Below are 55831 nucleotides of genomic sequence, written 5' to 3' on the forward strand. Positions count from 1 at the left end.
ACATTCGCCTCGGCTCCCCCAACATGGAGCGAGAGCGTCGGCGACTGCATCAGCAGCTCGTTACCCGGCGCGGTCAGACGGATCAGCAATTCGCCGAAGAAGACCAGCTTGCCCATCCCAACTCCCGTTCGCCGTCCGTGACCGTCGATTATCGTTCGATGCTAGCGCGCGAGCCAACCGCCGTCGACGGCAAGGATATGGCCCTGCACATAGTTCGACGCCGGCGACGCAAGGAAGACGGCCGCGCCGCCGATGTCCGCCGGATCGCCCCAGCGTCCCGCAGGGATACGCTCCATGATCTGGCGGTTGCGCGTCTCGTCCGACTGCAACGCGGCGGTGTTGTTCGTCGCGATATAGCCGGGTGCAATCGCATTGACCTGCACACCCCTGGCTGCCCATTCGTTCGCGAGCAGCTTGGTGAGCCCGCCAACGCCCGATTTCGAGGCGGTATAGCTCGGCACGCGGATGCCGCCCTGAAAGGTCAGCATCGAGGCGATGTTGATGATCTTGCCGCTGCCACGCGCGATCATATGCCTGCCCGCAGCCTGGCAGAGGAAGAAAAGCGTCTTGAGATTGGTGTCCATCACCGCGTCCCAGTCGGCCTCGGTGAAGTCGACCGCGTCGGCACGGCGGATGATCCCGGCATTGTTGACGAGAATGTCGATGCGTCCGAATTCGGCAAGCACCGCATCGACGAGCGGCTGGACCGCGCCGAGGCTCGACAGGTCGGCGCCAAAATTCTCCGCTTTGCGACCGAGCGCACGGACCTTTTCGACGGTTTCCTCGGCGGGCGAGCGTCCCGCGGCGGCGATGTCCGCCCCGGCTTCGGCGAGCGCCAGAGCTATACCCTGCCCGATGCCGGTGTTGGCGCCAGTGACAAGCGCGACCTTGTCCGAAAGATCGAACAGCCCCGCCATCAGGAAAGCTGGCAGATGTCGAGGACGTTCATGTCGGTATAATCCTGATTTTCGCCGGCCATCGCCCAGATGAAGGCATAGGATTTGGTACCGGCACCCATGTGGATCGACCAGGGCGGCGAAATCACCGCTTCCTCATTCTGCATGACGATATGACGGGTGGCTTCGCCCTCACCCATGAAGTGCATGACGCGGTCGGTGTCGACATTGTCGAGCTCGAAATAGAAATAAATCTCGCTGCGGCGCTCGTGGATGTGCGGCGGCATCGTGTTCCACACGCTGCCCTCTTTGAGCACGGTCAGCCCCATGACGAGCTGCGCACTGTCGCAAATACCCGGGATGACGAGCTGGAAGATCGTGCGCTCGTTCGATTCGGCAAGACTCCCGCGATCCAGCGCATTGGCGTCGGCGATGCCGAGCTTGCGCGTCGTGAACGCCTTGTGCGCCGGGCACGACGCCAGATAATAACGCGCACCCTCGCCCGCAAATTCGACGTCCTTCGCGCCCATCGTCACATAGAGGCAATCCTTGTTGCCGAGCGCGAAGCTCTCACCATCGACGGTGACGGTGCCTTCGACCGACGACACGTTGACGATCGCCAGCTCGCGGCGCTCAAGGAAGGGATGTCCGGCGGCCGAAGGGGGCTCGGTTTGCGTCGGCAGCTTGACCAGCGCGCTGCCGACGGCGACGCCGCCGATCACGAAGCGGTCGGCGTGCGTATAATTGAGAACGCACTCGCCTTCGCGGAACAGCCCCTGAATCAGATAGCGATCGCGCAGCTCCGCATTCGACACCTCCTCCATCATCGCGGGATGGGTGGCGTAATAGGTGCGATCGAACATGGGAGCATCCTCAACAATGATATGATTTCGAGCCGGATTAAATGACGAGGTAACCGGTGTCAATATTGATCGCCACCCGATCGTATCGCTGGCGACTAAAAGTGTCGCACTTTGTCGCAAGCGCCTGAAAGCGCTTGCATGGTGCAATGCAATGGTTTGAATAGCCCCGTTCCCCCAGCCGCCGGCCTAACCCGAGACGGATTTATCGAATGACGAAGAAGAAGCCGCTGCTCCTCCTCGGGGCCCTGTGCACCATGACGCTTTCACTCGGCGCCTGTTCGGGCGAGGACACGAAGGGCGGCAACCGCGCGCCGCAGGTCGGCTATGTCGTCGTGAAGATCGAGGCTGTGCCGCTGACCACCTCGCTCGGCGGCCGCACGGTAGCGTTCGAGACGAGCGAGGTTCGCCCGCAGATCAACGGGATCGTGCAGCGCCGCCTGTTCGCCGAAGGGGGACTGGTGCGCGCGGGCCAGCCGCTGTTCCAGATCGACTCCAGCATCTATCGAGCGGCGGTCGATCAGGCCTCCGCCAATCTGGCGAGCGCCCGCGCCAGCGCGCAGGCGGCCGAAGAAAAGGCAAAGCGTTTCGAACCGCTCGCGAAGATTCAGGCGGTCGCGCAGCAGGATTATACCGACGCGCTGGCGCAGGCGCGGATCGCGCGCGCCGCAGTGACTCAAAATGCCGCCGCGCTCGAAACCGCGCGCATCAACCTGCGCTTCACGACACTGTCGGCGCCGATCACCGGACGGATCGGCCGCGCGCTGGTGACGCCCGGCGGTCTCGTCAGCGCGAGTCAGGCGACCCCGCTTGCAGTGATCCAGCAGACCGACCCGATCTATGTCGACATGCAGCAGTCGAGCGCGGACCTCACCCGGCTGCGTCAGGCGCTCGCGACCGGCGGGGTGACGCAAGGCAGCACGTCGGTGCGCCTGAAGCTGGAGGATGGCAGCGATTACGCGGTCCCCGGAACCGTGCAATTTTCCGAAGTCACGGTGAACGAGGCGACCGGAACGGTAACGCTCCGCGCGCGCTTTCCCAATCCGCAGGGCCTGTTACTGCCCGGCATGTTCGTGACCGCGCTGTTCGAGCAGGCGGTCAACCCGACCGCGATCCTCGTTCCGCAGGCGGCGGTGCAGCGCGATTTCGACGGATCGGCATTCGTCTATCTGGTCGGCAAGGACGACAAGGCGGCGCGGCGCAAGGTCGTCGCCGAGCGGACCGTGGGGGCGAACTGGGTCATCACCGACGGGCTGAAGCCCGGCGAGAAGGTCATCACGCAGGGGGTCGGCAACCTGAAGCAGGGCGCCCCGATCAAGCCGGTTCCGGCAAACAGTCCGCAGCGCCTGGGGGCACCGGCCGGCGCGGCCGCGGGCAAAGGCGCTGAAAAAGGAAAATAAGCCCCGATGTCCCGCCTCTTCATCGACCGGCCGATCTTCGCCTGGGTGCTGGCGATCATCGTCATGCTTGGCGGCCTCGGCGCCCTGCGCGCGCTGCCGATCGAGCAATATCCCGATATCGCGCCTGCGCAGGTCAATATCCGCGCCTCCTATCCGGGCGCTTCGGCCGAAGCGATCGAGAATAGCGTCACGCAGGTGCTCGAACAGCAGCTGACCGGGATCGACGGGTTGCTCTATTTCAGCTCGCAGTCGAGTTCGCGCGGGCAAGCCAACATCACCGCGATCTTCGCCAAGGGGACCGACCCCGACATCGCGCAGGTGCAGGTCCAGAACAAGATCGCCTCGGCCATCTCGCGCCTGCCGCAACAGGTGCAGAGCCAAGGCATCCGCGTCACCAAGGCTAATTCGGACACGCTGCTGCTCGTCGGCGTCTATGACACCACCGACACGCGATCGTTCCAGGACGTCGCCGACTTCCTGTCATCGAACATCCAGGACCCGCTGTCCCGCGTCGAGGGGGTCGGCGACGTCAACATTTTCGGCGCGCCGCACGCGATGCGGATCTGGCTGAACCCGCAGCGGCTCGCGGCGGTGTCGCTGATGCCGGGCGATGTCGTCACCGCGATCACCGCCCAGAATGCCGAGGTCGCGGCGGGCGAGGTCGGCGGCACACCGTCGCCGCAGGGCCAGATGCTCAACGCGACCGTCACCGCCCAGTCACGCCTCCAGACCGCCGAGCAGTTCGAGAATATCGTCCTCAAAACGCTCCCCGACGGCTCCACCGTCCGCATAAAGGACATCGCGCGCGTCGAGCTCGGCGCCGAAAGCTATGCGACCGTCGTCCGGATCAACGGTCACCCCGGCGCGGGCATGGCGGTCTCGCTGTCGCCCGGCTCCGACGCGCTCGAGACTGCCGATCGCGTCAAGACGCGCATGCACGAACTGGCGGCCGATTTCCCCGACGGGCTGACCTACAGCTATGCCAACGACTCGACGGCCTTCATCAAGCTGTCGGTAAGCGAAGTGCAGAAATCGCTGTTCGAGGCGATTCTGCTCGTCGTCCTCGTGATGTTCGTATTCCTGCAGAGCTGGCGCGCGGTTCTGATCCCCGCGATCGCGGTGCCGGTGGTGCTGCTCGGTACCTTTGGCGTCTTTTATATATTGGGGTTCAGCATCAATACGCTGACGCTGTTCGGGCTGACGCTTGCCATCGGCCTGCTCGTCGACGACGCGATCGTCGTCGTCGAGAATGTCGAGCGATTGATGGAAGAAAATCCCGGCATGTCGGCGCGTGAAGCGACGATCCAGTCGATGCAGGAGCTGCAGGTCGCGCTGATTGCGATCGCACTCGTCCTGTCGGCGGTCTTCCTGCCGATGGCCTTTTTCGGCGGCTCGACCGGCGTCATCTATCGCCAGTTTTCGGTGACCATCGTCTCGGCGATGGCGCTGTCGGTGCTCGTCGCGCTGATTCTCAGCCCCGCGCTGACTTCCACCCTGCTCAAGCCGAAGACCCATGGCGCCGAGCCAGACCGCCCGCACCGTTTCCCGCGCGCGCATGCAGCGATGAAGCGCGCGCAGGATGGCTTCAACGGCTGGTTCGATCGCACCGTCGACCGCTATGTCGGCAGCGTGACCAAGGTCGTCGATCGCAAATGGCTCTTCCTTGGCATCTATGCGCTGATTCTGGCGCTGCTGGCGGTAATGTTCCTCCGGCTGCCGAGCGGCTTCCTGCCCAACGAGGATCAGGGCCGCGTCCAGATCCAGTTCCGCCTGCCAGCGGGCGCCACGCAGGAACGGACGCTGCAGGTTCGCGACCAGATCGAGAAATATCTGCTCACCCAGGAAAAGGCGAATGTCGGCGCGCTCTTCCTTGTCGCGGGTGGCGGCGGGGGCGGCGGCGCAGTCGGTCAGAACACCGGGCAAGGCTTCATCAACCTCATCGACTGGGACAGCCGGCCGGGCAAGGAAAACACCGCCGACGCGATTGCCGACCGGACGCGCAAGGCGCTGTCGGGCATCCGCGATGCCCAGGTCTTCGCGCTTGTTCCGGGTGCGGTGCGCGGTCTGGGCGATGCCTCCGGCTTCACGATGGAGTTCCAGAACCGCAGCGGGATGAGCCGCGAGGAATTCGTCGAAGCCCGCGAAAAACTGCTCGCGGCGGCAAACGCCAATCCCAAGCTGACCGCGGTTCGCTTGTCCGATCTTCCCGATGTGGCAACCTTGAAGATCGACGTCGATACACAGCGGCTGACCGCCTATGGCCTCAACAACAGCGACGTGAACAATACGCTCGCGACCGCCTGGGGCGGCCGTTACGTCAATGATTTCATCGACAAGGGCCGCGTCAAGCGCGTCTATGTTCAGGGCGACGCGCAGTATCGCGCGAAACCCGACGACCTTGGTCAATGGTTTGTTCGGGGCTCCGACGGCCAGATGTCGCCCTTCTCGGCCTTCGCCGACATCGGCTGGTCGACGACGCCCAGCAGCACCTCGCGCTTCCAGGGCGTCCCCGCCTTCGAAATATCGGGCCAGCCTGCCGCCGGCACCAGTTCGGGCGAGGCGATGGACGAGATGGAGCGGATGGCGACCGAAATCCCCGGAACGAGTGTCGCTTGGGCCGGCTCTTCCTATCAGGAGCGGCTGTCGTCGGGGCAGGCGCCGCTGCTCTATGTCCTGTCGCTGCTCGTGGTTTTCCTGTGCCTTGCGGCGCTGTATGAAAGCTGGTCGATCCCGCTCGCCGTGCTGCTCGTCATTCCGCTGGGCCTCGTCGGCTCGGTGTTCGCGGTGACACTCCGCGGGCTGGAGAATGACGTCTATCTGCAGATCGGCCTGCTCACCACGATGGGGCTGGCGGCGAAGAATGCGATCCTGATGATCGAATTCGCCGAACAGGAAGAAAAGAAGGGCAAGCGTGTAATCGAAGCGGCGATCGAGGCAGCGCGTATCCGTCTTCGCCCGATCCTGATGACGAGCTTTGCCTTCATCTTTGGCGTGCTGCCGCTCGCAATCGCGACCGGCGCCGGCGCGAACAGCCGCGTTGCGATCGGCACCGCAGTGATCGGCGGGATGCTGACCGCCGCGCTGCTCGCGATCTTCTTCATCCCGCTCTTCTTCGTTCTCGTCCGCCGCGGCGTGCGCGACGGGCTCGCGGCCTTGCGCCAGCGGTTCGGGAAGAAGGACGGCGGAACCGGGGTGACCGCATGAAACGCGCTTCGTTCCTGACCCTCGCTCCGCTGCTTCTCGCGGGCTGCTCGCTCGCGCCCAAGACCGTGCTGCCGACACCGCCGGTTCCGCAAAGCTGGCCCGTCGGGGACGCCTATCTTCTCCAGAGTGAGGAGGCGCTGCCGGTCCTGTCGTATAAGACCGTCTTCACCGACGCCCGGCTGCAAAGCCTTGTCGATCAGGCGCTCGTCAACAACCGCGACCTGCGCGTCGCCTATGCCAATCTTGCCGCCGCGCGCGCGCAGGTGCGCGTCAGCCGTGCCGGACAATTCCCCGCGCTGGGGGCCAGCGCGGGCGCGGGCTATTCGGATAGCGGAGGGACCGGGGGCGGAAGCGGCGATTTTTCGCTACGCGGCGGAGTCACCGCGTTCGAACTCGACCTGTTCGGCCGTCTCGCCAACGCCACCGAGTCCGACCGCAACAGCGCGCTCGCGACCGAGGCCGCGTCGCGCACCGTCCGTCTCGGCCTGATCGCCGACCTCGCCAATGCGTGGGCCGCCTATGGCGCCGACCGCGACCTCCTGAAAATCGCCGAGGATACCGCCGACAATGCGCGCGAGAGTGTCCGGCTGACCAAGGCCCGGCTCGACGGCGGCGTCGCGCCGCGCACCGATCTGCGCCAGGCCGAACAGATATTGGCGACCGCCGAGGATTCGATCGCGCAGCAGAAGACCGCACTGGCGCAGGACGAAAACCTGATCCGGTTGCTCGTTGGCGCCGACATCGACCGCGCGCTGCTGCCGGCGAGCCTTTCGGAGGTGGTGCCGGGCGTCGTGGCGCTACCTGCGGGCGTGAACTCGCAGATCCTGCTGCGCCGTCCCGATGTGATCGAAGCCGAATACCGCCTGCGCGCCGCCAATGCCGATATCGGCGTCGCGCGCGCGCGGCTATTCCCGACGATCTCGCTGACCGGCCTACTCGGCTTCGCGAGCGACGCGCTGGGAAGTCTGTTCGACGGCGGCTCGTTCAATTATTCGGTCGGCGGCGACGCGACCGCGACGATCTTCGACTTCGGCGGACGCCAGGCCGGGGTCGATGTCACCAAGGCGCAGCGCGACGCGGCGCTCGCGAGCTACGAGGGTGCGATCCAGACCGCGTTCCGCGAAGTCGCCGACGCGCTCGCAGTGCAGGGGACGATCGCCGAGCGTGTTCGCGCGGCAGACGCGAATAGCAGCGCTGCGGCCGACACCGCGATGCTTGCCGATGCCCGCTACAAGGGCGGGGTCGACAGCTTCCTCGCCAGCCTCGACGCGCAACGCAGCCTGTATTCGGCGCGGCGAAGCGAAATCGGGACGGAGCTGCTGCTCGTCCAGACGCGAATCGCGCTGTTCCGGACGCTGGGCGGCGACAGTAGCGCGGGCACTGAAGCGGCGCCCCGCTAATCCCTTAAAGATACGCGATTATTCTGTGCGTCTTGACAAGCGCAGGCGCTCACGCGCTAATAGAACAAATCAGGAACACATGATGCGCGAGTCGTCCCAACCTCTCGCCGGGCTGCGTAAGCACATCGCCCGGCTGGCCGCCGATGGTGGCCCGGAAAGCCGCCCGGCCAAGGGATGGCTGGCGAGCGGCCATGCGGGGTTCGACGCCGCCATCGGCGGCGGGCTTGCGATTGGGCGATACCATGAATTTTACGCGGCCGATGCGCTCGACGCGACGAGCGCCGCCGCTTTCGCCGCGCTGCTCGCGCTCCGCACCCCCGGCAAGGCGCCGCTGATCTGGCTCCGCACGTCCGACGCTGCGCGGCGCACCGGCCACATCTATGCCCCCGGCATCGCCGAGCTTGGCGGCGATCCCGACCGGCTGCTGATGTTCGAGACCCCCGATCCCAAAATGCTGCTCGCCTGCGCGAACGACGCGATCCGCTGCGCCGGATCGGCGGCGGTGATCGTCGAAAGCTGGGGGAAGTTCCCGCTGATGGACCTCACGGCAGGCCGCCGCCTCGCGCTCGGTGCGCGCGATGCCGGAACGACCTTGCTGATGCTTCGCCTCGGCGCCGCGCCCACACCGAGCGTCGCCGAGACACGCTGGAGCGTCGCGGCCGCGGCATCACGCGAACTCGAAGCCAACGCCCCGGGGGCACCCGCCTTCGACCTCGAGCTGATCCGCTGGCGCGCGGGCCCTGCGGGCGGGCGCTGGCGACTGGACTGGAACCATGACGAACAAGCCTTTGGGGAGCCGGCGCTATCTGGCGCTCTTCTTCCCCTATCTGCCCGCCGAGCGACTCTGCCGCACGGCGTCGCGGCCGCCTGACGCCCCACTGGTCTTCGCCGAAAAGCTGCGCGGGGCACTGCGCATCGCGAGCGTCGATCCGGCCGCGCAAACGGCCGGACTCGCCGCCGGGATGCCGCTCGCCGATGCGCGCGCGCGCGTCCCCGAACTAATCGCGGTCACGCACGACCCGGTTGCCGATCACGCCTGGCTCGACCGGCTGGCGCTCGGCTGCAACCGCTACACGCCGCTCGTCGCGCTTGACGCGCCCGACGGGCTGATCCTCGACATCGCCGGGACCGGGCATCTGTTCGCGGGCGAAGCCGAACTGATCGACGATGCCGAGATGCGCCTGTCGCGGCTTGGCATGACGACGCGCTTCGCGCTCGGCCCGACCGCCGATGCCGCGCGCGCGCTCGCGCGTTATCAGACGCGGCCGGCACCCGACGAAGCCAGCGCAATCCGCCGGTTACCGGTGCTCGCGCTCGAACTCGAACCCGAGGCGACGACCGCGCTCGTCCGCGCGGGCCTCAAGACGATCGGCGACCTCGCGAGCCGCCCGATGGCGAATATCGCCGCGCGCTTCGGCGCCGGGGCCGCGACGGCGCTCCGCCGCCTGTTGGGCGACGCGCCGAGCCCGCTCGACCCGCGCATCGCGCCGCCCCCGGTTGCCGTCGAGCGCCGCTTCGCCGAACCGCTCGGCAGCACGGCGCATGCAAGCAAGATCCTCGCCGAGCTCGCCGGGGAAGCGATCGAGGAGATGCTCGAACGCGGCAAGGGCGGCCGCCATTTCCGTGCCACCTTCTTCCGCAGCGATGGCCTCGCGCGCAGTATCGACGTCGAAACCGGTCATGCAACGCGCGACACCGGCCTCGTCATGCGCCTGTTCGCCGAGCGGATGGACAGCCTCGCCGACCCACTCGACCCCGGCTTCGGTTTCGACATGATCCGGCTTGCTGTCCCGCGGCTCGATCCCCTCGGCGCGACGCAATTGAAGCTCGAAGGCGGCGAAGTGCGCCCATCAGGTCAGGGGGCCGCGATGAACGAGCTTGTCGACCGGATGACGACGCGGCTCGGGCGGCAGCGCGTCCGGAAGTGGATCGCCGAAGACACGCACATTCCCGAACAGGCGCAGCTTGCGCTCCCCGCGATCGACGCGCCGAAACCCTTGCCCTGGCGGGGGCCGGAGCCGGGGGAACCGCCGACGCGACCTTTTTATCTCTTCGATCCGCCGCAGCCGATCGAGGTGATCGCCGAGGTTCCCGACGGCCCGCCGCAGCGCTTTCGCTGGCGCCGCGCCTTTCACGCGGTGCGCCGCTACGAAGGCCCCGAACGCATCGCCGCCGAATGGTGGCGCCGCCGCGACAATGGCGGCCTGACGCGCGACTATTACCGCGTCGAGGATGCCCACGGCCGCCGCTACTGGCTTTTCCGCCACGGACTTTATGACGAAAAGCCCGACCCGCGCTGGTATATCCACGGGGTATTCGCATGAGCGATCCGCCCGAAACCGGCTTCGCCGAACTGGTCGCGGCGACGAATTACAGCTTCCTCCGCGGCGCCTCCCACCCCGCCGAGATGGTAGCGGAGGCAATCGCGCTCGGCATGGCCGGTATCGGAATAGCCGACCGCAACAGCGTCGCCGGGGTGGTGCGGGCGTGGGCTTTTCTGAAGGAGTTAAGGGTTAAGGAAGACGAGCGCGCGAAGACGTTTCGGTTGGCGGTCGGCGCCCGCCTCGTCTTCGCCGACGGCACCCCCGACATTGTCGCTTACCCCGTCAACCGCGAAGGCTGGGGGCGGCTGACGCGCCTTCTCTCGACTGGCAATCTGCGCGCACAGAAAGGTGATTGCATCCTCGAACTGGGCGATCTTCTTGGCCATTGCGACGATCTGCTCCTCATCGCAATGGAGGGCGACGAGGCATTGCTCCATGCCCTCAAGCGCAGACGTCCCAAGTCGGTCTGGCTGGCAACCACGATGCCGCAAGCGGGCGCCGACGCACGTAGGCTCGCTGAACTCCAGCGCCTGTCAGCGGCGACTGGCGTTCCACTGCTCGCGACCAACGACGCGCTATATGCGACCAAGGCGCAGCGGCCGCTGCACGACATCATTACCTGCATACGCGAAGGCACGACGATCTCGAAGGCCGGCAAGCTGCTCCGCGTTAATGGCGAGCGCTATCTGAAGGCTCCCGCCGAGATGAAGCGCCTATTCGACGGCTATCCCAAGGCGGTCGAGCAAAGCGCAAAGCTGCTCGCCCGCGTCCGGTTCGATCTCGAAGACCTGCGCTACGAATATCCGCACGAACCGGTCCCCCCGGGCTGGAAACCCTTTCCCTATCTGCACCATCTGGTGAAGACCGCGGCGGAGAAGCGCTACGGCACCCCCCTGCCTACAAAGGTTCGCGCCTTGGTCGGCAACGAACTGCGACTGATCCGGAGAAGGAACTATGTCTATTATTTCCTGACCGTCCATGACCTCGTGCGCTTCGCCCGCGACCAGAAGCCACCCATTCTTTGCCAAGGTCGCGGATCCGCAGCGAATTCGATCGTCTGTTTTCTGCTCGGAGTCACCTCGGTGGACCCCATTGAGCATAAGCTGCTTTTTTCGCGTTTCGTTTCGGCTGAACGCGACGAGCCTCCCGATATCGATGTCGACTTCGAGCATGAGCGGCGGGAAGAAGTCATCCAGCATATTTACAGGCGCTATGGTCCGGATCGCGCCGCAATTGCCGCGACCGTCATCCATTATCGCCCTCGCAGCACAATCCGCGAGGTCGGCAAGGCGCTGGGCCTCAGCGAGGATGTCACTGCGCGGCTTGCCGATACGAGTTGGGGCAACTGGGGCAATGAGGTTCCGGTCGCGCGCCTCGTTCAAGCCGGACTCGATCCGCATAATGGCGAGATCGAGAGGCTGCACCGCTTCGTGACCGAATTACTCGAGGCTCCGCGACACCTGTCGCAGCATGTCGGCGGCTTTGTCCTCACCGAAGGGCGCCTCGACGAACTGGTGCCGATCCACAATGCCGCGATGGAAGACCGCACCTTCATCGAATGGGACAAGGACGACATCGACGCGCTCGGGCTGATGAAGGTCGACGTGCTCGCGCTGGGCATGCTGACATGCATCCGCAAATGCTACGACCTGATGCGCGAGCATGGGCTGGGCGATCACACGCTCGAACTCGATATCGATTGCAAGGATAAGGCTGTCTATAAAATGCTCCAGCGTGGCGACAGTATCGGAGTCTTCCAAGTCGAGAGCCGCGCGCAGATCAACATGCTCCCGCGGCTGAAACCCAAAATATTCTATGATCTGGTGGTTCAGGTCGCGATCGTCCGGCCGGGTCCGATCGAAGGCGATATGGTGCATCCCTATCTGCGTCGGCGAAATGGGGAAGAGAAAGTGGAATATCCTTCCCCGGCACCACCCCATGACCAGAATGAATTACGCGAAGTCCTAGGGGACACCTATGGCGTTCCCCTCTTCCAAGAACAGGCAATGAAGCTCGCCATTGTCGCCGCCGGATTTACTCCCGAAGAAGCGAATGGCTTGCGGCGCGCGATGGCGACCTTCCGCAACGTAGGAACAATCGACAATTTTGAGGAGAAGATGGTCGAAGGCATGGTGGCTCGAGGATATGAACGTAGTTTCGCCCAGCGCTGTTATAGTCAGATAGAAGGCTTCGGCAGTTACGGTTTCCCCGAAAGCCATGCGCAGTCCTTTGCGCGCCTCGTCTATGTATCGTCATGGATCAAGCATTACCATCCTGCCGTCTTCGCCTGCGGCATCCTCAACTCGCAGCCGATGGGCTTCTACGCTCCTGCACAGCTCGTCCGCGATGCGCGGGAGCATGGCGTCGAGGTGCGCGAGGTCGACGTCAATGCTAGCCGCTGGGACAATAGCCTAGAACGACGGGGAGACGGCGCGCTCGCTCTCCGCCTCGGCTTCCGACAGGTTGACGGATTTCGCGAGGAGTGGGCGACGCAGATCGCCCTAGCGCGCGCGACCGCTCCCTTCGCCTCGGTCGAGGAACTTGCGCGCCGGGCGAACCTGCCGTCGCGCGCGCTACGCCTCATTGCCGACGCCGACGCGTGCCGGTCGATGGGGCTCGACCGGCGGCCGGCGCTGTGGGACGCACGGCGCGTCCGGCAAGGAGTGTTGCCGCTGTTCGGAGCGGCCGAGGCGAACGAACTCGGGTTCGAGGAGGATGCGCAGCTGCCGCCGACGCCGATGGTCGAGCATGTGCTGACCGATTATCAGACGACGCGGCTGTCGCTGAAAGGCCATCCTATGGCGTTCCTGCGACGCGATTTCGAGCGCGAAGGCGTGTTGGGCGCAGCGGGTGTGGCTGCGGCGAAGAACGGAGCGATCGTGCGCACCGCTGGCGTCGTGCTGATCCGCCAACGGCCGGGCAAGGGCAATGCGATCTTCATTACGCTCGAGGATGAGGGCGGGATCGTCAACATCCTGCTGTGGGCGCGCCATTTCGAACGCTATCGCCGCGCCGTCATGGCGTCGCGGCTGATGCTTGCCGAGGGCGAGGTGCAGCGAAGCAAGGAAGGCGTGATCCATCTGATGGCGACGCGGATCGTCGACCGCACGTCGATGCTCGACGCGCTGGGCAGCAATCGGCGCTTTGACCCCGAAGTCTGCCGCGCCGACGAGGTCAAACATCCCCAGGCGCCGCGGGGGCGGTCGGAGGGCGATTATGCCCAGCGCCACGGGCATCCGCGCAACGTGCGCATCCTGCCGAAGTCGCGCGATTTTCATTGAGGGGTTTTTGTCCCGGCTCACGCCGGGAACGGTTCCAGCCCGAAACAGAAAACAAAGACGCCCCGGCTGTGGGGAGCCGGGGCGTCGGATCAGGCCAATAAAGGGACCAACCAAAGTTGGCCTGACTTGTTTGTTATCCGTGGCTTATTAGCCGCGGAGCAGGTTCATCACGCCCTGCGCGCTCTGGTTCGCCTGGGCGAGCATCGCGGTCGATGCCTGCGACAGGATCTGAGCCGCGGCCAGCTTCGTCGATTCCGCCGAGAAGTCGGTGTCTTCGATGCGCGAGCGCGATTCGTCCAGATTGGTGACACGGGCCGTCAAATTGTCGACAGCTGCGGTCAGGCGGTTCTGCTGCGCACCGATGTTGGCGCGTTCGCCAGCGACCGTGGTGATCGCGGTGTCGAGGGTCGCAAGAGCGGCGGTGGCACCAGCAGCGGTCGCAACCGACAGGGCGTTGACGCCCAGCGTCGTGGCGGTGAGGCTTGCGACGGTGATGTTCACCTTTTCGCCGGTGTTGATACCGGTCTGAATGTCGAAGCCGGCGGTGACGCTGCCGTCGAGCAGCTTGTTGCCGTTAAAGGTCGTCTGCGTCGTGATGTCGCCGATCTGCGAGATCAGCGCGGTGACTTCCTTCTGCACCAACCCGCGGTCGGCGTCGCTGAGCGTGCCGGTCGAAGCCTGCATCGCTAGGTCACGCATACGGACGAGGATGTCCGAGATGCTGCCGGCGCCGCTGTCGGCGGTCTGCGCGAGCGAAATACCGTCGTTGGCGTTGCGGATCGCCTGCGTGAAACCGCGCGAAGCGGCCTGCATGCGGGTCGCCACAGCGAGGCCGGCGGCGTCGTCCTTCGCGCTGTTGATGCGCTTGCCGCTCGACAGACGTTCCATCGCCTGCGACTGCGAACGTTCGGCAACACGCGAGCTGTTCTGGGCGCGAAGCGCGCTCACATTGGTGTTGATGACAGTCATATTGTTCCTTTCCGGCCCTGATGGCCATTCCCGTTATGTGAGGGCCCAAGAGCGGTCACGGAGGAAGTAACGGCTGGCGGTGTCGCGATTTAAGCCACCGCGTCAAAAAAATGCCGAAGGCGGTATTAAGCTTTTCCGAAAACCAGTCATGGCGTTGAAAAAACTATATAAATATTTTTGGCACGCGCTTTGCATTACTCTTTGTGCGTGCGGCTGACCGCCACGCCCCAGGACGGATGAAAGCTTATGAGCACGATTGACCCGAGCCGGCTGCTGCAGATGCGCAGCACGATTCTCAATCAGAACCAGGCGCTGCAACGCGCTGCGGGCAAAGGTGCTGCGGGCGGCATCGATGGCGGTGTCGGCGGCGCAGCAGGCGCACCGGACTTCGGAACCGCGATCAGCAACGCCCTGCAACAGGTCAACGCCCAGCAGTCGAAAGCCAGCGAGCTCAGCGAAGCCTACGAGCGCGGCGACACGCACGACATCGTCAGCGTGATGATCGAACGCCAGAAGGCATCGCTCGGTTTCGAAACCACCCTGCAGGTCCGCAACAAGCTGCTCTCCGCGTATCGCGACATCATGAACATGCCGGTGTAACCCATGGCCGAAACACAATCCCTCACGCCCGTCGACGGCCCCGCCAACCGCCTCCCCGCCCCGATGGGCGGTCGCTTTGCGCCGGTACAGCAGTTCATCCGCCAGCCCGCCGTCCAGCGCGCGCTGCCGATGATCGCGACGACCGGCGCGATCGGCATTGCCGCGCTCGCCTATTTCATGACGACGTCCGCCCCGCAGGCGCCGCTGTTTGCCGGCCTCGACGATGCCGACAAATCGGCGGTCGCCGATGCATTGCAGTCGCAGGGTATCGCGCACACCATCGATCCGACGACCGGCGCGCTGACCGTCGACGCCGACAAGCTTTATCAGGCGCGCATCGCGCTGGCGGGGCAGGGTCTGCCCAAGGCACAGCCGAGCGGCGACAGCCTGATCTCGTCGCTGCCGATGGGATCGAGCCGCGCGATCGAAGGCGAAACGCTGCGCTCGGCGCGCGAAGCCGACCTGTCGCGCACGATCGAGACGATCGATGCGGTGAAGGTCGCGCGCGTCCATATCGCCGCCGCCGAACCCAGCCTCTTCGTCCGCGAGGACAAGCCCGCGACCGCATCGGTGATGCTGACGCTGCAGAACGGCCGCTCGCTCAGCGACGGTCAGGTGCAGGCGATCCGCTTCCTCGTCGCATCGTCGGTTCCCGGCATGAACGCCGACGAAGTTCAGGTGATCGACCAGCGCGGTTCGCTGCTGAGCGACGGCGTGTCGAACGCCGACATGAAATCGTTCCAGTTGCAGACCCAGATCGAAGAACGCTTCCGCCGCGCGCTCGACACCCTGCTCGGACCGATGCTCGGCGCCGGCAATTATACCGTCGAAGTCCATGCCGACGTCGACATGTCCGAAAGCCAGGCGACGCGCGAAAGCTTCCCCAAAGACGACCGCGCGCTCACCAGCGAGCAGGTAACCCGCACCGTCAGCGGCGATAGTAGCGCGCCTGCGGTCGGCATCCCCGGCGCGCTGTCGAACCAGCCGCCGCAGGCCTCGACCGTCACCGACACCGCACCGGTTCCCTCCGCACCCGGCGCGCCGCCGGCCGCGCAGACCAACAGCAATGAAAATGCCAGCCGTGCCTATGAGGTCGGCCGCGAGATTTCGGTCACGCACCAGCCGCAGGGCCAGCTGCGCCGCGTTTCGGTCGCCGTTGCCCTCAATCAGGGCAAGAAGGCGCTGACCCAGACCGACATCGCCAAGATCGACGCGCTGGTGAAAGGCGCCGTCGGTTTCGACGCGACGCGCGGCGATCAGGTGGCGATCAGCCAGCGCCCCTTCGCCAAGGTCGAAGACGCCGCCCCCGCCTTTTACGATGCGCCGTGGTTCATGCCGCTGCTGAAGCAGGTCGGTGCCGTGCTTGCCGCGATCCTCGCCTTCTTCTTTATCGGTCGTCCGATGATCAAGGCGGCGAAGGCCCGCGCCGCCCAGCGCGCCGAGCGCGAAACCCAGCTCGAGGCCAGCCTGCTCGCGGTCGCCGACCGGCAGGCGCTGACTGCGCCGAGCGCAGGCGGCGGCAACGAAATCACGCTCGAAATGATCGAGGCCGCGCCGAGCTATGAAGCCCGTGCCAACCTTGTTCGCGCCTTCGTCCGTCAGGACTCGGCCCGCGCCGCGCTCGTCGTCCGCCAGCTGATGCAGGAGGGCGCCCGTGGCTGACGACATCGATATGGACATGGACGTCGAAACCCCGCGCGCGAAGCCCGCGCTCGAGGGATCCTCGGCGGCCGCCATCCTCCTCATGCTGCTCGAGGAAGAAGAAGCCGCGACGATCCTGAAGCATCTCGATGCCGATGAAGTCCGCCAGCTCGCCAAGTCGATGTTCGACAGCGCGAACGCCAGCGAACGGCAGATCGATCAGGCGCTCGACCAGTTCGTCAATCAGAGCCGCGGCGTCAGCGCGCTTGCGGTCGGCGCCGACACGCGGATCCGCACCGTGATCCATCAGGCGGTCGGCAATGTCCGCGCCGACAATATTCTCGCGGCCGTCGCACCGCAGTCGAGCGCCGCGTCGCTCGAGATGCTGCGCTGGATGGACGTCGACGCGATCAGCGCGCTGCTCGCCAACGAACATCCGCAGGTCGGCGCACTGATCCTGTCGGTTCTGGTCCCCGATGTCGCCGCGCGTGCAATCGAAGCGCTCGACGAAGCGCTGCAGGCCGAACTCGTGCTGCGCGCCGCGCAGCTCACCGCCGTTCCCGCCGCCGCGATCGAAGACCTGGAAGCCGTGCTCGCCTCGGCCAATGTCGGTGGCCAGCGCGTCGCCAAGCAGCCGATCGGCGGCCCCGGCGATGTCGCCAAGATCATGAAGAAGATGCCGAAACAGCTCAGCGAACGCACGATCCGCGCGCTCAAGAAGCAGGACAAGCTGCTTGCGCAGATCATCGAGGAAGAAATGTTCATCTTCGAAAACCTGCGCGACCTCGACGCCAAGAGCCTCGGCACCGTGCTGCGCTCGGTCGATGCGGCACAGCTCGCGATCGCGCTCAAGGGCACCGACGCCGACATGGTCGATCGCTGCCTCGCCACCATGTCGAAGCGCGCGTCGGAAACGATCCGCGACGAGATGACCGAGATGACGATGGTCAAGCGCGTCGATGTCGACGAAGCCCAGAAGGCGATCATGCAGGTCGTCCGCCAGATGGCATCCTCGGGCGAAATCATGATCGCCGGCGCGGGCGACGACTATGTCTGATCGCGCTGCCGAAACGACCGCGATCTCGCTCGCACAGGTCATGGCCGAAGCGCGCGGCTTCCGTCCGCTGCATTTCGGCGGCGCCTCCATGTCGCGCGCCATGCCCGTCGAGCCCGCCTTCGCACCCGAAGCCGACGATCCCTTCGCACTCGGCCTTGCCGAGGGCCAGCGCGTTGCCGAGGCCGCGTTCGCGGTCGAGCGCAGCCAGCTCCTCGCACTCGTCGCGGGCGCCGAGGCGCTGCAGGACGAGCCGAGCGAAGAGCTGGCACAGCTGATCGCCGAAACCGTCGAGCGGCTCGTCCGCCAGATCGTCGACAATGCCGCAATCGATGCCGAATGGCTGCAGGCTCAGGCCGAAACCGCCGCCGCGATGGTCGCCGAAGCCGACAAGGCACGCACTCTGTGGGTCAATCCCGCTGACGCCGTCCTGCTGATGGACGCGCCGATCGCGCTGCCGATCGAGGCCGATGCCTCGATGGTGCGCGGCACGGTACGCATCGAAACCTCGGCCGGCTGGATCGAACATGGCCGCGCCGTCTATCTCAATGAACTGCGCGCCGCACTCGGCGGCGAAGCAGTCGCTGCATGACCCGCCGCCTCACCCTGTCGGCGCAGCAACTGCTCGCCCCGGTCGATCTGTCGGACGCCAGTCCGCGCCGCATCGGCACGCTCGTCGCGCATGAGGGCATCATGCTCGAAGTCTCGGGTTTCCCCCAGCCGCTGGGCAGCAACGTCCGCATCAAGTCGGCGAACAACGATTATGTCTATGGCGAGGTCGTCGGTTTTCGCGGCCATCGCAGCCTCGTCCTCCCCTTCGACACCAATATGCCGCTCGTCACCGGTGCCCCGGTCGAACCGCATGGCGCGAGCTCGATGGTTCCCGTCGGCAAGGCGCTGCTCGGCCGCATCATCGACGCGCAGGGCAATCCGCTCGACGGCCGCCCCGCGGTCAAGTCGCAGTTCCAGTGGCCGCTTGCCGGCCGCAAGGTCAATCCGCTGCGCCGCGGCCGCGTGACCAAGCCGCTCAACATGGGCGTGCGGGCGATCAACGGCCTGCTCACCGTCGGCGAAGGTCAGCGCGTCGCGATCATCGCGGGATCGGGCGTCGGCAAGTCGGTGCTGATGGGCCAGATGATCGCCGGTACCGAATGCGACGTCATCGTCGTCGGCCTGATCGGCGAGCGCAGCCGCGAAGTCAGCGACTTCGTCGAAACCAAGCTTCCCCCTGAAGTCCGCAAGAAATCGGTGGTCGTCGCGGTTCCCGCCGACCATCCGCCTCTGCTGCGCCTTCGCGCCGCGATGCGCGCGACCGCGATCGCCGAAGCGTTCCGCGCCGACGGCAAGAAAGTCCTGCTCCTCATCGACAGCCTGACCCGCGTTGCCCACGCGCAGCGCGAGATCGGCCTGACGCTCGGCGAACCGCCGACGATGAAGGGCTATCCGCCGTCGACCTTCGCGCTGATCCCCTCGCTCGTCGAGCGTGCGGGCAACGACAATGCGACCGGCGGCTCGATCACCGCACTCTACACCGTCCTTGCCGATGGCGGCGACATCGACGATCCCGTCGTCGACAGCGCGCGCGCGATCGTCGACGGCCATATCATCCTGTCGCGCACGCTCGCCGAGCAAGGCGTCTATCCGGCGATCGACGTTGCGCGTTCGCTGTCGCGCACGATGGCTGATTCGGTCGATCCCGAACATGCCGCCGCCGCCGCGCGTTTCCGTCAGCTCTGGTCGGCCTATGAAGAAAATCGCGACCTGATGCTGATGGGTGCCTATGTCGCCGGCGCCGATCCGGTGCTGGACGAGGCGATCGCGCATCACGCCCACCAGCTTGCCTTCGTCTCGCAGCCCGCGAACGCACAGGTCGATTTCGAAAATTCCCGCCATGCCCTGATTGAAGGATATTCTGCATGAACGCCCGCACCGCACGCCGCAAACGTATCATCCGCGTGCGTACCGTCGAACATCAGATGGCCGAAGCCAATCTCGCGCGCGCCACGGGCGAGCTCGCGAGCCTGGTCGAGCTGTCGAATCGCCTCGAAGCGCTCCGCGCCGACCTTGCGATGGCGAAGGGCGCGATTGCCGGTCGCGCGCTGAACACGATCGGGGAGCTCGGCATGCGGCTCGACATGGCGAAGGAAAATCTCGCAACGCCGCTGGTCAACGCCAGTGTCCGCCGTGACGAAGCCGGCATTATCGCCCAGAGCGCGATGGTGAAGGAGGAATCGGCCGTGCGCCTGTACGAACGCAGCCGCCGCTCGGCCGAGGTCGAGCTAGAGCGCCGCACCGACGCCAACCGCCCGCATCGCCGCCGCGCGATGAGCCTGCGCCTGCTCGACGGCGGTGCCGCATGATGGCCTCGCTTCCCCAGACCCCCGCGCAGACCGGCCTCGCGTCGATCCTCGCCGCGCTCGGCCAGGCTGCCCCGGCCGGCACGCCCACGAACACGCCCGGCTTCGAACAGCTGTTCGCAGCGCTGCCCGCAACCACGGAGACCGCAACGATGGACACCCTGCCGACCACCCCGGCCCCGATCGGCGCCCCGGCGATCGTCGCGGCGCCCGGTATCGAAGGCCAGACATCTGCGGCAACGACGCCGCCGGCCGCCGCGCTCTTTGGCCTGATCCAGCCGATCGCCGATGCGCCGACCGCCGACGCGCGTCCCGTCGAAACCGCCGCCAAGGCTCCGGCCGCGCCGAGAGCCGAAACGCGCCCCGCAGCCGACGCCGCCGAGGCGGCCGCCGCCGCGACCTTGCTGATCGCGGTCGCGACGCCGATGAAACCGGCCGTGCCCGCCACGGGCGACAAACTCGCCGCGGGGACCGAAACCGACGCACAGGACGGCGGTGAGGCCGCCGACCCCGCCGTGGCCATCCCCGCGCCGCTGCCCGCAACCGCCATCATCGAAAATCCGGTGGCCGCAACGGTGATCGCCGCCGCGATCCCGAACGCCGACAAGCCGGTCACCGAGAAGGCGTCGAAACCCGCCGCCCCTGCCGCGCGGAGCGCCGACACCGCAGCAGCAGCGACAGCCACCCCGGCGCTGAAGACCGCCGAAACGGTCCAGCCTCAGCCGGCACCGCTCGCGGGCGCCGAACCCAAAGCCGCAAAGCCCCTCGTCGATGCCGGCGCATCGATGGCGGTGCTCTTCGCGCAGCCCGCAGCGCAAGGCGCCGCGACGATCGCCCAGGCCGCACCGCCGGTTCCCGTTGCCGAACGCACCCTCGACATGACGAGCGACGATCAGTGGATCGCCCAGCTCGCCGCCGACATCGCCGCGACCAAGTCCGACAAGGGGGACATCAGCTTTCGCCTGATGCCGCGCCACCTTGGCCGGCTCGACGTCTCGATGCTCGCGGGCGACGAAGGCGTGACGGTCAAGCTCGAGACGCATCATGAAGCAACCGCAGCGATCGTCCAGGCCGCGCAGCCGCGGCTGGTCGAAGACCTGCGCCAGCAGGGCGTTCGCGTCGCCGAAACGCAGGTGACGCACACCCCGGCCGAAGCCGGCCGCCAGCAGCAGAACCAGAGCCAGGCTCGCGGCAACGCGCCCGACGCCAGCCATCTGATCGAAACCGCCGCCGATCAGGCGGATCCCTCCCACGACGAACGCACCGCGGACCGCCGCGGCCGCTTTGCCTGACCAGGAAAGGCCTGACCATGAGCAAGGAAAAAGCACCCGAAGGCGCCGAACCCAAAAAGGGCGGCAAGATGAAGAAACTGCTGGTGATCGGCATCGGCGGCACCGCGCTGATCAGCGCGGGCGCGGGCGCCGGCATTTATCTGGGTGGCGGCCTCTCCAAGCACGAAGCCAAGCCCGAGGATAATTATCCGAAGCTGGTCGTGCGCAGCGAGGGCGCCGAGGAAGCCGAGGCCGAAGGCGGCAAGGAAGGCGAGGGTCCGCTGAAGGTCGGCACCGTCGCGGTCCCGAACGACCGCTTCAAAGTCGATCCGCGCAAGTATGAGATCACCTATTATCCGATCACCGAGGCGTTCACGACGAACCTTGCCGACGGATCGGGCTTCCTGCAGGTCGGGATCAGCCTGTCGACCTTCTACGACGGCAAGGTGATCAACAATATCAAGCGCCAGCAGGTGCCGATCCGTTCAGCAGTGCTGATGGCGCTCGCCGAGCAGGATCCGGCGCTGCTCTCGACCTCGCAGGGCAAGCAGCAGCTCCAGCGTCAGCTGACCAACGCGATCAACGATGTCCTTCGCGACAAGGAAGGCTTCGGCGGCGTCGACAATGTCTATTTCACGAGCCTGGTGATCCAGTGAGCCTTGAACCGAAACCCGTTGACGCCACGGCCAAGCAGGCCGCCGACGCGAAAGCGTCGCTGCTGCTGCGCAAGGCCGAGGACAGCTATGCCTTTCCGGTGCTCGACAGCGTCGGCAACCAGTTCGCGCGCAGCTTGCGCGATCTGGTTCGCGCGCTCGGTGCGCCGACGGTGCAGATCGAGCGCGCGCCCGCCGTACAGATGCGCTTTGCCGACTGGTGCAACGAAGTCGCCCCGGGCCTCTTCTGGCGCTATCATGCCCCGCCGCTCAAGGGTCCGGTACTGCTCGCCGCGACGCGCCCGCTCGTCCTCCAGCTTGTCGACATCTTCTATGGCGGCAAGGGCCAGAATGTCGCCGAACGCGAAGAGCTTACCGATGCCGAAGAGCGTTTCGCGGCGCGCCTCGGCCGCGACATGGGGATGCAGCTCGCCACCGCCTGGAAGTCGGGGATCGAACCCGAACTCGATGCCGTCACCGGCGATCCGGCCAAGCTGGCCGCAGTGCGCGCCGACGACGAGCTGCTCGTCCAGCGCTTCACGCTGCGCGGCGGCGTGTTCGAGGGACGCACGATCCTCTGCGCCTATCCGCAGGCCGCGCTGCGCGGAATCGCCGGCGCCGAACCGATGCCCGAGACGCGCGATGCACCCGCAGTCGACCCCGTCTGGACATCGACGCTGAACAAGGCGCTGAAGACCGTTCGCATGCCCGTGCGCTCGGTTTTGGCCCGTCCCGAAATTTCTTTGGTCAAACTGCTCTCTTTGGAGGTCGGTGATATCATTCCGTTAACCATTCCGCGCAATGTTCCAGTAACCGTCGCAGGCCGCAATTTCGCGTCCGGAAGCATCGGTGAATCGAATGGCAACGCTGCGATCATGATCGAACGCATCGAAGAAGGACCGGACAATGACTGACATGGCCGAAGCACCCGCCCGGGCCGACCGGCGCGACAAGAGCATCGCCGGGGCGCCCAATTTCGACCTGCTCGCCGGCGTCTCGCTGCGCGTGTCGGTCGAGGTCGGTTCGACCTCGATGACGCTCGCCGAACTGCTGGCTCTGTCCGAGGGCAGCGTCGTCGAACTCGACCGCGCCGCGAACGAACTGCTCGACATCTATGCCAACGGCACCCTCATCGCGAAGGGCGAGATCGTCAGCGTCGATGGCCGTTATGGCATCCAGGTTTCCGAAGTGGTCGCACCCGAACGCGGCATCGCCGGTTTCGACCGGAGGGCCTGATGCTCGAATATATTCTTCGCCTGCTCATCCTGCTGCCGCTCGTCGGCGGCATGGCATGGGGCAGTCTGTGGCTGTGGAAACGCGTCCAGATGGGCATGCCGCTCGCGGGCGGCGGCACCAAGCAGGGACGCCCGGTCGAGATGATCGGCGTCCTCCCGCTCGGCCCCGGCACCAAGCTGGCGGTCGTCGAATTCGCCGGCCAGCAGATATTGCTGTCGGTCTCGCGCGGTCAGGTGACGCGCCTTGCCGACAATAGCCAGGGCGACTTCCATGTTGGCTAAAGCGCCGGCTAGGAGCCTTTCGCCGCGCGCGCGCTGGATGCGCCGGGCTGCCGTCGCTGGCGGCCTTGCGCTGCTTGCCGCCGCGACGCCCGCGCTCGCGCAGGAAGCCGAAGCGAGCGGGCTGACCCGCGCGGTCAGCGAAATCGGCGGCAACGGCCGCCCTCTGTCGCTGTCGCTCCAGATCCTTGTCCTGATGAGCCTGCTGACGGTGCTGCCGTCGCTGCTGCTCATGATGACCAGCTTCACGCGCATCATCATCGTGCTGTCGATCCTGCGCCACGCGCTTGGCCTGCAGCAAACCCCGCCGAACCAGGTTCTGGTCGGCCTCAGCCTGTTTCTGTCGCTGTTCGTGATGCAGCCGGTGATCAGCGAAGTGAACCGCGTCGCGATCGAACCCTATGGTCAGGAACAGATCGACATCGGCACCGCAGTCACGCGGTCGGGCGATGCGCTCCACGGCTTCATGATGTCGCAGACGCGCAAGTCCGACCTGATGATGTTCGCGAAGATCGCGAAAGCGCCCAATTACGCCAGCCCGAAGGATGTGCCCTTCTCGATCGTGCTGCCGGCCTTCGTCACCAGCGAGCTGAAGACCGCGTTCCAGATCGGCTTCCTGATCTTTCTGCCCTTCCTCATCATCGACCTGATCGTGGCATCCTCGTTGATGTCGCTCGGTATGATGATGCTGTCGCCGACGGTCATATCGATGCCCTTCAAGCTGCTGCTGTTCGTCCTTGTCGACGGTTGGGCGCTGACGATGGGCTCGCTCGCTTCCTCCTTCGGGACATAGCGTCATGGAAGCCGATTATTTCGTCGGGGTGGCGCAGCAGTCGCTGTGGATCCTCGCGCTCGCCTCCGCGCCGATCCTGATCCCGATCCTCGTGGTCGGCGTGCTGCTCGGCATGGTGCAGGCCGCGACCTCGATCAACGAACAGACGCTGACCTTCGTGCCCAAGCTGATCGTCACCGCCGTCTGCCTCGCGATCTTCGGCAGCAGCATCCTGGTGCTGCTCACCGATTTCACGCAGGACATCTTCGCGCAGATCCCGAATCTGGTCCGCTAGGGACGCGATGACCCCCGCCGATATCCCGCCTCTGGAAATCCCGAACGTCGAAGCCATGCTCCAGCTGTGGATGCTGGCGATGATCCGGCCCGGCGCTGCCTTTCTGGCCGCGCCGGTTTTCGGCGCGGCGAGCGTGCCCGTCCAGCTGCGGCTGGTCATCGCACTTGCCGTCGGCGTGCCGGCGGTTGCCGCGTCGGGAATGACGTTGCCGCCCGACGGCATCGTTTCGGTCGCCGGAATCCTGATGATCATCGGCGAGGTCGTGATCGGGCTTGCGATCGGGTTCGTGCTTCAGATGGGCATGGCTGCAGCCCTGCTCGGCGGCGAGGCGATCAGCAATGCGATGGGCCTCGGCTTCGCATCGATGATCGACCCGCTGAGCGGCGCATCGAGCACCGTCGTCGGTCAATTTCTCTCGATGCTCGCGACCGCGCTGTTCCTTGCGGCGAACGGACATCTGCTGCTGATCGAGATCATCGTCGACAGCTATCAAGCGCTGCCTCCGGGCAATGCCTATCCCTCCTTCAATGCAATCGGCGGCATCATCCGGTTCGGTAGCCTGATGTTCGCAGCAGGGCTGACCATCGCGCTGCCCGTCGGCTTCGTCCTGATCCTCGTGCAGATGATCATGGGCGTGATCGGCCGCTCGGCCCCCGCGATGAACCTGTTCGCGGTCGGCCTGCCTGCCACCTTGCTCGCCGGCGTTGTCCTGCTCGGCATGGCGACTCCGGCAATGGCCGAGGCGATCGCGCGTTTCCTGTCCGACGCGCTCGACATGGCGCGCATGATCGCCGCAGGACGCTGAGCCATGGCCGGCACGACCGAACGCGACCAGAAGACCGAACAGCCAACAGCCAAGAAGCTCGCCGATTCGGCGCGCGAAGGCGATGTGCTGATGTCGAAGGAGCTGGCGACCGCGCTGATGATGCTCGCCGGCGCCGGCTGGCTGATCGCCGCGGGCGGCTGGCTGGTCCAGGCTGCGGGCGAGCTGGTCAAGCACGGACTGACGCTCGACGCCGACGATGTCGCGCATTTCGCCCCCGGCGAGGCCTTGATGCGAAACGGCGTCGAAATCCTGTTGCCGCTCGCGGCGTTGTTCGGCCTCGCGTTCGCTGCGAGCATCGCGGCGCCCGCAATGCTCGGTTCGCTCGGCTGGCGCGGCAAGGCGATCGCGTTCAAGGGCAACCGCATGAGCCCGCTCGCCGGGCTCAAACGCATCTTCGGCGCACAGGGCGTGATCGAACTGGTCAAATCGCTCGCCAAAGTCCTGCTGCTCGGCGCGATCGGATACCGGCTGGTCGCAGACAGTATGCCCGCGATCATGACGATGGCACAGGCTGACCTGCAGGGCGCGATCGGACTCGCCGGCAAGGCGGTCGGCCATTCGATGCTCGCTATGGCCGGCGGCCTCGTCGTCATCGCGCTGATCGACGTCCCGGCGCAATGGTATCAGCGCAACCGCCGCCTGATGATGAGCAAGCAGGAAGTGAAAGAGGAAATGCGCCAGTCCGACGGTGCGCCCGAACTCAAGCAGGCACAGCGCCAGCGCGCCCACGAAATCCTGAGCGGATCGGCGCGCAAGGCGGTGTCCGATGCCACGGTCATCCTGACCAACCCGACGCACTTCTCGGTCGCGCTGCGCTATCGCCCCGGCGTCGATGCCGCGCCGGTGGTCGTCGCGCGCGGTCGCGGCGATGTCGCGCTGTCGATCCGCGAGCTGGCGCGCACCGCCAACGTCCCGATCCTCGAATATCCGCAGCTTGCCCGCGCGATCTATTTCACCGCGCGCGCCGGGCGGACGATCCCCGAGGAATTGTTCGTCGCCGTCGCGACCGTGCTCGCCTTCGTCTTCCAGCTCGAGCGCATGGTCGCCGAGGGCGCCAGCCAGCCGTCGGTCGACGTGCCGCCATCGCATCGTTTCGACCCCGAGGGCCGCCGACAAAATTGATCGTTCGGTGCTTAAGGCCCCGAAAATCGGGCCGTTAAGAGGTGCGAAGGATATTCTGTCATGGTCACCTCTATCGCATCTTCACTCGGCGCCGGATCGGGAATCGACATAGCGAAGCTGGTCAGCGACCTGTCCTCCGCCTCGCGCGATCCGAAAGTTTCGCGTATCGGCGGCCTTGTCACCGCCAATCAGGCGCGGATCAGCGCCGTGTCGCAGGCGCGCTCGAACCTCGTCGGTTTCGCCGACTCGCTCGAACAAATGATTGCCGACGGTTCGCTTCGCAGCAAACCCACCGTGTCCGATGAAAGCGTTCTCGGCGCCACGGCACGCGCCGGCCTGCAGGCCGACAAATTCGCCGCGACGATCGTCGTCAACAGCCTCGCCCGCGCGCAGAGCAGCTATTCGGGCATCGTCGCCGACAAGACTGCGGCGATCGGCACCGGAACGATGACGCTCACCGTCAACGGCACGGCGAAGACGATTACCGTCGGCAGCACCAACAACAGTCTCGAAGGGCTGGCCACCGCCATCAACGCAAGCGGCGCCGGCGTGACCGCGTCGATCATTTCGGACCAGGGCGGCAGCCGCCTGATCCTGAAGGGCGCGACGGGCGCCGACAATGCGTTCACCTTGACCGCCGACGCCGGGGCGGATCCCGCGCTGGCCGCGTTCGCAACCAACGGCGGCCTGTCGGTCGGCCAGAGCGCCGCAAACGCCGAGTTCACCGTCGATGGCGTCGCTTTCAGCCGCGCATCGAACACGATCGATGACGTCGTTCCCGGTGTTTCGCTGACGCTCAAAAAGGCCGCACCGGGCCAGCCGGTCGATCTTGGCGCCAACCGGCCGCTCGACATGATCAAGCAGACGGTCAGCGACTTCGTCGATGTCTACAATCAGCTCAAGAAGAGCCTGCAGGCCGCCTCGAAACTGGCGGGCGTGACGACGGGGCTTCGCGAACTGGAAACCCAGCTCCAGAGCCTGGTCGGCAAGGTCATCACCAGCCACGGCAGCATCAACAAATTGTCCGATATCGGCATCTCGACCGCCAAGGACGGGACGCTGACGCTCGACAAGACCAAGCTCGATGCGGTTCTTGCCACTGATGCGGGCGCGGTCGAGGGGCTGTTCAATCCGCTGCGCGACGGCACGCACGATGACACGACCGACCCCGGCATCGCCGGTGTGCTCGATGCGATCCGCGACAAGGCGATCGCCAGCGACGGCGTTATCGGCCGCGTCGAAAAATCGCTGACCGACAAGGACAAGTCGCTCGCCGAGCAGCTCAGCAAGGTCGAAACGCGCGAGGCGGCCTATAAGGCCCGTCTCGAGAAACAATATGCCGCGCTCGACGTCAAATTGAACGCCTTCAAGGCAACGCAGGCCTATCTTGAGCAACAGATCAAGATGTGGACCAAATCGAGCGATTGATGAACACGACCGTGCCAGCCACCGCTTCCACCGTCCGCGCTGCCGGGCTTTACCGCCGCATGCAGAACGAGAGCCGGGCCGTCGCGTCCGACCCGATCGAACTCGTCACCATGCTCTATGACGAGCTGGAGACGGCGGTCGGCGTGCTGGCGTCGATGGTGCGCCAGGGACAGCGCGTGTCGGCCACCGAACCCGCGCACCGCGCTCGCGCAATCCTGATCGGCCTTGATGTCGGGCTGGATCATGACAATGGCGGTGACGTCGCCGAAGCCCTGGCGCGCGTTTATCGCAGCATGCGCCGCAAGCTCGACGAGGCGGTTGCCGCCAATGATGCCGACAATCTCGACGATCTGCTGAAGGGCATCCTGACCGTCAGCTCGGCCTGGCGCCAGATCCGCCAGTAAAACTTTTCCCAGACCAAAAAAGTTCGGCACCGGCCGCTTCCCTGCTGACGCCAAGGTGGGGTCAGGCGGCAGAGGGAAAGTGCGACCGGTGCCGAATTCAGCGGCGCCGAAACTGGTGGGGTAGTTTTAGGCGGCCTGCTGCTGAACTCCATATTTGCGCATTTTTTCGATCAGCGTCGTCCGCTTCAAGGTGAGCAGACGCGCGGCTTCCGAGATGATCCCGTCGGCGAGGTCGAGCGCATTGTGAATCTGTTCGAGTTCGATCGTCTCGATCTCGCGCTTGAGATCGATCGGCCGGCCCGGTGCCGGCGTCTTCGAAAAAGGCGCCGCTGCGGGCTGGGCCTCGCCGCTGGCGGGCACAGCGGCCGGGCTGCTGGGGACAGCCGGACGCGGTGCCAGCGCTGCGGTGGGGTTCAAAAGCATGATGACGTCTTCGACGCCGAGCGTCTCGCCCCCGTGGAGAACGCTGGCGCGTTCCACGAAATTGCGAAGCTCGCGGACATTGCCGGGCCAACGGTGCTGCATGAGCAGTGCCATCGCGGCATCCTCATAACGGCACTTGGCGTCGGCCGGCATCTTGCGCTGGAAGTGGCGGATCAGCGCAGGGATGTCCTCGACGCGGTCCGAAAGGCTCGGGACCTGGACCACGACGACGCCGAGACGGAAGAACAGATCTTCGCGGAAGCGGCCGTCGGCGATCGCGGTACCCAGATCCTGGTGGGTCGCGGAGATCACGCGGACGTCGACGCTCTTCACTTCGCTGCTGCCGACGCGGACGATCGTCCGGTCTTCAAGCACGCGGAGCAGCTTGACCTGCATGTCGAAACGCATGTCGCCGATTTCGTCGAGGAAGAGCGTGCCGCCCTCGCTCGCTTCGAAATGGCCGATGCGGCGGGCATGGGCGCCGGTGAAGCTGCCCTTTTCATGCCCGAAAAGTTCGGATTCGATAAGTTCGCCGGGGATGGCGCCGCAGTTGATCGCGGAGAAGGCCTTGCCCGAGCGGACGCCTTCGTCGTGGATGGCACGGGCGACGAGTTCCTTGCCCGATCCCGAGGGACCGCACAGCATAACCGAAGCGTTCGAGCGGGCAACCCGCCGGATCATTTCGCGAAGGCGGACCACTGCCGGGCTATGCCCGATGATCAGCGCTTCCAGCGCCGATGCGTCCGTCCTGTTTTGCCCCACCTCGGTCATTGTCGTCTCCACCGCGCCCCCCATGGCGCCCTTTCGGTGAGGACAGAGATTGATCAAAATGGTAAACGAAAGATTATCCACGTCGGAACAACCCATTGAAAACAAAGGGTTATTACCAGATTGGCAGCAATGGCGGCAGAGTTCTGCCGTTAAGGATTTTCAATACTGCCAGATTGGCACTAATCGCGATTAATCGGTCCGCCATCCCAGCGTGATCGAGATGCGGCGATTGCGCGGATCGAATCGATCCGACGGATTATAGGGCTCGCGATCGGCCACCCCTTCGATCCGCGCGTACCGGTCGCCGGCGACGCCGCGATACTCCAGGAAGTTGCGCACGACCTCGGCCCGGTCGACCGACAGGCGCCAATTGTTCATGCCGGTCTTTGCCGACCAAGGCGCCGCGTCGGTATGTCCGCGGATCATCAGCCGGTTCGGCGTCTCGGCGATCGGCTTGGCAAGTTCGCTGAACAGCTTCGCGCCGGCCGGCGTCAGCTGGCTGGTGCCGATGACGAACATCGAGAAGTCCGCGTCGTCGACGACGTCGATCCGCATCCCCTCGGTCGTGACGGTGAAGCGCAGGTTGCGCGCGAGCCGCTTGAGATCACCCTTCTTCTGGATGCGATCGGTCATCGACTTGGCGACCTGTGCGAACTTTTCCTTCTCGCGCTCGCGTCCCGCAGCTTCCTTCGGACCGCCGACGGCGTCCTTCGGAATGGTGATCGAGCGCGTGCCCGTCTGACCGGCACGATGCGGATAGTCGTCGGCCGACACGATCGAATCGCCACCGAACAGGCCGTTCGAGCCGGCGCTGCCTTCCTTGGTCTTGACGATCGTCGGCGCGAAATAGTCGGCCAGCGCCTTGCGCTGTTTTTCGGTCGTCGCGCCGAGCAACCACATCAAAAGGAAGAAGGCCATCATCGCGGTCACGAAATCGGCATAGGCGACCTTCCAGGCGCCGCCATGGTGACCGCCATGGCCTTCCTCGACGATCTTCTTGATGATGATCGGGCGGACGAGATTGGGGCGCGCAGCCATTTAGCGTCCCCGCATCCCGTCAAAGACTTCGGCGAAGCTCGGCTGGTTGTGATGGTCGACCCCCGACCGTGCGGCCTCGATCACCAGCGGCTGCGGATGGCCGTGGAGCGATGCGACGATCAGCTGCTTCACCGTATGATAGATGGCAGCGTCGCTTTCGATCACCGTCTTCGCGCGCGCCGCGAACGGACCGACGAGACCATAGGCCAGAAGCACGCCGAGGAAGGTTCCGACTAGCGCCGAGCCGATCATGCCGCCGAGAACTTCGGGCGGCTTGTCGATCGAGCCCATCGTCTTCACGACGCCGAGCACCGCGGCGACGATGCCGAGCGCGGGAAGCGCGTCGGCCAGGCTCTGCAGCCCGTCGGCGGGTTTGATCGAATGATGACGGTGGTTCTTCAGCGCGTTGTCCATCACATCCTCGACCGCATGCGGGTCGAGCGTGCCCGACGACACGACGACGAGGCGCAATGTGTCGCAGATCAGATGGACGAGCGTGTCGTCCTTCAGCAGCTTGGGATATTGCTGGAACAGCGGTGAGCTTTTCGGATCCTCGATATGCGGCTCGACCGCGACGGGACCGTCGGTACGCATCATCTTCATCAGCGTCGAGACGAGCAGGATGCAGTCGAGATAGTCCTGCTTCTTGTATGCAGGCCCCTTGAACACTTTCATCAGGCCGCCGCCGAGCGCCTTCAGGTCGGCGCCCGAATTGCCGATGATCAGCGAGCCGACCGCGGCGCCGCCGATGATCAGCATTTCGTGCGGAAGCGCGTGGAGAACGGGCTCGAGGTTACCGCCGGTCAGCGCGAAACCCCCGAACACCAGCAGGATCAAGACGACGATGCCGATTACGGGAAACATGCGCGGACAACTCCATTCGGGAACGATGTCCCGGAAAAATCAGGGGACGTCATTATGCTTAACGGCGGCGGGCAGAAAAAATTGAGGCCGATCAGCGCAAAAGATCGAACAGGGTTTCGCGGTTGATCTTGGCAAAGGCCGCCTGCGCGGCCCCCAGGGTCAGATCCTGCGCATTGAGCAGCGCAATCGCGGTCTCCAGATCGGTGTCCTCGATCGACTTGCGTTCGTCGGCGACTTCAATGCCGCGCGACGAAAGTCCGTCTCCGATCCGCTCGAGCCGGCCGGCGGACAGGCCCAGCGCGGCATTCTGGTCGGCAATGTGGCCGACCGCGCCGGCGATGCTGGTGAGCGCGGTGTCGATGCCGGCCGAATTGCCGGCGCCAACGGCGGTTGCCGCATCGCGCAGGCTGGTCGACAAGGCATTGCCGCCGATAACGAAGGCGGAGGCCGCCGACTGGACCGGCGCAAAGGTGATGTCCGAATCGAAACGCATGACGCGCGCCGTACCAGCCGCGAACAGCGGCTCGCCGTTCGAATCGCGCGTCGCGGCAAGACCATCGATCTCGTCGGCGATCGCGTTGAGTTCGGCGGCGATCGTCGCACGATCGGCCGGGTTCATCGTGCCGTTCGCTGCCGATAGCGTCAGTTCACGGGCGCGGGCGAGCAGGTCGCTCGTCGATGTCAGAACGCCGCTTGCCTGCGCGACCTGCGCCTGCGCCGATTTGATGTTCGACTGCCAGGTCGCCATGCTCGCCTGCGTCGTGCCGATCGTCAGAATACGGCGCGCCGCGACGGGGTCATCGGACATGCGCTGGAAGCGCTTGCCGGTCGAAATCTGGATTTGGGTGCGCTCGAGCGCGTCGGCGAGCTTGGTCTGGCGCGCGATCTCGCGCGTCATGCGATTGCCTACGGCGTTAATCATCGTTCCGGCCCTCCTACAGCGAGCTCAGCAGCGTCTGCATCGTTTCGCGCGACACCTGGATTATGCGCGCCGCCGCCGAATAGGCCTGCTGGAAGCGCAGCAGTTCGGCCGCTTCATTGTCGAGATTGACCTCGCTCACCGAATCGCGCGCGGCCGCGGCACCGTCGGCGCGCGTCATCGCGGCGGCGTTCTGCGCGCTCGCCGCGGCGGTCGCCTGCGCCTGGGTGGCAAGATGCCCCGACCATTTCGCCTCGGGATCGTTCACGCCGCGCATGGCACCGAACGCCAGCATATTGCCGTTGGTGCCCGTCGCGTTCGCCGCGGCAACCTGGTTCGCCGTCAGCGATGTCGCGGTCAGCGTCGCTGCGCTCGTACCGCTGAACAAGGGCTGCCCGGCATTGCCGTTCGCATCGACACCTGCCTGATGCGCCGTGTTGATCTGCGCCGCGAACTGCGTCGCCATGGTATCGAGACCGGCGCGCTGATCGGCGATATGGTTCGATGCCTCGGCAAAGCCCGCGAGCGAGCCCGTCGCATTCGGAAAGGGTGACCCGCCGATCGTGTAGGAGACACGCCCGTCGGCGGCGGTGGTCATGCCGATCGGCGTCACGACGCCGCCACCGACCAGAAGGTCGCCGCTGCCCGTCGCACGCAAGGTTACCGCGCCATGCGCGTCGAACGTCGCGCTCACCCCGGCCTGCGACGACAGTTGATCGAGCAGCCGGTCCCGTTCGTCCATCAGGGCAGCCTGGTTCGTCGATCCGTCGCGCGCCTTGCGGAGACCGACGTTGATCTGTTCGAGCGCATCCAGATTGGTGTTGAATTGCGTCACCTCGGCCGTGGCCGCACCCGAGACGCCTTCCGAAAGGCTCGACAGACGGCTTGCCGCGGTCTGGAACCCGGCCGCAATATCGCTCGCGGCCTGAAGGAACTGCGCGCGCAATGTCGGATTCGACGGATCGGCGGTCAGCTGATCGGCGGTGGTATAAAGCTTGGTGAGCGCGGTCTTGAGACCGTTGGTGTCGTCGCTGAGCGCTCCCTCGACCCGGTTCATCCATTCGAGCTTCGCCGAAGCCCGCTCGGAATCGCCCGACGAAATGCGCGCGTCGTTGATCAGCCATTGATCGACCGAGCGCACGACACCCTTGATGTCGACGCCGCCCGGCGAGGTGTTGCCACGATAGAGCACCATGTTGGTGCCCGAAGGCACTTCGCCGAGATCGAGGCGCCGGCGCGCATAGCCCGGCGTCTGGGCATTGGCGATGTTGTCGCCGACCGTCGACAGGGCCTTCGAATAGGCGCGCAGACCCGTATAGCCGATGCTTAGAAGATCGCTCACTGGACGCCTCCGCCGGCGCCGGCGACGCGACTGCGAAGCTGTGCCTCGACCATGTCGGCAATGCCGAACTGGCGCATCGCGGCCATCGAGTCTGCGGTCTTGGCATCGGCCATTTCGCGGAAATTGTCGGTCGCGCTCGATCCGAAGATGTCGTCGCCGAGCTTCGCCTGCCGCATCGACGCCATCAGCTGGCGCAGGATCACGGCCTCGAAAGCCTCGGCCGCCTTGCGCAGCCCGCCATCGCCGCCACCCGCCGCCGCCGGCGTGGTCGATCCGATCGAAGAAATAGGCGTCGTCATATGATCACCAGTTCCGCAGTCAGCGCGCCGGCCTGGCTCAGCGCTTCGAGGATGGCGACAAGGTCGCCGGGAGGAACGCCCATGCGATTGATCGCATCGACGAGCTGTGACAGCGATGCGGTGGGTTTCACCAGCATCATCGGACGATATTCCTGGTCGACGCCGATCTCGCTCGACTGTTCGACTGCCGTTTCCCCGCGGCTGAACGGTGCGGGCTGCACCACCGTGGGCGATTCCTTGATCGAGACGGTGAGTTTGCCCTGCGACACCGCCGCGGTGCCGACGCGGACCGCACCATTAATAACGACCGTTCCGGTGCGAGCATTAACAATGACTTTTGCAGGCGGTTCGGCCCGAATTACCGAGAGATTCTCGATTCGGGACATCAGCCGCATGCGCTCGTCGCCGCCGCCGCTCGCGCGGATAGCGATGCTGGCGCCATCGAGCATGACCGCCGAACCGGGCAGCGCCTGGTTGATCGCGTCGGCGACATTCTGGGCATTGGTCGCATCGAACTGGTGGAGGTTGAAGGTCAGCTGGTCGCCGGTCGCAAAGCCGGTATCGACCGCGCGCTCGACCGTCGCGCCGCCGGCGATGCGGCCGCTCGACGGGACATTGACCGTCAGCTTCGACCCGTCGGCGGCATCGACGCCGAGACCGCCGATGACGAGGTTACCCTGCACCATCGCATAAATCTGTCCGTCGGCACCATAGAGCGGCGCGAGCACGAGCGTACCGCCGCGCAGGCTTTTCGCCTTGCCGATCGCCGAGACGGTGACATCGAGGCGCTGGCCGGGCTTGGCAAAGGGCGGCAGCTCGGCGGTGATCATCACCGCTGCGGCGTTCTTGAGCGCCGGGTTGACCCCGGCCGGCAGCGTGAGGCCGAAGCGCGAGACCGCGCCCTTCATCCCCAGCGTCGAATAGTCGAGGCTGTCGTCGCCCGTGCCCGCCAGACCGACGACGATGCCGTAGCCGGTCAGCTGGTTCGCGCGCAGACCCTGGAACTGGCCCATATCCTTGATCCGCTCGGCCTGCGCCGGCGCGGAAAAGACGAAGCTCGCCAGAAAGAGCGCGATCAGGGTGATGAGGGTCGGACGCTTGGTCACTGGATTATCCTCTTCAGAAGGGGCTGATGATGGAGAAGAAGCGCTGCAGCCAGCCTTGCTTGCTGGCGCGCGCAATCTCGCCCTTGCCCACGTAACGGATGTTGGCATTTGCGACGCGAGTCGACAGGACGCGGTTGTCGGGGCTGACGTCGATCGCGCGGACGATGCCGGAGATCTGGACGCGCTCGTCACCGCGGTTCAGCGTAAGGAGCTTCTCGCCCTTCACCAGCATCGTGCCGTTCGGATAGACGGCGGCGACGGTCACGCTGACCTCGCCCGACAGCGCGTTCGACTGCGAGGCGTCGCCCTTGCCCTTGAAGGCCTGGGTGCCGCTCGCGCCGACATCGCTCGGGTTGAAGAGCGATAGCGGGCCGGTCGCCGGGGGCGTCAGGCCGACGCTGCCGTCGCGCTGCATGTTCGCGGCGTTACTCTTTGTCGCGGCGGTGCGTTCGACGAGCTGGATCGTGATGATGTCGCCGACCTGCCCCGCGCGTCCGCCGGAGGTGAGCGGGGTATAGCCGCCCTGAAAGATCGAGCCGTTCGCCGGCGGCGCCGACGGCGCAGCCGGCAGCGACACCGCGAAAGCGTCGGGCGCAGCCTTGTCCTTCGCGGCGGCCGGAGCCGCCACGAGCGCCAGCGCGATCAGGGTCAGATTAGAGAGTTTGCGCAGCATTTTTCATCATCTCGTCGGTGGCGGAGATCATCTTGGAATTGACCTCGTAGGCGCGCTGCGTCTCGATCATGTCGACGAGTTCCTCGACGACATTGACGTTCGACCCCTCGAGCATCCCGCCGCGAAGCGAGCCGCGGCCTTCCTCGCCGGCAGCACCGACCTGCGGTGCGCCCGAGGCCTGCGTCTCGACGAGCAGATTGTTGCCGATCGCCTGCAGTCCCGCCGGATTGGCGAAACGGGCAAGTTCGATGCGGCCGAGCTCGGTCAGCGTGCCGTCGGGGCCGGTGGCCGAGACGGTGCCGTCGGCGCCGATCGACACCGAGGTGGCGTCTTCGGCGATCTGGATCTGCGGCTGAACCGGCTTGCCGTCCGACGTCACGAGCACGCCCTCGGGCGAGCGGCCGAAATTGCCCGCGCGGGTATAGCCGATGCGGCCGTCGGGCATCTGGACCTGAAAATAGCCGGCGCCGTCGATCGCGACGTCGAGGCCGTTGCCCGTGGTCGCGAAGGTGCCCTGCGTATCGATGCGCGCGGTGCCCGAGATCGCGACGCCGGTGCCGAGGTTCAGGCCGGTCGCATAGCGGTTTTCCGCCGACGAGGGTGTGCCCGCCTGCGTCATCATCTGATAGCTCAACGTCTCGAAGCTCGCGCGGTCGCGCTTGAAGCCCGTGGTGTTCACGTTGGCGAGGTTGTTCGCGATGACCTGCATCCGGAAGCCTTGGGCATCCAGACCGGTTCGTGCGACGTGAAGGGCACCGAAGCTCATGTCATATTCTCCTTAACGGGGCAGCTGCATCAGATTGGCCGTCGCGCTGTCCATGTCGCGCGCGTCGGTGATCATCTTGAGCTGCGTATCCCAGCTGCGGCTCGCCTCGATCATCTCGACGAGCGCAGTCGTTGCGGCGACATTCGATCCTTCGATCGAACGGGTAACCAGGCGCGCTTCGGGGTCGTCGGGAAGAATCCCGCCGCCCTTGACGCGAAACAGGCCGTCGAGGCCCTTGACGATGTCCGAGCCCGTCGGGGTGGCCAGCCTCAGCCGGTCGACCTCCTGCGGGTTCTGCGGGTCGCCGCCGGTCGGCACGATCCAGACGCGGCCGTCGACATCGATGCTGATCGAGTCGGCGGGGGGAATCGTGATCGGGCCCTGCGCACCCTGAACGGGGCTGCCATCACCGGTCGTCAAAAGGCCGCTCGGCGACAATTGCAGGTCGCCGCGGCGGGTATAGGCTTCTTCGCCATTCTTCGCCTGGACGACCAGCATCGCATCGCCCTGCACCGCGACATCGAGGTCGCGGCCGGTCGAAACGACGGTCCCGGCCTTCATATCGGCACCGAGCACTTCTTCCGAGGACAGGGCGCGCGATTCGAAGCCGCTGCCGTTGAGCCAGAGCGACTGGGCTTCGGCCATATCTGCACGAAACCCCGGAGTCTGGGCGTTGGCGAGATTGTTCGCGATCGCCGTCTGCCGGGACATGCTGCCCCGCATAGCGGTCAGGCTGGTATAGATGAGACGGTCCATATTCAGGCTCCCGGCAGGCGGCTAATCGCGTCTTACGTACGCATGTTGATGACGGTCTGGGTCAGCGTCGACGCGCCCTCGATCGCCTTGGCATTCGCCTGGAAGTTGCGCTGGGCGGCGATGAGCATCACCAGTTCCTCGGTGATATCGACGTTCGAGCGTTCGAGCGTGCCCGAACGGACGGTGCCCATCGGGCCGTTGGTCGCGGCATCGATCGTCGGCGGACCGCTTTCGCCCGTCGACTGCCAGTGTGCGTCGCCGATCGGGCGCAGCCCTTCCATCGCGGGGAAGGTCGCCATCGCGACCTTGCCGAGCACCTGATCCTCGCCATTGGCGTAGGTTGCAGTGACAAGACCGTCGAGATCGACCGACACGTTGATGAGCGACGCCGTGGGATCCGACGGCGCGCCATCGGGAAGCACGAAATCGAACGCGCCCGCGAGCGTACGGTCGGTAACATTGCCGTTGGCATCGACGGGAAGCAGCTGGAGTTTCTGTCCGGTCGAGTCGACGACGGTGCCGTCCGGAAGCGGCGAGAAGGCGCCGTTGCGGGTGTAGGTCACCTGATTGCGCGGCGGTTCACCCTTCACGATGAACATGCCCTCGCCAACGATCGCGAGGTCGAGCGTTTTTTCGCTCGTTTCATACGACCCCTGCGTGAACTGCTGGCTGATGCCGATCAGGCGCTGGCCCTGCCCCGCAACCGTCTTCGTCGACTGCGTCGGCGACGAGGCGAAGATGTCGCCGAACTGTGCCTTGCTGCGCTTGAAGCCGATCGAGTTGGCGTTGGCGATGTTATTCGAGATGACCGACATGTCGGTCTGCGCGCCCTTGAGGCCCGAAAGTGAAGTATAGAACGACATGAGATAATCCTTCCTGCGTGATGATTAGGTGGCCGGGGTGGCCGGCGTGGTCGGGGTCTGGGCAGCCTTGATGTCCTTGAGCAGCGCGGTCTGGGCCGTCAGCTGTTCGGAGATGCTCTTCAGCACCGTGTTGGTCTCGCTGACCCCGGCGAGGCTGGAGAATTGCGCCATCTGCGCAACCATCTCCTGGTTATCGACCGGGTTGAACGGATCCTGCGCCGACAGCTGGGCGGTCATCAGACGCAGAAAATCCTTCTGGTCGAGCTGCTGGCCCTTGAGCTGTGTCGGCGAGTAATTCTGATATTGCGAACCGATGGAATCGACCATGATTACTGTCCTAACCGCAGCGTTTCGTTGATCAGGCCCTTTGCGGTTTCGAGGACTTGAACATTGTTCTGATACTGGCGCGCGGTCTCGACCATCTCGACCAGCTCGGCGGCGCTATCGACTGCGGCCTCCCACACATTGCCCTCCTTGTCGGCGAGCGGGTTCGACGGGTCGTAGCGCTTTGCCGGTGCCATCTTCGTCGAGGTGACCTGATCGACCTGAACGGTCGCGCGGCCCTGCGCATCCATGACGGTGCGGAAGACGGGCTTGAGCGAACGGAAGGCTTCCTTTTCGCTGCCCGCGACCGTGCCGGCATTGGCGAGGTTCGACGCCGTGGTGTTGAGACGGACGAGCTGCGCCGACATGGCACGCCCGCTGATGTCGAAGACCGAGAAGTTGCCGTTCATGGTCATTCTCCCTTCAGCGCACGCGACAGCGTGTTGATGCGGCCGTTGAGGAAGGCGAGGCTCGATCGATAGGCGAGCGCGTTCTCGGCATAGGCGGTCTGCTCGGTCGCCATTTCGACGGTGTTGCCGTCGAGCGAGGGCTGGACCGGAACGCGATAGGCGGTGGCGCCTTCGATCGCGCCATTGGTCGAGGCGCCCTGGCTCGCAAGGTCGAGCGCCTTCGAAAAGTCGAGGTCGCGCGCCTTGTAATTGGGCGTGGCGGCGTTGGCGATGTTCGACGCGAGCATCATCATGCGCTGGCTGCGGAGCTGGAGCGCCGTCGCATGCAGGCCAAAGAGTTTCTCGGATGCCATCATCAATTCCTTTCGCCGGGGTCCGGACCGGGTTGGGCCCGGACGCGCGGTAAACACCAAGGCATGATGCAATGGGCGTGCCAAATTGGAATTTACGTTTATTTACAGATATTTGATCCACCAATGAAGACATGGCGATTTTCCGCTTTTGCCCGCTCGTCAAAAGATTGACGTAGCCGCGCGCCGCGCCGCGCAAATCCGCAGCAAAGCGCGACTGGCACGCATCATGCAATTTGGGCGGGCAATATCGGACCAACGAGGATTACGCCCATGAACCGCAAGATTACCGTCGCGATCGCCGTCAGCCTTATGTCCATTCCCGCCGCCGGCGCCCAGCAGGCGACGGAGGATTGGCAGACGATCGATGCGCTGACGCAGATGGTAGCGGGGGCGATGGGTCGCACCGCCACCCCGATCGACCGCCGCATCAAGCTGGCGCGCTGCCCCGAGCAGGCTTCGGTCACCGCGCTCGATGCCCAGACGCTCGCGGTGCGCTGCGCCTCGCTCGGCTGGCGGCTGCGCGTGCCGATGACCGGCCCAGCCGGCGCCGTACCAGCCGCCGCCGGCTATGCGGCGCCTTCGTCGGCCCCGGCGATCCGCCGCGGCGATGCGGTCCGCGTGTCGATCGAAACCGAAAGCTTTTCGGTCGCCTATTCGGCGACCGCGACGCAGGACGGCCGCGTCGGCGAGACCATCGCACTGCGTGGTACCGACGCGAAAAGCCTGATGAGCGCCATCGTCACCGGCCCCGGCCGTGCGCGTCTGATGGACTGAAATCTACTCGCAGAGTAAGCCCCACTGGCCCGGCGGCGTCGGCTTTCCGACACCGCCGGGTTTCTTTTTTCATTTTTTCGGTAACCTGCCCTTAATGTCCCGGCGCCGGCGCCGTTAAACCCTGCTGAGACGCTTCTGTCGATTTTCCGACGGGGCAAATGGAGGCAGCTATGTCGGGAGACAGCAAGATCGGGCCGGTCGGCGGTGTCATCCGCACCACCCCCGTGCGCAAGATCGCAGGCAGCGCGGACACGGCAAATGCCGCGGCGTCGCGTACGGCGACATCCGACACCGTTCCGGGCGCCAGACTGATCCGGCTCGCGAGCGATCTCGCTGCGCAGGCGCCGCCGGTGGATACCGCGCGCGTCGCCGCGCTGCGTACCGCGATCGCCGAGGGCACGTATACGGCCGATGCGAAGAACATCGCGCTCGCGATGCTCCGTTTCGCTCAGGGACGCACGGCATAATGGCGATCGAGACGGTTCAGACGAAACTCGACCTGCTGGTCGGCGCCCTCGACGGGCAGGACGCTGGTGCGATCATCACCGCGACCGAAGAGCTGGCGACCGCGGTCGCCCTGTTCCGCGGCACCGCAATCCCCGCCGGTAGCGAAGCGCAGGCGCGCTCGCTGATCACGTCCACGCTCGCGCAGCTCGAAGCGGCTGCGATCCGCATCAATGTGCTCAAGGACTGGACGCGTCAGAGGATTGACGCGAACCACGAAATCCGCGGTTCGCACCATCGGGGCCTCGCCTTAAGCTATTGATTAACCGTATTTTACGGCGGATTTCCTGAAAATGGCACGATGATTGCTTTTGGTCTGTTGAGTCAGCGCATGCTGAAACAGCGGAACCGATTGCATGAACCCGATCAATCCTTCTTTGACCCCCCTCCCCATTTCCGGGGCCCCAGGCGCCGTCCCCGTCATGGACGCGGTCCAGAATGCTTCGGCACGGACCGGGGTCGATTTCGACTATCTGGTCGACGTCGCGCGGGTCGAAAGCCGCTTCAATCCCACCGCCAAGGCGCCGACCTCTTCGGCACGCGGGCTTTACCAGTTCACCAAGCAGACCTGGCTCGCAACGCTGCGTCGCCACGGCTCCGACCATGGGCTCGGCTGGGCCGCCAATGCGATCGGCCAGGATGCGTCGGGACGCTTCAGCATCGCCGATCCGATGCTGCGCGACCAGATTCTCGGCCTGCGCGACGACCCCGTCGCCGCCTCGAACATGGCCGCCGCGCTGACGTCGGATAATCAGGATTATATCGAAAGCCGCATCGGCCGCACCGCCGAGCCGGTCGACCTCTACCTCGGCCATTTTCTGGGGAGCGCCGGCGCCGCCCGCTTCCTGACCGCCTGGGGCCAAAATCCCGATCAGGCGGGCGCGACGATGATGCCCGACGCCGCCGCCGCGAACCGGCCGGTCTTCTACAACGCCGATGGCAGCATGCGCAGCCTTGGCGAGATCCGCGAATTCTTCCGCACCAAGCTCGAAGCGGACGGCGGCCCCGGCACGATGCCGGCCGCGCCCGCTCCGACGCCCGGCTGGCGCATGCAGATGGCCAGCGCCAGCGGCGCGAACGGCGGCGGACGTCCGCCCCTTCCGATGATGGATATTCAACCCATGCCCAAGAAATTGTCGATGGACTTCGCCGCGAGCGCCTATCGGCGCCTCGCCTCGCTGTCGGGAGGTTCCGCATGACCGGCGGCTTCAAGCTCGACAACATAACCCGCATCGCGGGTGCCGCGGCGCTGCCCGCGGCGATGCTGATTGTGGTCGCGCTGATGGTGATCCCGGTATCGCCGTTCATCCTCGACATCAGCTTCGTCGCCAACATCATGATCAGCCTGCTGGTCCTGATGGTCGCGCTGCAGGCATCGAAGCCGCTCGATTTCTCGGCCTTTCCGACGGTGCTGCTGCTCGCGACCCTGTTCCGCCTCGCGCTGAACGTCGCCTCGACCCGCGTCGTGCTCGTCCACGGGCACCAGGGCACGGCATCGGCCGGCCATGTCATCGAAGCGTTCGGCCAGGTGCTGATCGGCGGCGACTATGTCGTCGGCATTTTCGTCTTCTTCGTGCTGATGATCATCAACCTGGTCGTCATCACCAAGGGCGCGGGCCGCGTGTCCGAGGTGTCCGCGCGCTTCACCCTCGATGCCTTGCCCGGCAAGCAGATGGCGATCGACGCCGATCTCAACGCCGGGCTGCTGACCCCCGACGAAGCCAAGGCCCGCCGTCAGGAAGTCGCGACCGAGGCCGATTTCTATGGCTCGATGGACGGTGCATCGAAGTTCGTGAAGGGCGACGCCGTCGCCGGCCTGCTGATCCTGTTCGTCAACATCGTCGGCGGCCTGATCCTCGGCATGTTCAGCCATGGCCTGTCCTTCTCCGAAGCCGGCAGCACCTATATCACGCTCGCGATCGGCGACGCTCTCGTCGCACAGATCCCCGCTCTGCTGCTCTCGATTGCTGCCGCGGCGATTGTCACCCGAGTGGCATCGCCGCACGACCTTTCGGGCCAGATCAGCAGCCAGTTCGCGTCGCCGCACGTGTGGATGGCGGTGGCCGGCGTGCTGTTCATTCTGGGCCTCGTTCCGGCGATGCCGCAGATGCTGATCCTGCCTGCCGCCGCGATTGCCGGCGGCGTCGGCTGGCAGCTCCGCAAGGCGGCGCAGGTCGCCGAGACGGCCCCGCCGCCCGCCGAGCCCGCGCCCGACCCGCATCATATCGAATGGGCGGACGTCAGCGATATCGGTCCGTGCCAGCTCGAGATCGGCTATGCGCTCGTCGCGCTCGTCGACGAACGCAAGGGCGCGCCGTTGATGACGCGGATCACCGGCATCCGCCGCCAGCTGTCCAAGGAACTTGGCTTCGTCGTCCCGCCGGTGAAGGTCACCGACGATCTGTCGCTGCCCGGCAACGCCTATCGCATCTCGGTCGCCGGCGTGATCGTCGGCGAGGACGAGGTGTTCCCGAACGAGATGCTCGCACTCGATTCGGGCGACCTCATCACGAAGGTCACCGGACGCGCCTGTAAGGATCCGACCTTCGGCCTCGACGCGCTGTGGATACCCAAATCGGCGCAGAACGACGCGATCGCGGCGGGCTATACCGTCGTAGATCCCGCGACGGTCGTCGCCACACACCTCAACAACAGCATCGTCGCCTCGGCGTCGGAGCTGTTCGGCCTCGACGACGCGCAGGCGCTGATCGACAATCTCAAGACCCAGTATCCGCAACTCGCGCAGAGCCTCAGTCCGCAGGGTTATCCACTGCCGCGTGTCGCCGCGCTGTGCAAGGCCCTGCTCGTCGAGCGCGTCCCCTTGCGCGACTTCCGCAAAATTGCCGAAGCCATGGTCGGCCTCGTCGGTCAGCAGATTGGCGACAGCGACCTGATCGAGGCGGTGCGCCAGCGCATCGGCGCGCTGATCGTCCAGACGATCGTGCCCAGCCGGATGCCACTGCCCGTCGTGACCTTCGCGCCGGAAATCGAGGTGCTGCTCAATCAGGCGGTGCGCGCAAACCCCGGCGCCGAATGGCCGTTCGAACATGGCATGGCGATGAAGATCATCGAGCAGATCGGCCAAGCGGTCGAGCCGCTGCTGCTGTCGACGCGCAGCTTCGCACTCGTCGCCTCGCCGCTCTGCCGTTCGGCCTTGTCGCGGCTGGTCCGCGCAACCTTCCCCGAGGTCGCGGTCATTTCCTACCTCGAAATCCCGGCCAACAAGGCGACCGAGATCGTTGCGACGATCGGCGCCGAAGTGCCGCGCCTCACCGGCGGCGAAGATGCCCAGATGAAGGACGAACCCCATGAAAACTGAGCCCGGCGATCAATTCGCGGCAGCCGGTGGCCGCGCGCCGCGCCTGCGTGGCTATGGTGAAAGCGCCGAAGCGCTGGTGGAGGAACATGCGCCGCTGGTTCGCAAGATCGCCTGGCAGGTCCATTCGCGCGTGTCGCGCACCAGTGACCTCGAGGATATGATCCAGGTCGGGCTGATGGCCTTGATCGAGGCGAGCCGGACCTATGAGGAACGCGGCTTTGCCTTCACCACCTATGCCACGACGCGCATCCGCGGGGCGATGATCGACCAGCAGCGGCGCGAGGCCGACGTCGGCCGATCGGCGATGGCCGCCGCGCGCCAACTGCAACAGACGCGGACCACACTCGAACAGCGACTGATGCGCGCGCCGACAGCCGCCGAAATGGCGCAAGCGCTCGACCTTTCACCGGAGGATTATTTCGTGCTCGAGAAGAATGCGACCCACGGCCGCTCGGTCTCGATCGACGATCTGATGGAAGACAGCAGTTTCCTGTTCGCCGACGAGCGTATCGGCGCAGGCGACGCCTGTGAGCAGGAGGATATGATGGAGGCGCTTCGCCTGTGCGTCGGCCGCCTGTCCGAGCGCGAGCAGATGGTGCTGCAGCTCTATTTCTTTGAGGAACTGAACCTGCAGGAGATCGGGCTGGCGCTGGATGTCAGCGCAGCGCGAATTTGCCAGATCAAGCGCGACGCGATGGCGCGGATCGACCGCATGATGCGCGAGATGACCGACTAGCTGGCCCCGGGCCGGTCATCGCAACGACATTCAGGCCGCGCGGCTGTATCCGCCGCGCATCGTCGTGCCGATCTTCTCGAAATAACTTGCCATCTTTTCGGCCCCCGCCTCGGTCAGGCGGACGATGGTGCGGCGGCGGTCGCGTTCGTCGATCGACCGCTTGGCGAACCCGGCGGCCTCGATCGCCGCGATCATCCGCAGACCCGAAGAGAGCGGAACACCGGCCCCCGTCGCAAGATCGCTGGCGCTGAGCGTGCGGCCGTTCGCATTGGCGAGCATGAGGTCGAGCATCATGTCCCACGTCGCGCCCGTCATCTGCACCGCCGCGCCGAAATGGCTCTTGCGCATGCGCCGCAGCTGGATGCTGAGCGACAACTGGTCGATCAGCCGCGGCTGCGGCTCGTCGAGAGCGAACGCCGGGATCGCCGACCGGACAGCCTCATCGCCGCCGCCCTTCGCCAGCATGTCGTGAATCTGGTCGATACGCGACCGGATTTCGGCAATTTCCTGATTCGAGAATTGCTGCATGTGATGAACCCCCTCGGGAGCCTTTCATCTTCAGGCCGCGACGTTCCCTCTCCGATTGGTCGAACCCGATGCGTACAAGATCAAGAAGAGGATCGGGTAGGAAATATACATTGAAAGCAGCGCGTAGGGACGTGCCAATATCTCCGAAAACATCAGCTTCTGAAGATGCCCGAAAATCGCAATCAACTGCCAACCGGTGATCCAGTAAGGCCAGAAACGATTTGTTTTCAGAGCAATGAACCAGAAGCTCGCGAGCGCGATGATATCGATTGCGAAGATATTATATTCAATGTGCGACCAATTCGGAGCGGGTGCCATGACCGTGGTGCAGACCGAGGCGAACAAGGCGGTATAGGCTGCCCAGCGTTCCATGGGGCCGCCGCGCCACATCGCGACGGCCACCGTGAGCAATAATACCGCATAATAAGTCGCCACGGTCCACATCTGGATCGTCTACCCCGCCGTTACGAAGCGCGGGCGAGCGGAAGGCGGGCGACTTCGGCGCCGAAGTCGTCATGCCCCTCGTCGATGCGGCCCGACGGTTCGGGCGGCTTGACGCCGGCGCCAAACATGCGGGTGCCGAGACCCACCTGTTTCTGCGTCGCGGTGAGCGCGATATGCGCGTCGGTGAGCAGCTGGCGAACCTCGCCCGCCGCTGCGAGCGCATTGGCGACCTTCGCCATCGCTTCCTGGCCGACGATGGCCGACATGTTGGTATCGCGGCGCGCGGCAGGCAGGGCTGCGGCGAGCTGGGCGATGCGGATCATGGTTTCATCGATGGCATCTTCGGCCTGATGGAGTTCGGAGGCGATCTTTTTCGCCGCAGACAGTCGTTCGTTCAGCATATCCTGGTCCTTGAAAGCGAATGCTGACGGACCCCCCCGCAGCATTCAGGTCAACACCCGGCCAAGACCGACAAGGATCGAATAGAGAGCAGAAAACGCCAATATGGTCGCAAAGGCGATCAGGATCGGCCAGATTATCCTTTCCATCAACCCGTGCCGGTTGGCCGGCTGGGACGCGGTCGGAAATGGCGAACCAATATCGAAAATCCGCCGAAACGAACTGCGCCCCGGACCGGCTTCCCCGGCGGAGGCGGCGCCGCCTAGGTCGATCAATTGATATGTCAAAGGCTGATAAGGAGTAACCTGGTCGAATACACCGTGACGCGCCAGGATCGTAGCGGCCTCTATTCTGTTGGAAACATTGAGTTTTTTTAAGGCTCTCCGCACCCGTTCGTCGACCGTATGCGGTGACACATCCATTATGCGAGCGATTTCCTTGGAATTTTTGTGCTCGAAAACGTGCCGCAGCGTTTCGATTTGCGCGACAGAAAGGAGACTGATGTAATTGTCCGGGTCACCTTGCACGAGGGAGGGAATAGACCATCGAAACCTGAAATCAAGTTACGTAGCTAAGGGATTCATGTTCATGTTACCCGATTCTTTTCGTGACATGGAGCCGAAACAGGTTCCAATTCGCAACCAGTAGACAGTCTGGCCCGGCCCGCGATAGGCAGGCGCATGACGATCATCAGCCCCGAACTTCCCGCCGCCGCCTCCGCAACGGTCCCGCTACCCGTCCAGCGCCTGGGGCTTTCGATGCCGGGCGACGAGCGGCTGACGCGCGATCTTCCGGTCGAGGCGCCGGTGTCGATCGAGGTCTCCGGCATCGGCTATGCGGTGATGATGGCGACGCCCGTCGACCTCCACGACTATGCGCTGGGTTTTGCCCTCGCCGAAGGGCTGATCGACGAGACCGGGCAACTCACAAAGATCGACACTCACCCGATCGAGGGCGGCTGGGCGCTACGGCTTTGGCTGGCGCCCGAGCGCGCGGCGCTGGCCCTCGAGCGCGCGCGAAGGCGCGTCGGCGAGAGCAGCTGCGGGCTTTGCGGGATCGAGAATATCGAAGAGGTGCTGCGCCCGCTCCCCTCCGTCACTGCCCGGCTCCCGGTCGAGCGCGACGCGATCGCCGCGGCGCTCTCGGCGCTTGGCGACCATCAGCCAATCGGTCGTGCGACGGGCGCAGTGCACGCCGCGGCCTTCTGTTCGCCGACCGGCGACATAATTTGCGTCCGCGAGGATGTCGGGCGGCACAATGCGCTCGACAAGCTGATCGGCGCGCTTGCCAGCGCGGGGACCGATCCCGCCTCGGGCTTCATCCTGCTGTCGGCGCGTTGCAGCTATGAGCTGGTTGAAAAGACCGTCCGTGCCGGATGCCCGCTTCTGGTCACCATCTCGGCGCCGACCAGCCTGGCGGCCGAGCGCGCCGCCGCCGCCGGGCTGACGCTGGTCGCGCTGGCGCGGTCCGATTCCGCGCTGCTGATCAGCGGATCGCTGGATTAGGAACCCCCAAGCGCGTTCACGGTGAACGCGAGTATCCCCATGTTGAACACGAATGCCGCCATGCAATGGCCGAGCACGACGCGGCGCATATGTGCGCCCGAAATCGTGACGTCGGAGGTCTGGAAGGTCATGCCGAGGGTGAAGCTGAAATAGAGAAAGTCCCAATAACCTGGCTCCTTCGCGCCGGGCATCTCGAGACCGCCGCGATCCTTGCCCCGTTCCTGCAAATAGAAGAGGTGGGCATAGTGCAGCGTGAAGACGACATTCGCGAAAAGCCAGGCAAGAACGAGCGTCGCCACGATCAGCAGAATGTCGGCACCGCCGAGCGGGCCGGGGCTTGCGATCAGCGTCCCGACCGCGAACAGCACGACCAGCGACAACAGAACCGTGATCGCGAGCAGGCCGGCACGGTTTGCGTCATTCTCTTCCGATCGTCGCCGCATCTGCGCGGCGGTCGATCGCAGCAGCGACACCGACGCGGCGAGGAAGACCAGCGCCGCGATGTCAAAGCCGATCAGCAGCGCGGCACGTGGATCGTGGCCCAGCACCGCAGCGCCGCCGCCGCCGAGGAGCAAAGCGGCCGCGAAGAGAAGGAAGCGCGCCGGCGCAAGATGCCGGCCGGGCGCGAAATGCCGCCGCCCTTCCGCCATGTCAGCCCGCCGCCGAAACGCCAGCGATCCGCACCGGGATCGACTTGGCGGCCGGACAGCCGCTGATGCGGTCGAACAGTTCGAGCGGCAGCAGCGGATTGAGTTCCGGATAATAGCCGGCGACCGCGCCACGCGGCATCGGATAGTCGATCAGCGTCAGCCCTTCGACCCGCCGATCGATGCCATCGGCCGCGATCGTTTCAAGGGTCACCCTCGCCCCTGCCGCCAGCCCGCGCGCGGCGCGATCCTCCGCGTTGACGAACAGGATCATCCGGTCGTTGTACACGCCGCGATAGCGGTCGTTATAGCTGTAGATCGTCGTGTTGAACTGGTCGTGCGAGCGCACCGTCGCCAGCCGCAGCATGTCGGGATCGTCGACCGCCGCATTGACCGCGAGTCCCGGCAGAACAAGGAAATTGGCCTTGCCGTTCGGGGTCAGCCACGCCCGCCGCCGCGGCGCGACATCGAGATGGAAGCCGTGCGGCGCCCTGATCCGCTCGGAAAATCCTTCGTAAAGCGCGGGATATACGTCGGCGATCTTGTCGCGGATCGCGCCATAATCGTCAATGTAGCGCCCCCAGTCGACGCGGCTTTCGGGCAGGGTCGCCATCGCCATGCGGCAGACGATCTCGACCTCGGGCTTGCAGTCGAGGCTCGCCGGGTCGAGCACCCCGCGCGATGCAGTGACGTTCGACATCGAATCCTCGATCGTCACGAACTGCTCGCCAGCGCCAGTCTCGATCCGTTCCGACCGCGCGACGACGGGCAGGATCAACGCGTCCTTGCCATGCACCAAATGCCCGCGGTTGAGCTTGGTCGCGATGCCGACGGTCAGATCGAGCTTTCGCATCGCCTGATAGGAGCGATCGGTGTCGGGGATCGCGCGCACGAAATTGCCGCCGAGCCCGATGAAGACGCGCGCCGTCCCCCGTTCCATCGCCTCGACCGATTCGACCGTATGATGGCCATGCTCGCGCGGCGGATCGAAGCCAAAGACATCGCGGACGCGGTCGAGATAGGCGGGCGTCGGCTTTTCGTCGATGCCGACGGTGCGGTCGCCCTGCACGTTCGAATGACCGCGGATCGGCGAAATGCCCGCCCCGGGCCGTCCGAAATTGCCCTTGAGGAGCAGAATGTTCGCGATTTGCTGGACGAGGGGCGAGCCGAGCTCGTGCTGGGTAATCCCCATTCCATAGCAGATGATCGTCGCCTTAGAGCGGACATAGATGTCGGCGCAGCGGCGGATCTGTTCCTCCGATATCCCCGACACGGCGACCATATCGGCCCAGTCCTGCGCCTCGATATCGGCCTTCAGCGCCGCGAGGCCCTCGGTATGCCCGGCGATGAAATCATGATCGAGGATCGCCTCGCCCGCCGCCTCGCGCTCGAACAGGACCTTCATCATGCCCTTCAGCAGCGCCAGGTCGCCGCCGATTTTGACATGGACGAATTCGCTGGCGATCGGGGTCGAGCCAAAGGTCGCCATCTGGACCATGTCCTGCGGTTCGGTGAAGCGGATCAGCGCGCGTTCGGGCATCGGATTGACCGCGACGATCGGCACCCCGCGCTTCCGCGCCTCGACGAGCTGGGTCATCATGCGCGGGGCATTGGTGCCCGGATTCTGCCCGATGACGAAAATCGCTTCGGCATGTTCGAAATCGTCGAGCACGACCGTACCCTTGCCGACGCCGATTGCGGGCATCAGGCCGCGGCTCGTCGGTTCGTGACACATGTTCGAACAGTCGGGGAAATTGTTCGTGCCAAATTCGCGCACGAAGATCGAATAGAGGAATGCCGCCTCGTTCGGGGTGCGGCCGGAAGTATAGAATTCGGCCTGATCCGGGCTTTCGAGCGCGCGAAGATGGTCGCCGATCAGCGCGAAGGCATCGTCCCAGCTTACCGGCACATAATGATCGGTCGCGGAGTCGTAGCGCATCGGTTCGGTGAGACGCCCCTGCATCTCGAGCCAATAATCCGACTGCTCCATCAAATCGGCGACGCTGTGCTGCGCGAAGAAATCGCGCGTGACCCGGAATTTCGTCGCCTCGTGCGCCAGGGCCTTTGCGCCATTTTCGCAGAATTCGAGCTTCTTGGTGCACACCGCATCGGGAAAGGCGCAACTCGGGCATTTAAATCCGCCCGGCTGGTTCATCGACAGCAGCGCGCGCGATCCCTTGGTCACGACACTCTGTTCGAGCAGCACTTTCGCGGTCGCCGCCGCCGCGCCCCAGCCCCCGGCAGGCTGCGTGTAGCTTTTGTATCGGGGTTTTCGCTCGGCCATTGCAGATTCCGGAGAGGCAGGACGGGAGCGATATTAAGCACAGCAGCCGCGCCATATCCATCGGCGATTGCCGGACCGGGCCGCAAGGAAAAGCGGCCAGCCCCCGGGGGCGAGGGCTGGCCGGATGCAGGCGGGTCCGGACTAGCGGGTGCCGGGTGAAGGCCTCGCCCGCCTGCGGTCAGGGTCGTCCGGGAACGCAATCAAACCCGGACAGACCCTTGTTACCCGCCGCCGCCCGACCGGGGCATGACCACCACATGACAATATCGTAATCCGCGCGTCAGCTTGCGGAGTCGCGGCCGCTCCTATGACGGGGGAATGGAACGACGCAGCGCCAGCAAGACACGCAGGACGGTTCGGGCAATCGCGCTCGCACTGTTGCTCGCGCTTGCCGGCGCCGGCGGATATTATGTTCATGCCGGCTGGTATCGCGCCTTCCTGTTTCGCGACCTTCCCGCCGCGAAGGTGGATCCGGCGCGCCCGGCGATCGTGATGCTGTCGGGTGACATGGGCGATCGCGTTGGCATGACCCCGAAGGTCGCGGCGCGGCTGCATGCGCAAGGCTATGCGATCGTCACGGTCAACAGCCTGTCCTATTTCTCCCCGCGCCGCACCGCGCCGGAAGCCGCGGCGCTCGTCGCCGGCGCGATGCGACGCGCGATGGCGCTCGGCCGGACCGACCATGTCGTGTTGATCGGCCAGTCGTTCGGCGCCGACATGCTGCACGCCGCGCTCGCCGAATTTCCCGAAAGCGCGCGGCGCCCGATCCGGGCCGTCGTCCTGATCGTTCCGGGCTATGACATCATCTTTCGCGCCTCGCCCGTCGAACTCGCCGGCTTCGAAATCCCCGATGCGCTCGCCTGGCCCACCGCATCGCGGCTGACTTGGGCGCCGGTCACCTGCATCCGCGGCGCAAAGGAACGCAACAGCCTGTGCCCCGAACTCGCGATGCCGAACGTCCGGCGCGTCGTCCTGCCCGGCGGGCATCCGCTGCGGGGAGACGATGCCGCGCTCGCCGCCGCGATCCTGCCCGCAATCGACAATCTGACCAGGAGTGAAACGCTATGAAGATGATGGCGATGGCGCTGCTTCTCGCCGCCTCGGCCGGAATCGCCCAACCGCCGGCGGCGTCGCCGATCGGCGTATGGCAGAATCCCAAGGGAACGATCCGGGTCCGCACCCGCCCGTGCGGCGAGATGCTGTGCGGCAACATCGTCTGGGCAAGCGCCAAGGCGATGGCCGACGCGCGCGATGCCGGGGTCCGTTCGCTCATCGGGACCGAACTGCTCAGCGATTATCGGCACAGCGGCGCGGGTCGCTGGACGGGACAGGTGTATGTCCCCGATCAGGGTCGACGCTTCTATTCGACAATCGAGCAGAAGGGGCCGAACGACATCCGCATCTCGGGCTGCATCCTTGGCGGGCTGCTCTGCAAACGACAGGATTGGACACGCCAATGACGTTTGCGAGCGCCTTTGTGTGGGGCCGCGCGAACAAGCGGCTGTTGTCGGTCCTTGCGGCGCTCGCCGTCGCCGCGATCGGCTTCTCGGCGCTGTTCGGCTTGCTCCATTCGGTGCGTCCGCGCGCGATCCGTCATGCTTTCGACGCGCTGTCGGCGGCGCAGATCGCCGGAGCGCTCGCGTTGACCGCCGCGAGCTATCTGCTGCTCACCCTTTATGACAGCGCCGCGCTGCGCGTGCTCGGACGCAAATTGCCGTGGCGCACCGCCGCGCTCGCCTCCTTCACCAGCTATACGCTGAGCCACAACCTTGGTCTCGCGCTGCTCACCGGCGGATCGGCGCGGTATCGCGTCTATCGGGCTGCCGGACTCGGCGGCGGCGAGATCGGCAGCGTCATTGCGCTCGCGAGCATCGCCTTCTGGAACGGGGTGATCCTGCTCGCAGGCGTTGCGGCGGCGACAAGCACGCAGATCCTGCCCTTTTTCGACTGGGGATTGTCGCTCCACTGGCTCCATGTTGCCGGGCTGGTGACGATCACCGTCTGCGCCATCCCGCTGTTGCTTCGCCAGTTCGGGCTGCGCGCGGTGGAGATCGGCGGCTGGCGGACGCCGCTGCCCGGGCCGGCGATGAGCGCGTCGATGACGCTGGTCGCCGCACTCGACCTCGCCGCCGCGAGCGCAGCGCTCTACATCTTGCTCCCCGCACCCGATCCGTCGGCCTGGCCGCTTTTCTTCCTCGGCTATGCGCTGGCAATCATCGCGGCGCTCATCAGCCATGTTCCCGGCGGGCTCGGCGTTTTCGAGGCGGTGGTGATCGCGACCGTTCCCGGCGACAAGGCCCAGCTGCTCGCCGCACTGCTGGCCTATCGCGTCATCTATTATCTGCTGCCGCTGCTTATCGCCGCGCTTCTGCTTGCCTGGCACGAGAGCCGCGCCTGGCACGGTCAGGCAAGGGAGCTCGCGGCCGCCGGGCAGTCGCTGCTGCGCGAACTTGCGCCGCCACTGCTCGCTGCACTCGTTTTCGCGGGCGGGCTGATCCTGCTCCTGTCGGGATCGACCCCGGCCGACGCCGCACGGATGCACGACCTCAAGCATTTCCTGCCGCTGCCCTTCGTCGAGGCCTCGCACCTCGCGGCGAGCCTGTCGGGGACGCTGCTGCTGTTTCTGGCGCCGGGGCTGCTCCGCCGCCTCGACGGCGCCTTTGCGGCAACCCGCGCGTTGCTGGTCGCGGCGATCCTTTTCTCGCTCGCCAAAGGCTTCGATTATGAGGAAGCGCTGATTCTTACGGGGATCGCGGCAGCGCTGCAGTGGAGCCGTCCCGCCTTCTATCGCCAGACCGCGCTGATCGACGCGCCGCTGTCGACCGGCTGGGTCGCCGCCGCGCTGACTGCGATCCTCGCGTCGGTCTTTGCCGGCTTCTTCGCTTACAAACATGTCGTCTATGACAGCAGCCTGTGGTGGCAGTTCAGCCTGAAGGGCGATGCCCCGCGATTCCTGCGGGCGCTGTTCGGGATCGCCGTGCTGCTGGCCGGGCTCGCGCTGTGGCGGCTGTTCGCACCTTCACCCCGTGCGACGCAGAGCAGCGCTGTCGGCATCGACCAGCTCGAACCCGCGCTCGCGCTAGCTGATCACACCGATGCATTTCTGGCCTTCACCGGCGACAAGCGTTTCCTGCTCGCCGACGAAGGCGACGCCTTTCTGATGTACCGGGTCGAGGGGGCGAACTGGATCGTGATGGGCGATCCGGTGGGCAACGAGGCCCGCTGGTCCGACCTGCTGTGGAAGCTGCGCGAGCGCGCCGACGCCGCGCAGGGGCGCCTCCTCCTCTACCAGATCGGGGCGCGAACGCTGCCGCACGCGATCGACCTCGGCCTTGGCATCGTCAAATATGGCGAAGAGGCATGCGTCGGGCTCGCCGAGTTCACGCTTGCCGGACCGCAGGCGAAGACGCTCCGCCATGCCGAGCGGCGCGCGGTGCAGGAGGGGGCGAGTTTCGCGATCCTGTCTCCCGCAGAGGTGGCGCAGCATATGGCCGAGCTCGGTGCGGTCTCGGACGACTGGCTCCACGCCAAGAAGCAGCGCGAAAAGGCGTTCAGTCTGGGCAGCTTCGACCCCGCCTATATGACGCATTTCCCGTGCGCCGTGGTGCGTATCGATGGCCGGATCGTCGCGTTCGCCAATATCCTTGCCACCGCGAACCATGAGGAAATGTCGGTCGACCTGATGCGGCATGTCGCGAGTCTGCCCTATGGCGTGATGGATTTCCTGTTCATTCGACTGATGGCGCATGCCCGCGACGAGGGATATCGCCGCTTTACGCTCGGCATCGCGCCGCTCGCGGGGATCGACGGCCGCAAGCTTGCCCCGACATGGGCGCGCGGCGCGGCGTTCCTCTTCCGCCATGGCGAGATGCTGTACGGGTTCGGCGGGCTTCGCAGCTACAAGGCGAAGTTCGCGACGCACTGGGAACCGCGCTATATCGCTGGCCCGCGCGGGATGGCCTTTGCGCAAGGCATGGCGGCGGTCCACCGCATCGTCAGCCGCCCGCCCGCGAAGAAAAAGGCCGCCGTTCCTGCCTTGGCGCTGGCATAGGCGGGTGCGGACGATGCCCCCCCGTCCCATGCCCCCCGCCGGCGCATTGCTGATCACGCTGGCCGCCGTGGTCGCGCTCGCCGCGCATCTCGCGTCGGCGCCCCACCCGCGACCGCGCGACCAGATCCCCGGCCTGACCTTCGAGCCCGAACGCAAGGCGCCACATGCGCCGCTCGCGCTGGTCGTTACCAGCGTGCAGGACGGCAGCGCGGCGGCAAAGGCCGACATCGCGGCCGGCGACGTGATCGACAACATCGACGGCAAGCCGATCCACTCGGTATCCGCCGTCACGCGCGCGGTGCGGAACGACGAAGGGCGCGACGTGCTGCTTCATATTCGCCATGAGGGCGAGAGCCGCTATAAGCCACTGCCCGCCCACCGCGCGAAGGATCCGCATGTCGCAAAAGATACTCGTCGTTGAAGATGACCGGACCACAGCGGATTTCATCGTCAAAAGCCTGACCGGCGAAGGCTTTGTCGTCGATCATGCCGCCGACGGACGCGACGGATTGTTCCACGCGACCGACGGCAGCTATGACGCGATCATCCTCGACCGGATGCTGCCTGGAATCGACGGGATGGCGGTGCTTGCGGCGCTGCGCGCGGCAAAGGTCGCAACCCCGATCCTGATCCTCTCGAACCTCGGCGCGGTCGATGCGCGGGTCGAGGGGCTGACCTCTGGCGCCAACGACTATCTGGTCAAGCCCTTCGCCTTTTCCGAGCTGCTCGCGCGGCTGAAACTGCTGATTGCCAAGCCCTCGGGCGGCGCGCAGGTCGAAACGGTGCTTGCGTGCGAGGATCTGGAGATGAACCTGCTCAATCGCCGCGTCACGCGCGCCGGCAAGCGGATCGAACTGCAGCCGCGCGAGTTTCGTCTGCTCGAATATCTGCTGCGTCACAAAGATCAGGTCGTCACGCGCACAATGATGCTCGAAGGTGTTTGGGAATATCATTTCGACCCGGGCACCAATGTGGTCGACGTCCATGTCAGCCGCCTGCGCCGCAAGGTCGATGACGGGTTCGACAAGCCGCTGGTCCACACCATCCGCGGCGCGGGCTATATGCTCGGCAATACAGACTAGCATCCGATGCGGCGGGGGTTCTTTCAGTCAACGACCTTCCGGCTCGCGCTGGCGCTGTTGCTCGTTCAGGTCGCGGCGCTCGCGCTCGGCCTCACGATCATCCACCGCTTTACCGAGGCGACGATCCTGTCCGACGCCCGCACCGCCGCCGAAGTGGCGCGCGACGATTTTACCGATGAATATCAGCAAGAAGGCGAGGCTGGCCTCGTCCGCGCCATCCGGGGGCGGCTGGCGGCGCGCGACGACCAGAATTTCGTCGTCCTGCTGAAGGGCCCCGACGGCGCCCCGCTCGCGGGCAACCTCAAGCAATGGCCCGCCACCGTGGGCGATGCCGAACGCTGGCGGCAGATCAGCCTGTTCCGCGAAGGCGGGCTGGCCGC

General features: G+C 65.4%; 60 protein-coding genes (2 of these 60 cut by a window edge). 36 read left to right on the forward strand and 24 right to left on the reverse strand.

Going from position 1 to position 55831, the window contains the following annotated elements; translation table 11 throughout:
• The 3 genes in view from ACQY80_RS06330 to kduI are tightly spaced (at most 45 nt apart) and all read right to left on the reverse strand, a layout consistent with a single transcriptional unit that may run on beyond the window.
• Positions 1-116, reverse strand: the start of a protein-coding gene (locus tag ACQY80_RS06330; protein WP_428684738.1) for a sugar kinase. It extends 892 nt beyond the left edge of the window; only the first 116 of its 1008 coding nucleotides appear in the window; its start codon is at positions 114-116; its stop codon lies beyond the left edge, outside the window.
• A gap of 45 nt (positions 117-161) precedes the next feature.
• Positions 162-917 (reverse strand): 2-dehydro-3-deoxy-D-gluconate 5-dehydrogenase KduD, encoded by a 756-nt coding sequence (kduD, locus tag ACQY80_RS06335; protein ID WP_428684740.1) that lies wholly within the window; start codon positions 915-917, stop codon positions 162-164.
• Positions 917-1759 carry a 5-dehydro-4-deoxy-D-glucuronate isomerase gene (kduI, locus tag ACQY80_RS06340; RefSeq protein WP_428684742.1) on the reverse strand — a complete coding sequence of 281 codons (843 nt, stop codon included), beginning with the start codon at positions 1757-1759 and terminating at the stop codon, positions 917-919. Before kduI ends, kduD begins: the two co-directional genes overlap by 1 nt.
• 209 nt (positions 1760-1968) lie before the next feature.
• Here kduI and ACQY80_RS06345 point away from each other — a divergent pair, with 209 nt between their 5' ends.
• The 6 genes from ACQY80_RS06345 (at position 1969) to ACQY80_RS06370 (ending at position 13365) form a co-directional block, all read left to right on the forward strand.
• Entirely contained in the window at positions 1969-3156 is a 1188-nt protein-coding gene (locus ACQY80_RS06345; RefSeq protein WP_428684744.1) for an efflux RND transporter periplasmic adaptor subunit, read from the forward strand.
• Between the two features lie 6 nt (positions 3157-3162).
• Positions 3163-6360 carry an efflux RND transporter permease subunit gene (locus tag ACQY80_RS06350; RefSeq protein WP_428684746.1) on the forward strand — a complete coding sequence of 1066 codons (3198 nt, stop codon included), beginning with the start codon at positions 3163-3165 and terminating at the stop codon, positions 6358-6360.
• Positions 6357-7760, forward strand: a complete 1404-nt coding sequence (locus tag ACQY80_RS06355; protein WP_428684748.1) for an efflux transporter outer membrane subunit — start codon at positions 6357-6359, stop codon at positions 7758-7760. The genes ACQY80_RS06350 and ACQY80_RS06355 overlap by 4 nt, the downstream gene beginning before the upstream one ends.
• Positions 7761-7842: 82 nt before the next feature.
• On the forward strand, positions 7843-8631 hold the full coding sequence (locus ACQY80_RS06360; protein ID WP_428684750.1) for an ImuA family protein: 789 nt from the start codon (positions 7843-7845) through the stop codon (positions 8629-8631).
• Positions 8534-10084 carry a Y-family DNA polymerase gene (locus tag ACQY80_RS06365; protein WP_428684752.1) on the forward strand — a complete coding sequence of 517 codons (1551 nt, stop codon included), beginning with the start codon at positions 8534-8536 and terminating at the stop codon, positions 10082-10084. The genes ACQY80_RS06360 and ACQY80_RS06365 overlap by 98 nt, the downstream gene beginning before the upstream one ends.
• Complete coding sequence (locus ACQY80_RS06370; protein WP_428684754.1) at positions 10081-13365, forward strand: error-prone DNA polymerase; 3285 nt, start codon at positions 10081-10083, stop codon at positions 13363-13365. Before ACQY80_RS06365 ends, ACQY80_RS06370 begins: the two co-directional genes overlap by 4 nt.
• Positions 13366-13512: 147 nt before the next feature.
• Here ACQY80_RS06370 and ACQY80_RS06375 read toward each other — a convergent pair whose 3' ends face one another.
• Positions 13513-14334: a flagellin gene (locus tag ACQY80_RS06375; RefSeq protein ID WP_428684756.1), complete on the reverse strand. Its 822-nt coding sequence runs from the start codon at positions 14332-14334 to the stop codon at positions 13513-13515.
• A 246-nt stretch (positions 14335-14580) separates the two neighbouring features.
• Between ACQY80_RS06375 and fliE the strand changes: the two genes are divergently transcribed.
• Genes fliE through ACQY80_RS06460 form a run of 17 tightly spaced genes read left to right on the forward strand, consistent with a single transcriptional unit; the run spans position 14581 to position 28271 of the window.
• Positions 14581-14934: a flagellar hook-basal body complex protein FliE gene (gene fliE, locus ACQY80_RS06380; protein ID WP_428684758.1), complete on the forward strand. Its 354-nt coding sequence runs from the start codon at positions 14581-14583 to the stop codon at positions 14932-14934.
• A gap of 3 nt (positions 14935-14937) precedes the next feature.
• Entirely contained in the window at positions 14938-16596 is a 1659-nt protein-coding gene (fliF, locus tag ACQY80_RS06385; RefSeq protein WP_428684760.1) for a flagellar basal-body MS-ring/collar protein FliF, read from the forward strand.
• Positions 16589-17632 carry a flagellar motor switch protein FliG gene (gene fliG, locus ACQY80_RS06390; RefSeq protein WP_428684762.1) on the forward strand — a complete coding sequence of 348 codons (1044 nt, stop codon included), beginning with the start codon at positions 16589-16591 and terminating at the stop codon, positions 17630-17632. The genes fliF and fliG overlap by 8 nt, the downstream gene beginning before the upstream one ends.
• Positions 17625-18221 (forward strand): FliH/SctL family protein, encoded by a 597-nt coding sequence (locus tag ACQY80_RS06395; RefSeq protein ID WP_428684764.1) that lies wholly within the window; start codon positions 17625-17627, stop codon positions 18219-18221. Before fliG ends, ACQY80_RS06395 begins: the two co-directional genes overlap by 8 nt.
• A complete protein-coding gene (locus ACQY80_RS06400) occupies positions 18218-19549 on the forward strand; it encodes a FliI/YscN family ATPase (RefSeq protein ID WP_428684766.1) in 1332 nt (443 codons plus the stop codon). The genes ACQY80_RS06395 and ACQY80_RS06400 overlap by 4 nt, the downstream gene beginning before the upstream one ends.
• Positions 19546-19989, forward strand: coding sequence for a hypothetical protein (locus tag ACQY80_RS06405; RefSeq protein ID WP_428684768.1), 444 nt, complete (start codon positions 19546-19548; stop codon positions 19987-19989). The genes ACQY80_RS06400 and ACQY80_RS06405 overlap by 4 nt, the downstream gene beginning before the upstream one ends.
• Positions 19986-21278 carry a flagellar hook-length control protein FliK gene (locus ACQY80_RS06410; protein ID WP_428684770.1) on the forward strand — a complete coding sequence of 431 codons (1293 nt, stop codon included), beginning with the start codon at positions 19986-19988 and terminating at the stop codon, positions 21276-21278. Before ACQY80_RS06405 ends, ACQY80_RS06410 begins: the two co-directional genes overlap by 4 nt.
• A 17-nt stretch (positions 21279-21295) precedes the next feature.
• Entirely contained in the window at positions 21296-21913 is a 618-nt protein-coding gene (locus tag ACQY80_RS06415; protein ID WP_428684772.1) for a flagellar basal body-associated FliL family protein, read from the forward strand.
• Entirely contained in the window at positions 21910-22824 is a 915-nt protein-coding gene (locus tag ACQY80_RS06420; protein ID WP_428684774.1) for a flagellar motor switch protein FliM, read from the forward strand. Before ACQY80_RS06415 ends, ACQY80_RS06420 begins: the two co-directional genes overlap by 4 nt.
• Complete coding sequence (gene fliN / locus ACQY80_RS06425) at positions 22817-23146, forward strand: flagellar motor switch protein FliN (RefSeq protein WP_237836004.1); 330 nt, start codon at positions 22817-22819, stop codon at positions 23144-23146. Before ACQY80_RS06420 ends, fliN begins: the two co-directional genes overlap by 8 nt.
• The gene (locus tag ACQY80_RS06430; RefSeq protein WP_428684777.1) at positions 23146-23427 is read left to right on the forward strand and encodes a flagellar biosynthetic protein FliO; all 282 of its coding nucleotides are present in this window, start codon (positions 23146-23148) and stop codon (positions 23425-23427) included. Before fliN ends, ACQY80_RS06430 begins: the two co-directional genes overlap by 1 nt.
• Positions 23428-23464: 37 nt before the next feature.
• Positions 23465-24217 carry a flagellar type III secretion system pore protein FliP gene (gene fliP, locus ACQY80_RS06435; protein ID WP_428684779.1) on the forward strand — a complete coding sequence of 251 codons (753 nt, stop codon included), beginning with the start codon at positions 23465-23467 and terminating at the stop codon, positions 24215-24217.
• 4 nt (positions 24218-24221) lie between these two features.
• Positions 24222-24491: a flagellar biosynthetic protein FliQ gene (locus ACQY80_RS06440; protein ID WP_428684781.1), complete on the forward strand. Its 270-nt coding sequence runs from the start codon at positions 24222-24224 to the stop codon at positions 24489-24491.
• 7 nt (positions 24492-24498) lie between these two features.
• Entirely contained in the window at positions 24499-25296 is a 798-nt protein-coding gene (fliR, locus tag ACQY80_RS06445; RefSeq protein ID WP_428684783.1) for a flagellar biosynthetic protein FliR, read from the forward strand.
• A gap of 3 nt (positions 25297-25299) precedes the next feature.
• The gene (gene flhB / locus ACQY80_RS06450; protein WP_428684785.1) at positions 25300-26439 is read left to right on the forward strand and encodes a flagellar type III secretion system protein FlhB; all 1140 of its coding nucleotides are present in this window, start codon (positions 25300-25302) and stop codon (positions 26437-26439) included.
• A gap of 60 nt (positions 26440-26499) precedes the next feature.
• The gene (fliD, locus tag ACQY80_RS06455; protein ID WP_428684787.1) at positions 26500-27867 is read left to right on the forward strand and encodes a flagellar filament capping protein FliD; all 1368 of its coding nucleotides are present in this window, start codon (positions 26500-26502) and stop codon (positions 27865-27867) included.
• Entirely contained in the window at positions 27867-28271 is a 405-nt protein-coding gene (locus ACQY80_RS06460) for a flagellar protein FliS (protein WP_428684789.1), read from the forward strand. Before fliD ends, ACQY80_RS06460 begins: the two co-directional genes overlap by 1 nt.
• A gap of 126 nt (positions 28272-28397) precedes the next feature.
• Here ACQY80_RS06460 and ACQY80_RS06465 read toward each other — a convergent pair whose 3' ends face one another.
• From ACQY80_RS06465 to flgB, 14 genes are all read right to left on the reverse strand, one after another.
• Complete coding sequence (locus ACQY80_RS06465; RefSeq protein WP_428684791.1) at positions 28398-29465, reverse strand: sigma-54 interaction domain-containing protein; 1068 nt, start codon at positions 29463-29465, stop codon at positions 28398-28400.
• 189 nt (positions 29466-29654) lie between these two features.
• The gene (locus ACQY80_RS06470) at positions 29655-30503 is read right to left on the reverse strand and encodes a flagellar motor protein MotB (RefSeq protein ID WP_428684793.1); all 849 of its coding nucleotides are present in this window, start codon (positions 30501-30503) and stop codon (positions 29655-29657) included.
• A complete protein-coding gene (motA, locus tag ACQY80_RS06475) occupies positions 30504-31367 on the reverse strand; it encodes a flagellar motor stator protein MotA (protein ID WP_428684795.1) in 864 nt (287 codons plus the stop codon).
• Positions 31368-31458: 91 nt separating this feature from the next.
• Complete coding sequence (locus ACQY80_RS06480) at positions 31459-32289, reverse strand: flagellin (RefSeq protein WP_428684797.1); 831 nt, start codon at positions 32287-32289, stop codon at positions 31459-31461.
• A gap of 13 nt (positions 32290-32302) precedes the next feature.
• Entirely contained in the window at positions 32303-33628 is a 1326-nt protein-coding gene (flgK, locus tag ACQY80_RS06485) for a flagellar hook-associated protein FlgK (RefSeq protein WP_428684799.1), read from the reverse strand.
• Complete coding sequence (locus tag ACQY80_RS06490; RefSeq protein ID WP_428684801.1) at positions 33625-33927, reverse strand: rod-binding protein; 303 nt, start codon at positions 33925-33927, stop codon at positions 33625-33627. The genes flgK and ACQY80_RS06490 overlap by 4 nt, the downstream gene beginning before the upstream one ends.
• Positions 33924-35033, reverse strand: coding sequence for a flagellar basal body P-ring protein FlgI (locus ACQY80_RS06495; protein ID WP_428684803.1), 1110 nt, complete (start codon positions 35031-35033; stop codon positions 33924-33926). Before ACQY80_RS06495 ends, ACQY80_RS06490 begins: the two co-directional genes overlap by 4 nt.
• 13 nt (positions 35034-35046) lie before the next feature.
• Positions 35047-35706, reverse strand: coding sequence for a flagellar basal body L-ring protein FlgH (locus tag ACQY80_RS06500; RefSeq protein ID WP_428684805.1), 660 nt, complete (start codon positions 35704-35706; stop codon positions 35047-35049).
• Positions 35687-36472 (reverse strand): flagellar basal-body rod protein FlgG, encoded by a 786-nt coding sequence (gene flgG, locus ACQY80_RS06505; RefSeq protein ID WP_428684807.1) that lies wholly within the window; start codon positions 36470-36472, stop codon positions 35687-35689. The genes ACQY80_RS06500 and flgG overlap by 20 nt, the downstream gene beginning before the upstream one ends.
• A 12-nt stretch (positions 36473-36484) precedes the next feature.
• Positions 36485-37228: a flagellar basal body rod protein FlgF gene (locus tag ACQY80_RS06510; RefSeq protein ID WP_428684809.1), complete on the reverse strand. Its 744-nt coding sequence runs from the start codon at positions 37226-37228 to the stop codon at positions 36485-36487.
• Positions 37229-37260: 32 nt separating this feature from the next.
• Positions 37261-38091: a flagellar hook-basal body complex protein gene (locus tag ACQY80_RS06515; protein ID WP_428684811.1), complete on the reverse strand. Its 831-nt coding sequence runs from the start codon at positions 38089-38091 to the stop codon at positions 37261-37263.
• A 24-nt stretch (positions 38092-38115) separates the two neighbouring features.
• The gene (locus ACQY80_RS06520) at positions 38116-38418 is read right to left on the reverse strand and encodes a flagellar hook assembly protein FlgD (RefSeq protein ID WP_428684813.1); all 303 of its coding nucleotides are present in this window, start codon (positions 38416-38418) and stop codon (positions 38116-38118) included.
• Positions 38419-38420: 2 nt separating this feature from the next.
• On the reverse strand, positions 38421-38831 hold the full coding sequence (flgC, locus tag ACQY80_RS06525; RefSeq protein ID WP_428684815.1) for a flagellar basal body rod protein FlgC: 411 nt from the start codon (positions 38829-38831) through the stop codon (positions 38421-38423).
• On the reverse strand, positions 38828-39178 hold the full coding sequence (gene flgB / locus ACQY80_RS06530; RefSeq protein ID WP_428684817.1) for a flagellar basal body rod protein FlgB: 351 nt from the start codon (positions 39176-39178) through the stop codon (positions 38828-38830). Before flgB ends, flgC begins: the two co-directional genes overlap by 4 nt.
• Before the next feature lie 270 nt (positions 39179-39448).
• Between flgB and ACQY80_RS06535 the strand changes: the two genes are divergently transcribed.
• From ACQY80_RS06535 to ACQY80_RS06560, 6 genes are all read left to right on the forward strand, one after another.
• Positions 39449-39952 (forward strand): flagella basal body P-ring formation protein FlgA, encoded by a 504-nt coding sequence (locus tag ACQY80_RS06535; protein WP_428684819.1) that lies wholly within the window; start codon positions 39449-39451, stop codon positions 39950-39952.
• A gap of 170 nt (positions 39953-40122) precedes the next feature.
• Positions 40123-40419, forward strand: coding sequence for a flagellar biosynthesis anti-sigma factor FlgM (flgM, locus tag ACQY80_RS06540; RefSeq protein ID WP_428684821.1), 297 nt, complete (start codon positions 40123-40125; stop codon positions 40417-40419).
• Positions 40419-40718 (forward strand): hypothetical protein, encoded by a 300-nt coding sequence (locus tag ACQY80_RS06545; RefSeq protein WP_428684823.1) that lies wholly within the window; start codon positions 40419-40421, stop codon positions 40716-40718. The genes flgM and ACQY80_RS06545 overlap by 1 nt, the downstream gene beginning before the upstream one ends.
• A 160-nt stretch (positions 40719-40878) precedes the next feature.
• On the forward strand, positions 40879-41655 hold the full coding sequence (locus tag ACQY80_RS06550) for a transglycosylase SLT domain-containing protein (RefSeq protein ID WP_428684825.1): 777 nt from the start codon (positions 40879-40881) through the stop codon (positions 41653-41655).
• Positions 41652-43775 (forward strand): flagellar biosynthesis protein FlhA, encoded by a 2124-nt coding sequence (gene flhA, locus ACQY80_RS06555; RefSeq protein ID WP_428684827.1) that lies wholly within the window; start codon positions 41652-41654, stop codon positions 43773-43775. The genes ACQY80_RS06550 and flhA overlap by 4 nt, the downstream gene beginning before the upstream one ends.
• Positions 43765-44511, forward strand: coding sequence for a sigma-70 family RNA polymerase sigma factor (locus ACQY80_RS06560; RefSeq protein ID WP_428684829.1), 747 nt, complete (start codon positions 43765-43767; stop codon positions 44509-44511). Before flhA ends, ACQY80_RS06560 begins: the two co-directional genes overlap by 11 nt.
• A gap of 30 nt (positions 44512-44541) precedes the next feature.
• Here ACQY80_RS06560 and ACQY80_RS06565 read toward each other — a convergent pair whose 3' ends face one another.
• From ACQY80_RS06565 to ACQY80_RS06580, 4 genes are read right to left on the reverse strand one after another with little or no spacing between them, the layout of a single operon-like run.
• Entirely contained in the window at positions 44542-45039 is a 498-nt protein-coding gene (locus ACQY80_RS06565; protein WP_428684831.1) for a MarR family transcriptional regulator, read from the reverse strand.
• A gap of 30 nt (positions 45040-45069) precedes the next feature.
• A complete protein-coding gene (locus tag ACQY80_RS06570; protein WP_428684833.1) occupies positions 45070-45483 on the reverse strand; it encodes a hypothetical protein in 414 nt (137 codons plus the stop codon).
• A 20-nt stretch (positions 45484-45503) separates the two neighbouring features.
• Positions 45504-45884: a hypothetical protein gene (locus ACQY80_RS06575; RefSeq protein ID WP_428684835.1), complete on the reverse strand. Its 381-nt coding sequence runs from the start codon at positions 45882-45884 to the stop codon at positions 45504-45506.
• 45 nt (positions 45885-45929) lie between these two features.
• A complete protein-coding gene (locus ACQY80_RS06580) occupies positions 45930-46409 on the reverse strand; it encodes a response regulator transcription factor (RefSeq protein ID WP_428684837.1) in 480 nt (159 codons plus the stop codon).
• A gap of 153 nt (positions 46410-46562) precedes the next feature.
• Between ACQY80_RS06580 and fdhD the strand changes: the two genes are divergently transcribed.
• A complete protein-coding gene (gene fdhD, locus ACQY80_RS06585; RefSeq protein WP_428684839.1) occupies positions 46563-47387 on the forward strand; it encodes a formate dehydrogenase accessory sulfurtransferase FdhD in 825 nt (274 codons plus the stop codon).
• On the opposite strand, the gene ACQY80_RS06590 is transcribed toward fdhD, so the two are convergent.
• Both ACQY80_RS06590 and ACQY80_RS06595 read right to left on the reverse strand, forming a co-directional pair.
• Positions 47384-48037 carry a DUF1345 domain-containing protein gene (locus ACQY80_RS06590; RefSeq protein ID WP_428684841.1) on the reverse strand — a complete coding sequence of 218 codons (654 nt, stop codon included), beginning with the start codon at positions 48035-48037 and terminating at the stop codon, positions 47384-47386. The genes fdhD and ACQY80_RS06590 overlap by 4 nt on opposite strands.
• Before the next feature lies 1 nt (position 48038).
• Positions 48039-50318: an FdhF/YdeP family oxidoreductase gene (locus ACQY80_RS06595; RefSeq protein ID WP_428684843.1), complete on the reverse strand. Its 2280-nt coding sequence runs from the start codon at positions 50316-50318 to the stop codon at positions 48039-48041.
• Between the two features lie 318 nt (positions 50319-50636).
• Between ACQY80_RS06595 and ACQY80_RS06600 the strand changes: the two genes are divergently transcribed.
• The 6 genes in view from ACQY80_RS06600 to ACQY80_RS06625 are tightly spaced (at most 13 nt apart) and all read left to right on the forward strand, a layout consistent with a single transcriptional unit that may run on beyond the window.
• A complete protein-coding gene (locus ACQY80_RS06600) occupies positions 50637-51386 on the forward strand; it encodes an AcvB/VirJ family lysyl-phosphatidylglycerol hydrolase (RefSeq protein WP_428684845.1) in 750 nt (249 codons plus the stop codon).
• Positions 51383-51778, forward strand: coding sequence for a DUF2147 domain-containing protein (locus ACQY80_RS06605; protein WP_428684847.1), 396 nt, complete (start codon positions 51383-51385; stop codon positions 51776-51778). The genes ACQY80_RS06600 and ACQY80_RS06605 overlap by 4 nt, the downstream gene beginning before the upstream one ends.
• Positions 51775-54369 carry a bifunctional lysylphosphatidylglycerol flippase/synthetase MprF gene (gene mprF / locus ACQY80_RS06610; RefSeq protein ID WP_428684849.1) on the forward strand — a complete coding sequence of 865 codons (2595 nt, stop codon included), beginning with the start codon at positions 51775-51777 and terminating at the stop codon, positions 54367-54369. The genes ACQY80_RS06605 and mprF overlap by 4 nt, the downstream gene beginning before the upstream one ends.
• Positions 54370-54382: 13 nt before the next feature.
• A complete protein-coding gene (locus tag ACQY80_RS06615; protein ID WP_428684851.1) occupies positions 54383-54790 on the forward strand; it encodes a PDZ domain-containing protein in 408 nt (135 codons plus the stop codon).
• Positions 54765-55451, forward strand: coding sequence for a winged helix-turn-helix domain-containing protein (locus ACQY80_RS06620; protein WP_428684853.1), 687 nt, complete (start codon positions 54765-54767; stop codon positions 55449-55451). Before ACQY80_RS06615 ends, ACQY80_RS06620 begins: the two co-directional genes overlap by 26 nt.
• A 6-nt stretch (positions 55452-55457) precedes the next feature.
• A protein-coding gene (locus tag ACQY80_RS06625; RefSeq protein WP_428684855.1) for a sensor histidine kinase crosses the window boundary here: on the forward strand, positions 55458-55831 show its beginning. The gene runs 1000 nt beyond the window's last position; the window shows 374 of its 1374 coding nt (coding positions 1-374); the start codon lies at positions 55458-55460; the stop codon falls past the right edge of the window.

Origin of the sequence: Sphingopyxis sp., assembly GCF_965279755.1 — a bacterium.
GTDB lineage: Bacteria > Pseudomonadota > Alphaproteobacteria > Sphingomonadales > Sphingomonadaceae > Sphingopyxis.

Coding starts and splice junctions, on each gene's coding strand:
- ACQY80_RS06400 (WP_428684766.1), top strand. CDS start 18,218: ATGACCCGCCGCCTCACCCTGTCGGCGCAGCAACTGCTCGCCCCGGTC.
- flgB (WP_428684817.1), bottom strand. CDS start 39,178: ATGGCATCCGAGAAACTCTTTGGCCTGCATGCGACGGCGCTCCAGCTC.
- flgM (WP_428684821.1), top strand. CDS start 40,123: ATGTCGGGAGACAGCAAGATCGGGCCGGTCGGCGGTGTCATCCGCACC.
- ACQY80_RS06355 (WP_428684748.1), top strand. CDS start 6,357: ATGAAACGCGCTTCGTTCCTGACCCTCGCTCCGCTGCTTCTCGCGGGC.
- ACQY80_RS06345 (WP_428684744.1), top strand. CDS start 1,969: ATGACGAAGAAGAAGCCGCTGCTCCTCCTCGGGGCCCTGTGCACCATG.
- ACQY80_RS06570 (WP_428684833.1), bottom strand. CDS start 45,483: ATGTGGACCGTGGCGACTTATTATGCGGTATTATTGCTCACGGTGGCC.
- flgC (WP_428684815.1), bottom strand. CDS start 38,831: ATGACCATGAACGGCAACTTCTCGGTCTTCGACATCAGCGGGCGTGCC.
- ACQY80_RS06350 (WP_428684746.1), top strand. CDS start 3,163: ATGTCCCGCCTCTTCATCGACCGGCCGATCTTCGCCTGGGTGCTGGCG.
- mprF (WP_428684849.1), top strand. CDS start 51,775: ATGACGTTTGCGAGCGCCTTTGTGTGGGGCCGCGCGAACAAGCGGCTG.
- flhB (WP_428684785.1), top strand. CDS start 25,300: ATGGCCGGCACGACCGAACGCGACCAGAAGACCGAACAGCCAACAGCC.
- ACQY80_RS06500 (WP_428684805.1), bottom strand. CDS start 35,706: ATGCTGCGCAAACTCTCTAATCTGACCCTGATCGCGCTGGCGCTCGTG.
- kduI (WP_428684742.1), bottom strand. CDS start 1,759: ATGTTCGATCGCACCTATTACGCCACCCATCCCGCGATGATGGAGGAG.
- fdhD (WP_428684839.1), top strand. CDS start 46,563: ATGACGATCATCAGCCCCGAACTTCCCGCCGCCGCCTCCGCAACGGTC.
- ACQY80_RS06595 (WP_428684843.1), bottom strand. CDS start 50,318: ATGGCCGAGCGAAAACCCCGATACAAAAGCTACACGCAGCCTGCCGGG.
- ACQY80_RS06535 (WP_428684819.1), top strand. CDS start 39,449: ATGAACCGCAAGATTACCGTCGCGATCGCCGTCAGCCTTATGTCCATT.
- ACQY80_RS06395 (WP_428684764.1), top strand. CDS start 17,625: ATGTCTGATCGCGCTGCCGAAACGACCGCGATCTCGCTCGCACAGGTC.
- motA (WP_428684795.1), bottom strand. CDS start 31,367: ATGTTTCCCGTAATCGGCATCGTCGTCTTGATCCTGCTGGTGTTCGGG.
- ACQY80_RS06490 (WP_428684801.1), bottom strand. CDS start 33,927: ATGACGACGCCTATTTCTTCGATCGGATCGACCACGCCGGCGGCGGCG.
- fliN (WP_237836004.1), top strand. CDS start 22,817: ATGACTGACATGGCCGAAGCACCCGCCCGGGCCGACCGGCGCGACAAG.
- fliF (WP_428684760.1), top strand. CDS start 14,938: ATGGCCGAAACACAATCCCTCACGCCCGTCGACGGCCCCGCCAACCGC.
- ACQY80_RS06365 (WP_428684752.1), top strand. CDS start 8,534: ATGACGAACAAGCCTTTGGGGAGCCGGCGCTATCTGGCGCTCTTCTTC.
- ACQY80_RS06575 (WP_428684835.1), bottom strand. CDS start 45,884: ATGCTGAACGAACGACTGTCTGCGGCGAAAAAGATCGCCTCCGAACTC.
- ACQY80_RS06430 (WP_428684777.1), top strand. CDS start 23,146: ATGCTCGAATATATTCTTCGCCTGCTCATCCTGCTGCCGCTCGTCGGC.
- ACQY80_RS06520 (WP_428684813.1), bottom strand. CDS start 38,418: ATGGTCGATTCCATCGGTTCGCAATATCAGAATTACTCGCCGACACAG.
- ACQY80_RS06375 (WP_428684756.1), bottom strand. CDS start 14,334: ATGACTGTCATCAACACCAATGTGAGCGCGCTTCGCGCCCAGAACAGC.
- ACQY80_RS06440 (WP_428684781.1), top strand. CDS start 24,222: ATGGAAGCCGATTATTTCGTCGGGGTGGCGCAGCAGTCGCTGTGGATC.
- ACQY80_RS06545 (WP_428684823.1), top strand. CDS start 40,419: ATGGCGATCGAGACGGTTCAGACGAAACTCGACCTGCTGGTCGGCGCC.
- ACQY80_RS06590 (WP_428684841.1), bottom strand. CDS start 48,037: ATGGCGGAAGGGCGGCGGCATTTCGCGCCCGGCCGGCATCTTGCGCCG.
- ACQY80_RS06415 (WP_428684772.1), top strand. CDS start 21,296: ATGAGCAAGGAAAAAGCACCCGAAGGCGCCGAACCCAAAAAGGGCGGC.
- ACQY80_RS06460 (WP_428684789.1), top strand. CDS start 27,867: ATGAACACGACCGTGCCAGCCACCGCTTCCACCGTCCGCGCTGCCGGG.
- ACQY80_RS06405 (WP_428684768.1), top strand. CDS start 19,546: ATGAACGCCCGCACCGCACGCCGCAAACGTATCATCCGCGTGCGTACC.
- ACQY80_RS06615 (WP_428684851.1), top strand. CDS start 54,383: ATGCCCCCCCGTCCCATGCCCCCCGCCGGCGCATTGCTGATCACGCTG.
- ACQY80_RS06565 (WP_428684831.1), bottom strand. CDS start 45,039: ATGCAGCAATTCTCGAATCAGGAAATTGCCGAAATCCGGTCGCGTATC.
- ACQY80_RS06605 (WP_428684847.1), top strand. CDS start 51,383: ATGAAGATGATGGCGATGGCGCTGCTTCTCGCCGCCTCGGCCGGAATC.
- ACQY80_RS06620 (WP_428684853.1), top strand. CDS start 54,765: ATGTCGCAAAAGATACTCGTCGTTGAAGATGACCGGACCACAGCGGAT.
- flgG (WP_428684807.1), bottom strand. CDS start 36,472: ATGAGCTTCGGTGCCCTTCACGTCGCACGAACCGGTCTGGATGCCCAA.
- flhA (WP_428684827.1), top strand. CDS start 41,652: ATGACCGGCGGCTTCAAGCTCGACAACATAACCCGCATCGCGGGTGCC.
- ACQY80_RS06360 (WP_428684750.1), top strand. CDS start 7,843: ATGCGCGAGTCGTCCCAACCTCTCGCCGGGCTGCGTAAGCACATCGCC.
- ACQY80_RS06550 (WP_428684825.1), top strand. CDS start 40,879: ATGGACGCGGTCCAGAATGCTTCGGCACGGACCGGGGTCGATTTCGAC.
- ACQY80_RS06410 (WP_428684770.1), top strand. CDS start 19,986: ATGATGGCCTCGCTTCCCCAGACCCCCGCGCAGACCGGCCTCGCGTCG.
- fliR (WP_428684783.1), top strand. CDS start 24,499: ATGACCCCCGCCGATATCCCGCCTCTGGAAATCCCGAACGTCGAAGCC.
- fliD (WP_428684787.1), top strand. CDS start 26,500: ATGGTCACCTCTATCGCATCTTCACTCGGCGCCGGATCGGGAATCGAC.
- kduD (WP_428684740.1), bottom strand. CDS start 917: ATGGCGGGGCTGTTCGATCTTTCGGACAAGGTCGCGCTTGTCACTGGC.
- fliP (WP_428684779.1), top strand. CDS start 23,465: ATGCGCCGGGCTGCCGTCGCTGGCGGCCTTGCGCTGCTTGCCGCCGCG.
- ACQY80_RS06470 (WP_428684793.1), bottom strand. CDS start 30,503: ATGGCTGCGCGCCCCAATCTCGTCCGCCCGATCATCATCAAGAAGATC.
- ACQY80_RS06480 (WP_428684797.1), bottom strand. CDS start 32,289: ATGATTAACGCCGTAGGCAATCGCATGACGCGCGAGATCGCGCGCCAG.
- ACQY80_RS06510 (WP_428684809.1), bottom strand. CDS start 37,228: ATGGACCGTCTCATCTATACCAGCCTGACCGCTATGCGGGGCAGCATG.
- ACQY80_RS06560 (WP_428684829.1), top strand. CDS start 43,765: ATGAAAACTGAGCCCGGCGATCAATTCGCGGCAGCCGGTGGCCGCGCG.
- ACQY80_RS06465 (WP_428684791.1), bottom strand. CDS start 29,465: ATGACCGAGGTGGGGCAAAACAGGACGGACGCATCGGCGCTGGAAGCG.
- ACQY80_RS06600 (WP_428684845.1), top strand. CDS start 50,637: ATGGAACGACGCAGCGCCAGCAAGACACGCAGGACGGTTCGGGCAATC.
- ACQY80_RS06370 (WP_428684754.1), top strand. CDS start 10,081: ATGAGCGATCCGCCCGAAACCGGCTTCGCCGAACTGGTCGCGGCGACG.
- ACQY80_RS06515 (WP_428684811.1), bottom strand. CDS start 38,091: ATGTCGTTCTATACTTCACTTTCGGGCCTCAAGGGCGCGCAGACCGAC.
- fliE (WP_428684758.1), top strand. CDS start 14,581: ATGAGCACGATTGACCCGAGCCGGCTGCTGCAGATGCGCAGCACGATT.